We start from the raw sequence: 57,671 nt of genomic DNA, 5'->3' as shown, positions 1-57,671 counted from the left end.
AGTCGGCGACGGGGTGTCGCAGTCGCCTGAGCGTGTTCAACGACGGCATCCGCCACCGGCTGCGGCAGCGTAGAAGCAATCGCCTCTTTGGGCTCCGGTTTGGGTATGGGCTTGGGCGCAGGGGCAGGGGCAGGCACAGGCACTGGCACAGGCTTAGGGGGCACTGGAGGCTTGGGCGCCGGTGCGGGGTCAATCGCTGGTTTGGCTTTGGACAGGCCAAGCAGCAGCCCCGGCAGGTCGATCTTCATCGGCCCACGGAAGTTTTTATCTTTCGAAGAGTAGGTCCAAGCCTCGGAGTGCTGGCCATTCATCTGCATGGCGACAAAGTTCTCGCCGTTCTCACTGCGCTGGAAGGCCAGAATGTCGCCACAGCCGCCCAGTCGATAGGGGCCCCAGACAGACTTGCCGGAGATCACCACCAGCGCAGTTTGCGAATCGCACTGGGCAGTGCGGTAGCTCATGACCACCGCCGTGTCGCCGTCCAGCTCCATCGTGGTTTCGACGGTGCTTTCACGCCAGTCGTCCGGCAGTTGCACCTGCATCTTACGCTCGTGCAGGTTCAAATACGCTCGGCCAGTCGGGGTTTCCATGTGACTGAAAGGCCCGCTCACCGAATTAAAGCGACCGATCTCCTGGTCGGCCTGCGCGGCGAACGCGCTGCACAGCAGCACAAGCAACAGGCTGCGAGTCACCAGCCTGGCCAGCACTTGCAGCACTCTGATGGGTTTCAACGTGCGTCATCCTTAACCGAATTCCTGGGCGAGCCGACAATTCGCTTCGCGCGGGGATGCTAGCACAAAGCCATAACCTCACGATAATGCAGTTTTGGGGCGTCTGCGGCCTCTGTGTCTCAGTAGTCCGCTGTTTTAAAAGCGTTACGCACCCACCTGCGAGATGTTTGGAGAGCCCGGAGCGAGACAGGCGAGCACAAACGATAAAGGTTAATTAATGTCGACATTCAGGCATTTCCACCTTCGCGCACCCGTCTAGTCTCCAACCTCAAAGCGCCCTGGCGTCGATCAACGCAGCAGTTTCCACCATTAGGAATTAAGCATGGGAGTGAAGTAACTCGCCCGTTTCAGTGTGCGAAGGACCCAGATCGAGGGACACCCAGGGTGCTGATGACCCTGTAAGAACAATCGGCATTCATAAAAGTGTCACACGATTGTTGCAAAGTTCTCGGGCCCGATCTCACACGGAATTTCTTTGATGAAAAGCTTAATGAAGTCTGCTGCACTGGCTGTTGCTGTTTCTCTCTGCGCTACGTCGGCGGCGTTTGCTGCTGAGAGCGTACGTCTGACAGGTTCCGGTGCCAGTTTCCCGGCTCCGATTTACCTGACCTGGTTTAAAGATTTCAGCAAGAAAACCCCTGGTGTCACCGTGGACTATCAGTCCAAGGGCAGCGGTGCGGGCGTTCAGGACTTTTTGAACAAGACCGTTGATTTCGCTGCAAGCGACTCGGCAATGAGCAAAGAAGACATCGCTAAAGTGGCTGAAGGCGTGCAATTGCTGCCAATGACCGCCGGTGAAATCGTCTTGGCGTTCAACCTGCCAGGCAACCCGAAAGAGCTGAAATTGCCACGCGATGTTTACTCCAACATCTTCCTGGGCAAGATCACCAAGTGGAACGACCCACTGATCGCTGCCGCCAACCCTGGCCTGAAGCTGCCTGATCTGCCGATCACTGTGGTGGTGCGTGCTGACTCCAGCGGTACCACCGCGGTCTTCACCAAGCACTTGGCTGCCATCAACCCTGAGTTCAAAAAAGACCTGGGTGAAGGCAACACCGTTAACTGGCCTGCCAGCGACAAGTTCATCAAATCGCCTAAAAACGATGGTGTGACTGCCACCGTTCGTCAGACCCCAGGCGCCATCGGTTACATCGAATACGGCTTCGCCAAACTGGCCAAAGTTGACTTCGCTCAACTGCAAAACAAGGCCGGCGAGTATGTTGTGCCTAACGCTGAAAGCGGTGCCGAAGCCTTGGCTGCGGTGAAGATGCCAGAAGACCTGGTGGCCTGGCTGCCAGATCCGGACGGTGCCAAGTCTTACCCGATCACCACGTACACCTGGATGATCTTCCGCAAGCACAACGAAAACCCGGCCAAGGCCAAAGCCATGCGTGAAATGGTTGAGTACGGCCTGACTGAAGGTCAGAAAATCTCTGACTCGATGGGCTACATCCCGCTGCCACCGTCGGTTGTTGATCAAGTTCGCAAAGCGTCTGCCAACATCCAGTAACACGCGTGAGGTCTCTCCCGGCAGGCGCTTGCCATGCCGGGAGAGTGTCCCCCCAGCTCCGGAATTAGCCAATGAATACACCATTTGTCGTACCGGTTAATCCGGATTCTGCTTGCCAACCACCGTCCGCGAAGGACTTTCTGGTTGATCGCACCTTCCGTGCACTCGCTCGTATAGGGGTCGTTTTGATTCTGGCGTTGGTCTTCGCCTTGGTATTCGAGGTAGGACGCAAGGCCCTTCCCGGCATGGAAAAGCACGGTTTCGACGTGATTTTCGGCAGTGTCTGGGACGTTAACCAAGGCAAATACGGCATTCTGCCGGCTATTTGGGGCACGCTTTACAGTGCTTTTATCGCGCTGTTGATCGCAGGTGTATTCGGCGTCAGCATGGCGATTTTCCTGACCCAGGATTTCTTGCCAGCCCGGCTGGCTGCTGTGTTTCGTACCATCGTAGAACTGCTCGCCGCCATCCCGAGTGTGGTGTATGGCCTGTGGGGCATCTACGTGGTGATACCGGCTATTCGCCCGCTGACCGCGTGGCTGAACACTGAGCTGGGCTGGATTCCTTTCTTCGGCACCTCTTTGAGCGGGCCGGGACTTCTCCCCGCGGCACTGGTACTGGCAATCATGATTCTGCCCACCATTGCTGCTGTTTCGCAGGACGCCCTCACCGCCGTCCCGATGAAAACCAAGCAAGCCGCCTACGGCATGGGCACCACCCACTGGGAAGCGATTCTCAAGGTGATGGTGCCATCGGCCGCCACCGGTATTTTCGGCTCCCTGGTACTCGGCCTCGGCCGTGCGCTGGGTGAAACCATGGCCCTGGCGATGCTGGTAGGCAATGCAAACAATATTTCACTGTCTCTGTTTGCGCCGGCCAATACACTGGCCGCCTTGCTGGCACTGAACTTCCCTGAAGCCGGGCCCAACGAGATCGAAGTGCTGATGTACGCAGCCCTGGTGCTGATGTTCATCACGCTGCTGGTTAACGTGTTCGGCTCCATGATCATGCTCTACGCCCAGCGGGGTCATAAGTAATGACAAACCTCACGTCCCCTACCAAGGCGCTGCCAAGCCTGCAACGCCGGCTCGAAGGCCGCTCGCTGCGCAGCCTGATACTGACCACGCTGGTGTGGTTTGGCGCGTTGCTGGCCAGTGTGCCGCTGATTTCCGTGCTTTATATGTTGATCACCCGCGGCGGTGCACGCCTGAGCCTCGAGGTGTTCACCGAGCTGCCACCCACCGGCTTTGAGACCGGCGGCGGTTTCGGTAACGCCTTGGCCGGTACGTTTGTGATGGTCGGTATCGCTGCCGCCATCGCGGTGCCGGTCGGCATCCTGGCTGCCGTGTTCCTCGCAGAGCTGGGCCCGGACAGCAAGCTGGCCAACGCCTCGCGCTTTGCCGCCAAAATGCTCACCGGCCTGCCGTCGATTCTGGCCGGTGTATTTGCCTACGCGCTGGTGGTGATGACCACCGGGACCTACTCGGCGCCTGCCGGTGGCGTGGCCCTGGCGGTGTTGATGCTGCCGATCGTGGTGCTGACGGCTGAAGAGTCGATGAAGATGGTGCCCAAGATCATGAAAGACGCCGCTTACGGCATGGGCTGCACCCGCTCGCAAGTCATCTGGAAAATCGTCTTGCCCACCGGCCTGCCGGCCATTTTGACCGGTGTGATGCTCGCCGTCGCACGCGCCGCCGGTGAAACCGCACCGCTGCTGTTTACCGCACTGTTCAGCAACTACTGGATCTACCACGACGGCAGCCTGGCGGTGATGAATCCAACGGCCTCGCTTGCCGTACTGATTTACAACTTCTCTGGCATGCCCTTCGACAACCAGCTCGAACTTGCCTGGGCAGCTTCGCTGGTGCTGGTGATGATCGTACTGCTCGTGAATATCGTCAGCCGTATTTTCGGCAAGCCAAAGTATTGAGATAGGGAGCACCTGATTTTGAACGTATCAACTGCGCAAATAGCCGCTCCGTTTATCACCCAGGTCCCTGTGGTCATGGACTGCAAGCTGGACAAGATTTTCTACGGCAACTTCCTGGCCGTCCGTGACAGCCATGTGCCGATTGAAAAGAACAAAATTACCGGCTTTATCGGCCCGTCTGGCTGCGGCAAAAGTACTGTGCTGCGTAGCCTCAATCGCATGAACGACCTGGTCAAAGGCTTCCGCTTTGAAGGCCACGTGCACTTCTTGGGGCAGGACGTTTACGGCAAAGGTGTAGACCCGGTTGTGGTACGCCGCTACATCGGCATGGTGTTCCAGCAACCGAACCCGTTCTCGATGAGCATCTTCGACAACGTTGCCTTCGGCCTGCGCCTCAACCGCTACAAGGGCGACATTGGCGACCGCGTCAAACACGCCCTGCAAGGCGCGGCGCTGTGGGATGAAGTCAAAGACAAGCTCAAGGTCAGCGGCCTGTCGCTGTCCGGTGGTCAACAACAGCGCCTGTGCATCGCCCGCGCCATCGCCACCGAGCCAGAAGTGCTGCTGCTGGATGAGCCGTGCTCGGCACTCGACCCGATCGCGACCCGTCGTGTGGAAGAGCTGATGGTCGAGTTGAAAAAGGACTACACCATCGCCCTGGTGACCCACAACATGCAGCAAGCCATTCGTGTGGCGGATACCACGGCGTTTTTCTCGGTGGATATCTCCCAGGGCACCCGTACCGGTTATCTGGTTGAGATGGGTCCTACCACCCAGATCTTCGATAACCCACGCGAACAAATGACCAGTGACTACATCACCGGCAAGTTCAGCTGAGTAACAGGCGCCCGCACGTCAGCGGGCATCGGTTTGTTACAACGTGCTTTTTACTGTTTTCCAGGAATACCAATGCCTGCATCGCGTCGTCTTGATCTGCCAGCCATTGAACACTCACTGCGTGAGGTTCAAAGCGGCTTTGCCGAGCTCAGCCGGCACTTTACCGAGCAGCGCGATCCGCTGACCGACGAAGTGCTGAACAATGTGCTTGAAGGCTATGCGCTGATTGATGACTATGTCGCTCGGGGTGTCGACCTGTTTGACCTTCAGCAACTCAACCTGATGCTGGAGATCAATGCGACCGTGCTGTGTGGCAGCGACCCGCAGCGGCGCCTGGAATACGCTCAGCACCTGTTGGCGACCGAGGAGCACTTCTTCAACAACGTTGAGGGAGGCATAAAGGACTTGTTCAACTGGTACGGCGCGCATCGCAACGAATCCGTGTGGAAGCGTGCGGCCGGGGTCTATGTACGCATCCTCAGCGAGCCGCAATTGTTTATCGAAGGCAATCACCGCAGCGGTTCACTGATCGTCAGCTATTTGCTCATGCGCGAAGGCTTGCCGCCGTTTGTACTGACGCTGGAAAACGCCGAAGGCTACTTCAACCCTTCGTCGGTCATACGCAATTCGGCCAAACATGGCGTCAGAGCGTTGTATGAATTGCCCAAGATCAAGAAGAAGTACGCAGCTTTCCTGGAAGATCAGTCACCGGCTCCCAGAAAGTTTTTTCTTAAAGACAAACCCTTGACCGTCATTCAAGGAAGGCACTGATGAACAAGGAATCAACCCTCGCTAACGGCCCTACGGTGGTCGGTCGATTAAAGCAGGCCGTTCAGGCCAGCCTCCCGACATCGCTGCAAAAACGTCAACGCGTGCGTATTTCGTTTGATATCGATGACACCCTCGCCTGCCAGCTTCACCATTGCGACGTCGAGCAAAGCCGCCTGCCCGATTGCGTCCATCGCTGGTTGGGTGAACCGCTGCGTTTCGGCACCCGCGCCCTCATCCGTGAACTGCGCCGCCAGGGCTGCAGCATTTGGGTCTACACCTCGTCCGGCCGCACCCCGGCCTACATCAAGCGTTGGCTCATGCTGTACGGCATCCGCGTTGACGGCGTGGTCAACAGTGATCGCCACAGCCTTGCGCTGGCAGCTCGCGGGCTGTCAAACGCCCCGTCGAAATTGCCATCGGCCTTCGATATCGACCTGCATGTGGATGACTCCGAAGGCGTGAGGCTTGAAGGTCAAGACCACGGTTTTCGCGTTGTCGTGGTTCACCCTGAAGACGAAAACTGGGCCCAACACGTGCTGGACGCAGTCGCCGTGGTCCAGGCGCAGCTGGACTGGCAACACTCGTTCAAACGCCCAGCCCCGGCAGCACAGACCGCCAGGGCGTTTTCTTCCTGATCCCTGTAGCCCGCCACTCAGGGTCGCTTCGCAACCCATCGCAGCCTCATGCTTCGGCAGCGACTACAGGGTTCATGCAGCTTTTGTAGCCGCTGACGAGGCACGAAGGCTGCGATGCGGGCCGCAGGACCGCCTTTCAAGGTGGCTACGTCCGGCCAACCAGCCGTCGCGGCCACCTCACCATCCCCACCACCAGCGCCAGCAACATCATCCCCAGCGACACCGCTTCGCTCGCCCCCACCCGATGGCCCAGCATCAGCATCGAGCCCACAACCCCGAACACCGGAATCAACAACGACAACGGCGCAACCCTCGACACCGGGTATTCCCTGAGCAATACATTCCAGCCCCAGTAACAAAAATGCGTGGCGACATAGACCTGAAACAACAGCGACAACACGGCCACCCACTCAATGTGCGAAACAACGCTCACAAACGGCGCGCTGCCGTGTGCCAGCCACGTGAGCGCAAGCAACGGCAGCGGCGGGAACAGACTGGCCCAGACCACAAAGGCAAAGATCTCCCGCACCTTCGACTGCTTGATGATGATATTGCCCACGCTCCAGCTAAAGGCGCTGACCACCAGCAATCCATAGCCCACAGTCGTCCCATGGCCAGGGCTGCTGAGGATGATACTGATCAGCCCCAACACCCCGAGCCCTACCCCGAGCTTCTGCCCAACACTCAACCGCTCGCCAAACAGCAACACGCCCCAGCCCAACGTGAAAAACGCACTGAACTGAATCAACAGCGCTGCGGTGCCCGGTGGCACGCCCATTTCAATGCCCAGGTTAATCAGCGCCCACATCGCCACGCCGAAAATCAATCCATACGCCGCCAGCCATTTCAGGGCGATGGGCGGTCGCTTGATAAAAAACACCCACGGTAGCGCCGCCAGCGTAAAACGCAGCGCGGTGAGCAACAGCGGATCAATGGCCGCCAGCCCCAGTTTAGTGATGGGAAAGTTAAGCCCCCACATCGCCGTCACGGCGATGGCCAAGGCCAGGTGTTTGTTTTGCATCGTGATGGCGTCCAGTCGTCAGCGCGGATGCCTGTCTGCATCCGCTGGACGTCACTATGCGCACTCAGCGCCATGGCCCGCTTGCACTCCAAGGTCAACATTCATTAAATTTGGGCCATGCGCGAAATAAACATAGATCCCTACGAAAACACGCCACGCGATGCCGTCGTCACAGCCAACAACTACCCCGACGGGCAGCACTTTGCGCTGCACACCCATCAACGCGGGCAATTTGCCTATGCCGCTTGCGGCGTGATTACAGTGTTCAGCGGCCAGGGCAACTGGGTGGTGCCGCCGCAACGGGCGATCTGGGTGCCGGCGGGCGTGGCCCATGAAATGACCATGGCCGGGCCGGTAACTATGCTCAACACGTACATTGCCAACCCGGCCGCCATGCAACTCGCCCTGCCCGCCCACTGCCAGGTCTTCGGTGTTTCGTCCTTGCTGCGTCAGTTATTGCTGCAAGCCCAGGACATTCCAGCGTTGTACGACGAGACCCAACGGGAGGGCCTGCTGATGCGCTTGTTGCTGCACGAAATCGCCGCCATGCCGCCCTTGTCCCTCAACGCGCCCCTGCCCAACGAACCCCGGCTTGCACGTGCCTGCCGCCACCTGCTGGCGCAGCCGTCATTGAACATCGGGATCGACGACATGACCCGACAAGTGGGCATGAGCCGCCGCACCTTCACCCGACTGTTTCGCCAACAGACCGGCATCAGCTTTGTTGAATGGCGCCAGCAAGCCTGCTTATTGGCCGCAGTGGTGCGCCTGGGCAACGGCGAACCAGTCACACGAGTCGCCACCGACCTGGGCTACAGCAGCCCCAGCGCGTTTACCAGCGTGTTTCGCAAGGTTCTGGGCGAAGTGCCGAGCCGGTATTTTGCGTAATAGCAGCAGAAAAATAATACAAATAATTTTTTGTACAAACCCAATAAATCACCAATAACATAAATTTTTATTTGTATTAAATAGAAGGCTTCATTTTCTATAGCCTACAATACAAACAAATATTTGGCTTAAAGCTCAAAACAGCTATTACACAAAGGATTATTTACCTTATGCGTATTCAGCGCATGTCTGACGAAGCCATTGCCATTCAGTTGGGTAAAGCCATCCGTGAGCGTCGATTGCGCAAAAACACAACCCAGGAGCAACTGGCTGAAGCCATCGGTGTCAGTACGCCGACCCTGCAAAAACTTGAAAAAGGCAAAGGCACCCTTGCCGTCCTGATTGCGGCGTTAAGAGAGCTCAATGCTCTGGAACTGCTTACAGCGCTGACTAGCCCTGCACCAGCCAGCCCTTTGGCAGCTTCTAAAACCCCTTCTTTGCGCCTCAGGGCTAAAGGCCGCCCAAAAAATGCATCAAAGGATGTAAGCCAGAAGTATCCGGGCAGCACTACAGGCAAACTGCTCTTCCCTAAAATAACAACGAGAAAAGACCATGGCGAAAGTCGCTGAGGTATGGATCTGGGACAGGAAAGTAGGCGCCGTTCTCTGGGACGAAACACGTCCGGTTCCCACCGGCACGTTTGAATTTGAGCCAGAGTTTTGCTTGATCGGCCTGCAACTCGCCCCGCTGACGATGCGAGCCGAACCTGAAGTGATCTACGAATTTGCATCGCTTCCAGACAAAGCGTTCAAACGCCTGCCGCCATGCTTGTCTGACTCTTTACCGGACGACTTCGGTAATGCAGTGATCGATAGCTGGCTGGCCACCCAAAACCGGGACCCCAAGACTTTCACTCCGGTCGAGCGATTGCTGTACATAGGTAGCCGCGGCATGGGAGCCCTTGAATACAAGCCTGATGCATTGAAGCCCGTAGACACTATTGAACGCCTGCAGATAGACGCACTGGTCGACCTTGCCGGCAAGATTCTGGCTGACCGCCATGACCAACTCGATGGCCTACGGCTTGCCCCCCAAACAGACCGCGACGATGAGGCGTTGAAAAGTCTGTTTAAAATTGGCTCATCTGCTGGCGGCGCACGGGCCAAGGCCATTATTGCCCTCAATGAAAAAAGCGGTGAGATTTGCTCCGGTCAAATTCAGGCGCCAGAAGGCTACAGCTATTGGTTGCTCAAGTTTGATGTCGACCAAAAAGAGAACGCACTGGGTGACCCGCAAGGGTTCGGTAAAGTCGAGTATGCCTACCATCTGATGGCCAAGGCCGCCGGGATCGAGATGACCGAGTGCAGGTTGTTACAAGAGGGATCGCGGTCTCACTTCATGACCAAGCGCTTCGATCGAATGGAAGACGGCGACAAACTGCACGTGCAAACCCTGTGTGCAATGGATCAGGCGGACTACAACGCCCCTGGTACTTACAGCTATGAATCAGCCCTGATGGTTTGTCGTGATCTGGAACTGAGTCGTCTTGAGCAAATTGAGCTTTACCGGCGCATGGTTTTCAATGTCTTGGCCCGCAACCAGGATGACCATACACGCAACATTGCATTCATGGTCTGGCGCGACGGTATCTGGAAACTGACGCCAGCCTACGACGTCTGCTGGTCCTACAATCCCGCCGGAGACTGGACTGCCAAACACCAAATGACACTCAACGGAAAGCGGGACGACTTTTTGCTCGACGACCTGCTCAGGGTCGCGACTCATATCGCCAACTTCAATCCGCGAACAGTGATCAAAAAGGTCGCTTCAGCTGTCAGTCACTGGAAAACCTTTGCGACCAAGGCGCAGGTTCCTGATGCGCTTATCGACCATATTGCAGCGTCTCACCGGCTCTACTTGGCTAAAGATCTATAACACTGTCCTCTGCAGCACTCTCAATACAAGGGCTGTAAGGCGACGATCTTAACGTCGTTTAACGGCCCTGAAAGCTCCCCCACATCACTGCGCCGTGCTTCCCCCCTCACACCGCCCCAACCCCTGAAAACGCGCTTCAAAATCTTCCGCCAATTGCTCCAGCGTCACACTGCCCAGGCGCTCGATCAGCAGTGCTTGAGCGGCATCGAAAGCATCGGTGAGGGCGGCATTCACGGCTTGTTCAACCAGGCATTCCGGGTGGTCGGTGGATAGGCCGATGGCGAACAGCGAGGCCGAGCCAAGGGCTTCGTGGATGTCCAGCAAGGTCATGTCCGCCAGCGGTTTGGCCAGTGTCCAGCCGCCGCGATGGCCCTTTTCCGAGCGTACATAACCTTGCTCCTTGAGCAGGGCCATGGTGCGCCGAATGACCACGGGGTTAGTGCCCAGCATCTGCGCAAGGGTGTCGGAGGTGGCCGGGTGTTCGTGGCGCGCCATGTGGATCAGGACGTGCAGCATGCGGGACAGGCGGGTGTCGTTTCTCATGGGCGTTCGTTTCAAACGTGAAGGTGCGCCGAGTATCGCTCGCCACACTAAAAGTTACGAGAGTGTTGACACACTTACTTCACGTAACTTACGTTGTATCGAGAAATCTTCGAGGGGTCGAAGAATCAACGAGAGGCGTGATCATGGTTTACGACGTGGTGATTGTGGGTGGGAGCTATGCCGGTCTGTCCGCGGGCTTACAGCTGGCGCGGGGCCGACGCAAGGTACTGGTGATTGATGCAGGGCTTCGGCGCAATCGATTTGCCCAGCACTCCCACGGTTTTCTGGGGCAGGACGGCCGCGCCCCTGGCGAAATCGCCGCTCAGGCGCGGGCGCAATTGCTGGCGTACCCGACGGTTGAGTGGGTCGATCAATCGGCGGTAAAGGCCGGCCAATGTGCTGAAGGGTTTGCCGTGGTGACGGCTGACGAACAACGCTTTGCGGCGCGGCGCTTGATCATCGCCACCGGCATGGTCGATGTCCTGCCAGAAATACCGGGGCTGGCAGAGCGCTGGGGCAAGCATGTATTTCATTGCCCGTATTGCCACGGCTATGAACTGGACGGCGGGCCGATCGGGGTGTTGGCGGCCACGCAAGTGGCGTTGCATCAGGCGCTGATGCTGCCGGATTGGGGCCCGACCACCTTGTTTCTGAATGGTGTGTTCGAGCCCGATGCCGAACAATTGGCCAGCCTGGAAAAACGTGGGGTAACGCTGGAACGCGAGCAGATTGTGTCCATCAGCGGCCACGCGGATGTGACGCTGGCCAGCGGTCGTGTGGTTGAGTTGGCAGGCGTGTTCACCCAGCCGCACATGCACATGGCCAGCCCATTGCCCATGCAACTGGGCTGCGAGTTCGAGGCCGGACCGATGGGGGATTTCATCAAGGTCAACGCCACCCGCGAAACCAGCGTGCCGGGGGTGTTTGCCTGTGGCGATGCGGCTGTGGCCGCTGGCAACGTGGCCATTGCCGTGGGTGATGGCGCGCGAACCGGATCAGCGGCGCATCAATCACTGATGTTCCGCTAACCCCCTGTAGGAACGAGCTTGCCTCGCGATCTTTTAAAGATCAAAAGATCGCGTGGCAAGCTCGCTCCTACAGATTTCTACTTACGAATTCCCCCGCGCCCGTGCGACAAACGCGCGGGTGCGCGGTTCTTTTGGGTGCACCAGCACGTCACTCGGTGTGCCCGCTTCGACGATGACGCCGTGGTCCATAAACGCCACGCGAGTGGCGACTTCCTGGGCAAAGCGCAATTCGTGGGTCACCACGATCATGGTCATGCCTTCTGCCGCCAGATCACGCATGACGGCCAACACCTCCCCCACCAATTCCGGATCGAGCGCGCTGGTGGGTTCGTCAAACAGCATCAGCGAGGGCTTCATGGCCAGCGCACGAGCAATCGCCACGCGCTGCTGTTGCCCGCCGGACAGTTGACGCGGGTAAGCATCAACCTTGGCCGAAAGCCCCACCCGTGCTAACAGCGCGAGCGCCGCCTCGGTGGCCTCTTCGCGACTTTTGCGCTGCACCAGCATCGGCGCCTTGATGATGTTTTCAAGCACGGTCAAGTGACCGAACAGGTTGAAGTTTTGAAACACCATGCCGGTCTTTTCACGCTGCCGGGCAATCGCCCGCGGTGTCAGCCCGAAAAAACGGTTGCCCTTGCGGGTGTAGCCCACCAGTTCGGCATCCACGTAGATAAACCCGCTGTCGGGGGTTTCAAGCTGGTTGATACAACGCAAAAAAGTCGACTTGCCTGACCCCGAAGGGCCAATCAGGCACAACACATCGCCGCGCTGGACGGTCAGGCTAATGCCCTTCAACACCTCGGTCTGGCCGTAGCGTTTATGAATGCGCTGAGCACTCAGCACCGGTACATCACCGGCCTGTTCACGGGAGGTTTTCATCGCACCGCTATCCCTTTACCAAAGCGGCGCTCAACCAGACGCTGCGCGCCAGACAACACCGTCGTTGCCACCAGATACCAAAAGCAGGCGACCAGCAGCAACGGAATGGTCTGGTAATTCCGTGAGTAAATTAACTGCACCGAATACAGCAGATCCGACAGCGCGATCACGCTCACCAGCGAGGTCATTTTGAGCATGCCGATCAGTTGATTACCGATTGGCGGGATGATCGACGGCAACACCTGCGGCAGCACCACGTGCATGAATTTTTGCCAGCCGGTCATGCCAAGGGCGTCCGCCGCATGGCGCTGGCCCTTGTCGAACGACAGCAAACCGCCCCGTACGATCTCAGCCATATACGCCGCTTCGTGTAGGCACAGGCCTAAAATCGCGGCCACATAGGGTGTGATCAGCGTGTTGGTATTGGCGCTCAATAACGTAGGGCCAAATGGAATGCTGATCGACAACGTAGGAAACAGTGAGGCCAGGTTGTAAAGGATGATGAGCTGCACCAGCAGCGGCGTACCCCGAAAAAACCACACATACACACCCGACATGCCCGAAATAAACATATTCGATGACAGCCGCATGATCGCCAGAACAATGCCGATGACCAGCCCCAAAAACGTTGTCACAACCGTCAACCAGCACGTCAGTACCAGCCCGTCCAAAATCGCCGGGTGAAACAGGTAATGACCGACAACATCCCAGGACATTCTCGGATTGGAGACTACCGCCCATCCGACCGTGCCCAACACCACCAGCATAAAAGCGATAAAGGCCCATTGGCCGTACCGCCGGGCCGGCACGTAGATCACGTCGTCCAATGCTGCCTGCGGGCTGAGATTCGCCGCCAACGGGTCGTCCTCCAGCCTGCTTTTTAACTCACCCACACGCATACCTCACTGCTCCTGCAACGCACCGAGGTTGATTCCGGGTGCAGGTAGAGCCATGGTCTCGACGTTCCACCTTTTCAGAATCTGGTCGTAGGTCCCATCGGCCTGGATGGCCTTGAGACCGGCCAAAATGGCCTCACCCAGCTGTGTTCTGTCCTTGAGGTAAGCGATGCCGATCAAGTCCTTGGGGAATACATCGCCCGTCACCACCTGCACCGGACGCGGGGCTTTGGCGCTTACGTCACCGGCAATGGACGTCGCGGCCACAATAAAATCTGCGCGGCCCGAATAGAGCGACAGGTAGACGGCATCGGCCGAGGCAAACTCCAGCTTTTTAGGCACCGGCTTGCCCAGCGCGGTGCAGTACTTGGAGAAATCCTTTTCGATAAAGTCGACGAAGTTGGTACCCGATTGCAGGCCCACGGTTTTGTCGCACAGCGAACTCAGCTCCACGGGCGTGTCTTGGCTATCGACCAACACGAAAGCACCTTGTGTGAGGTAGGCATAGTCGACAAAGCTCAAGGTCTTGCGCCGCTCCGGGGTATCAGAAACGGCCATCATGGCGATGTCATACCGGTTGGCCTGAACCCCGGGGATCATCCCTGAGAACTCAATGGATGTTTGTTTGATGTCCACGCCCAGTTTTGCGCCGATGGCGTTGAGCAGGTCAACCTCAAAGCCTTGGAGTGTTTTGCCGTCTTCGCCGACAAAGGTAAAAGGCGGCCACTTGGCATCGGTAACCACGTTGAGGACGTTAGTGTTTTTGATCTCAGTGGGCAGCAAGTCATGCAGCGACTGCGGGTTGGCCGCCACCCCGAGCGATACCCCCAGTGACGCCACCAGCGCTGACGAAACCGCGAACTTCCTGGCAAACGATGCAACGCGAGACGGACTCATCATGCTCATGGTGTTTTCCTGTGGGCGCAGGCGGGCTGCGCCACGTGTTTAGGGTCGGATGGGAATTACAGCGCGGCGGTTTTGGCGGGGTCGTTGATCACGCCAACATCGTCACCGGCGACAAAAATCGGCGGCAGTTCATCGTTCAGCAGGTAATCGCCAATCACCCGCGCCTTGTACAAATGCGGGTTGTGTGAGGACAGCGCGCGGGCATTGCGCCAGTGCCGGTCCAGGCCACCTTTTACGTCGATGGCCGTTGCGCCCAGGGTGTCGAACAGTTCTGTCGCGGCGGTCAGCACCAGCGGGATCAAGGTCACTTGCGCCGCCGAAATCTCAAGGTCGGCTTTCACGTAAGCCTCATCGGTGGCCGCCGAGTGTTCACCTTCAACGTCCCAGACATGCCAGGCGTCCTGGAGCGCCCGGGCAGCACCGAGCACGATGGAGCGCGCAGAACTGGCCACGGCGCCGATCTTGCCCACTTGCATCTGGATGATCGGATCATGGCGCGGCAGGCCGCCCGGGCCGGTGTAATAGACCCGCTGACGGGCCGCGACTTTTTCAGACACATCGCGCGCAATCGCGCCTGCGACACCGGCGATGGTGGCCAGGTGCACCAACTGGGCAAACCCGCTGCCAGCCCTAAGGGTGGATTTTATGTGCGCCGAGATTTCGTCGGCATACACCACCACGTCTTCGAAAATCGACGAGCCGGTGGCGGTCAGGCGCTGGCCAAAACCATCCCAGTCGTCGAGCAGGGTCACGCCTTTTCTGTCTGCGGGGACGGTGATGATCACGCGGTTGCCGTGCTCATCAACGCCGATCACCGGGATCCATTGCGCGTAGAGGCTTCCGGTGCCGTAGGCTTTTTTGCCATTGAGTCGGAAGTTGCCGTCAGCATGTGGCAGCACCTGAGTACGAATTTCACCAATCGGAGTGCCCGGTGGCTCGGTGGTGGCATTGCCAAACAGCTCTCCGCGCACCACACGGTCAATCCACACTTTTTGCTTGTCGAGCTGATCACCGATCATCAAGCGCTCAACCCGGGAAAAGTGCAGGCGCAGCGCTTGCGGAATATTGGAATCCGCCGCGGCCAGTTCGATCAGCAGATCAAACAACTGCACGATAGAAGCACCGAAACCGCCCTGTTCCACCGGAATCCTGAGCGCGCCAAACCGGGCTTCGCGCAGCCAGCCAACTTGTTCAAACAGCAGCGTACGGCTGCGCTCCCGAGCAGAAGCATCTTGGCGAATGGTGTCGAAAATGGGTTTGAACAACTCGTGCAGTTCAGCCGAACTGTATTCCTTTGGTGTAGCGCTCATACACTTGATCCTTTCAACGTTTCACGTATCAATCGTTGCTTTAATAAAACCGCTTAACACTTAACGCCCGGCGTAGCGAAACTGCCGTCCGTAATGACGCGCTGACAAATGCGGTACATCGGTTCCAAACAACTTCTCGCGCCAGGTGCCTTCGGCATACGCTTCTTTAAAAACGCCACGCTGCTGTAACTCCGGAACAACGAAATCAACAAAGTCTTCGTAACTGTCCGGGGTCACAACGCGCATCAGGTTGAAACCATCAATGTCGGTTTCGCGAGCAAAGTCGGCTAACTGATCGGCCACCTGCGAACCTGAACCCACGATGGGTAACGTGCGGGTGCCCAGCTTCATCTCATCCAGCAAGCGCCGGACGGTCCAGGGTGCGCCGAGGTTGTAACGGGTGATGGAATCGAGGATCGCGCCCATGGCCTGGGTGTTTTGCAGCGTGATCGGTTCATCGAGGCCATAGCGCGAGAGGTCTTCGCCAATCGACGCGCTAAAGTGCGTCAGGCCGCCCGCCGCACTGCCATAGCGTTGGTATTCGCGCAGTTTTTCTTGGGCCAGCGCCTCGGTTTTGTCCGCGACCACCACCACGCCCACAAAAATCTTGATGTCGTCGGCTGCCCGCCCGTTCGCCACCGCCCGCTCACGCAGGTCTTTAACGATGCTTCGGGTGACCTCGACGTTCTGGTTGTGCGAAGACATAAAAATGCATTCAGCGTGACGCGCCGCAAACGCGCGGCCCCGCGAGGACGTCCCGGCCTGAAACAGTACCGGGGTGCGCTGCGGCGACGGCTCGCAGAGGTGAATCGCATCCAGCAGATAAAACGGTCCGTCATGCTTGACCCGATGCACCTTGGCCGGATCGGTGAAGCGCCCGGTCTGGCGGTTACGTTCAACCGCGTCGTCTTCCCAACTGCCTTCCCACAGCTTGTAAACGAGGTCCAGATAGTCGTCGGCCATGTCATAGCGATTGTCATGGCGGATTTGCTCGGTCAGCCCCATCGCCCGCGCGGCGCTGTCCAGGTAACCGGTGACGATATTCCACCCCACCCGGCCATTAGTTAAATGGTCGAGTGTGGAAAAACGCCGGGCCAGCAAGTAAGGCTTTTCATAGGTGACGTTGGCCGTAACATTGAAACTCAAGTGCTGAGTGGCATACGCCATGGCCGACAGTGGAATGAGCGGGTCATTGATCGGGACTTGCACCGCACCGTGCAACGCGGCATCCGGTGAACCACCGTAAACATCGTTAGTGCCAATAACATCGGCCAAAAACAGCCCGTCAAACTTGCCGCGTTCAAGGGTCTTGGCCAACTTCACCCAATAATCCAGGCTTGAATAATCCTGCGAGTTATCACGCGGGTGCGTCCACATCCCATGGGAGATATGACCAACGCTGTTCATATTGAACGCGTTAAGCAGTATTTTTTTATTACATCCCATCACTCACTCCAGCAGTGAGAAGCCATTAACTACCGGCCACTGTCTGTTTTAGATTTAGCGTTAAATGGCGCGCAGCCACCCGCTCTAAACGAACGGGTTTAAAGTCCGTCAGCACCTGTGCGGTATTGATTCAACGGCAGCTAAGTGTTGGTTACCGTCTCGGGCCATCGAAACTGCACCGTGTCATCGCGCGCAATGTCGTGGCCCAAACCGCGCTCCCAGGTGAGGTAATCGCGAAAGATCTGCTCGCGATTGACCTTGGCGCGCATCGTCGAGCCCCAGTCATCATCGAAAGGCGACAACAACTGCTGCGGCTCAAAGGCCATTTCAACTTCCAGGCCCGCAGCGCGCCAGGCCTGGGTCCCGCCATTGAGCGCATAGGCTTCAAGGCCAAGGGTGCGGCTGACGTGCGCAGCGGCATAGGCCGCATTGACGCCATCCGGCGAGGTGAACACCAGCGGGCCAGGCGGTTGCGTTTCCAGCCAGGCGGCCAGCGACGGTCGCAACACAAATTTTGCGCCCGGAAGGTGCCCCTGTTCATAGTCCAGGCTAGGGCCCACATCCAGCACCGGCAAACCGGCGACGAGGTGTTCCTGCACCTGCTGTGGCGCCAGCCAGCGCACAGTGGCCGGCAAAGCGTCGGCGGGCATTTCGGTCACCAAGGTCACACCTGCCTCGTCCAGCGAGAGCACGTAAATGTCGGCGTTATCAAAGTGCGACAGCCAAAACGCTGTCACCGCAGCCCGCTTCAGATGGCCATCGTCCACCAGCACAATCCGCGCATGGCGCACCGGGACGTGCGCGTCATACGTCATCAACAATTGGCCCCCCGGCACAGACACCGCGTGCGCAAGGTGCCCGGCACGGTAGGCTACTTCGGGGCGTACATCGAAGACATACAGCGTTCGCTGATCGCGCTCTGCTTGCAGTTGCAAGCATTGAGCGTGATCAATCACCTTAAGCCCATGACGCTGCACCAGCGTGGCAGTGTGCTGGCGCAACACCTCATCAGCCGCCAGCCGCCCCGGCGACGGTAACTGTGCGTCGCCCGGCCCGGTGGGCAAACCATAAAGGAAGGACGCCATCACACCGTCCTCCAAAAACGCCACGTTCGACACCCCATTAAGCTGGGCCAACGTCGTAGTTGCGACAATGCCCCGCGTGCGGCTGAAGCAACTGATCACATACAAATGATCGGCCTCGTCCGTGCGGTTCAGCTCCTGAAGCGCCAGCTCGACGCCCGGCACATTCACTGCCCGGCCAACGCTGGTTTTTTGGTATTCAACCTCAGGCCGGCAATCAATGACCGTGGTGGGCTGCCCGCGCTCAAAGCGCGCCTCCAGTTGCGCGGGGGTCACGGTCGGCGTTGCATAGTGAGCGTGGGCCAAATCAGCGAATGCCTTGACCAAGGTGTTATAGCCGGTGCCCAGCGAATACCCGCTGGCCTGCCACCCTTTAATGCCGCCCTCAAGCAACCGGACATGGGTAAAAGACAACGCCGCCAGCACTGACATTGCCTGTTCGGCCGCCCCGCCAACAGCGCCGTCATCATCCACTAACACCACACACACTTGCGGGCGCGGAACACTGCGCAACACCTGAAGTTCAAGACTGCTTAATGCACTGTGTGCCGAAAGATTAATGTGACCTTGAGCATAAAACCTGGCTTCACGAACATCGATAACAGCCACTTCTTCACGGCGCATTAACACCGCATAAAGATCACTTGCCGTTATTGAAGGGAATGTTTGAAGCCGTGCCATGCTGTTTTGCCCGAAAGTTGTACTGATCGTTAATCATTTTTATAGGCAATGACCTTCGCGTAGCAACTCGAATAATCTGTTCTCTGGCATCGGAAATTCTGTTGGGCGGTTATTTAACGGCGGCCCGCTGCTTATTCCTTTAAGGAATAGAACTATCGCTCAACAGCCTTTCTCTTAAACAGGCCAACTTCCTATAATCCCCGCCCATTCGTCTTACGGCACTGAGTTCCCCCATGCTGCGCAACCTACCAAGGGCTTTGCCTGGGTCTGCTACACACAGAGGCCGTCATGTCGTTTAAGTATTCGCTTAAACAACTGCGCTACCTCGTCACCACCATTGAATGCGGCAGCATCTCTGAGGCTTCCCGACGTCTTAATATTTCCAACCCGGCCATTTCATCGGCCATCAAAGACCTTGAAAGCCGATTTAATCTGCAAATATTTATTCGCCATAAATCAAACGGATTAATCCTCACACCTGAAGGTTCCAGCTTCTTTGAACGAGCAATAAGTTTGCTTCGCGATGCCCGCGAGTTCGAACAACAGGTCAACGGTGACAGTGAAAAAGTCAGCGGCGAAATAGTCCTCGCCTGTTACGACCCGATTGCGTCCTGCTATTTACCCGAACTCCTGGCTTCATTCAAAGAACGATTTCCCGCAGTCAAGATTTCACTTCACGTGGTTCATCAAAATAAAATAGCCGAAGGTTTAAGGTCTGGTGCCTACGATTTGGCCCTCACTTACTCCGCAGGTTTAAGAGAAACCCACACCTACCTCCCGTTATTGCCCGACCTCTACCCGCGTGCAGTACTGCCAGCGGGCCACAGGCTGGCCTCGTACAACGAAGTGTCGTTATCGATGATCGCCGACGAACCGCTGATCCTGTTAGACATCTGGCCCAGCAACCAATACTTCCTGGGCCAGTTCGAAGACGCGGGCCTGCACCCCAACATCGCCTACAAAGTGCCCTCGATTGAACTGGTCACCGCCTTCGTAGGCCAAGGGCTCGGCGTGTCCATCATGGTGACCTTGCCGGAGCAGATCCAGACCCCCAACGGCAACAAAGTCGTCACCCTGCCCATCAGCGACCCGCTGGTGGCCTCACGCACCGTGGTCGCCTGGAACCGCGACAAAGACCTCACCCGCCTCACCACCGAATTTGTGAACCATTGCAAAAACGAGATCAAACTGCCACGGCATATGCGCCCGCTGTAGTGAAAAACCTGGGCGCGGCGCTCCCCGCTCAAGACCAAAAGCTCACTCACCGTTTTTCGCGAAGGCTACTCAGTTTTTCGAAACACCAGCATCGCGGCAAATACAGCCCCCACGGCAGCGATGCACAGCATCAGCGCCTGATCACTGATGTACGTCGCCACGGCCCCGGTGGCGATGGGGCCCAGTACGCCGCCCAAGGTGTAGAACAGCGCAATCGCGGTCATGGCGGTCGACACTTGATGCTTGGCCACGCGGTCGGCGGCTTCGATCACGGCCACGGTGTTCATGCCGCCAATCGCTCCGCCCCAGATAAACACCACCAGCGCCGCCAGCCACGGCAAAGGCTGGCTGAAGGGGATGGCCAAGGTACCCAGCAAAAGCAGCAGGCCGCAGATCAATTGCGCGGTTTTGTAGGAACTGCGGTCGGCCATCCAGCCGATGGGCAGTTGCAGCAAGGTGCCGCCCAGCCCGAACACGGAGATCAGCAGCGTCGCGGCAGTCAGCGGGTAGCCCGCTGCCAGGCTGTAGGGGGCGAGAAACGACACCGTAGAGGTTTCGGCAAAACCTGCAATCAAGGCGGCGCCCAAGGCAATGGGGATGAGGCCGTAGAATTTGCCATGGGCTTTTTCTTGCGGCGTTTGCGGCTGCGAATCGTGGCTTTTGAGGGTCAGCGCCAGCGCGCCCGATAGCAGCACGATCGCCGCGCAGGCGTAGTACGGCAGCGCGCCGTCAACACCGAACACCACCAGTAGCAACGGGCCAATCGCAATGCCCAGGCCCATCAGGGTTTCATGCACACCAATGGCTCGCCCGCGGCCGTCGCGCGACGATACGGCAACGATCCAGGTATCGCAGGCGATCCAGCGCAAGATCAACCCCACGCCCAGCACAAAGTTCAGGCCGAAGATCTGCAGCAGATCCTCAGTCAAGGTCATGCCCAGCAACGCCAGGCTGGTGAGCAATGCGCTCAGCACATTGGCCTTGACCAGGCCGAGTGAACCCAAAACGCGCGGGACGATTTTGTACAGCAGCAAAATCGCGATCCACGAAGCGCTGACCACCACGCCGATTTTCGCCGCGCTGACGCCTCGCTGCTCCAGTGACATGGACAGCAGCGGCGTGATGGTGCCGATCTGCACAATCTGCGACAGCACCGACAGCGCATTGATCTTGGCCAGCACTAACCAGCGGGGTGGATCGGTGTATTCAGCACTCGGCGATTGCATGCGCACAACCCTTCCCTGGATGACCGCTCGGCGATGGCGGCACGCGCAATCATGCGCTTTTTTCAGCGCCTGGGGCGGCCCCGAAAACACAAAAATCCACTGCGCCGACAAACGTCGAAATGAGCCCGAAAGATCATTGCTACTGCTGTGTTGCTCCAGCAGCAGCCTCGGCGCACACCCTTGCTGCTGTATCAGCAACCATCCCGTAAACATGGCTTAACCCCCCGTAAACACGGGACCAAACGCCATGGCACATGGCTTGCAAAGTTCCCCTCAAACGCTTACAAACCGGGGAATACACTCATGCAGTATCTAAGTGGAATCAAACAAACGGGGCTGGCGATTTCTATATCGGGGACGCTGTTGGTCTCGGGTCATGCCATCGCACAAACCAGTGACTCGGTACTCGACACCGTCGTTGTCCAGGGGCAAAACCAGGCCACCGATACACTGGTCGGCGATGCCAAACAAGAGAAGGCGCCAGAATCCAAAGCCACACTCACCAAGGCCCAACTGCAAAAGTTTGTCGGCCTGGACAGTGCGGTCACCGGAGCGCTGAAGTACCTGCCCGGCGTGCACTCAAGCGGTGGCGACTCCAGCGGCATTACCGAAGGCTCACTGAACATTCGGGGCTTCTCGCAGGACCAACTGGGCTTTACCCGCGACGGCATCCCGCTGAATGATCCACAGTTCCTTACGCCGCATGCCGACTTCATGGGCGACCCGGAAAACTACGAATCGGTCTCGGTGATTTACGGCGGCGCCTCCATTAACGCCCCCACCCTGACGGCCAGCGGTGGCAGCGTCGAGATCAAATCCGTCGCGCCCACTCAAGAAAGCGGCGTGTTGTACAAACAGAGCATCGGCAGCAACAACCTCTATCGTGAGTTCGTGCGGGTCAACACCGGCGAGCATGATGGCCTGTCCGCCTGGTTGTCGGCCTCGCGCACCACCGCCGACTTGTGGGACGACTCGGACGGCGAACTGTCGTCCAACCGCTTCGAAGGCAACGTGCAGTACAAGTGGGGCGACGGCAATCAGATCAACGCGCTGTTTTCCAGTTTCCTGATGCGCACCAACAGCTATCTGTCGCCCACGCTGGCGCAATACCGCGCCAACAAATATGACCACGGCTACCCGACCAAGGCTTACCCCACGGAGGGCGGCATTAACGGCGTGCCCGACATCACCGTACCCGGCCCAAGTGCGCCCAACTCGCGAGCCGACTTTAAAATCCAGACCTATGGCCTGAACGGTGTATTCAACCTGTCGGACGGTGTGCAACTGAAGGTGAACCCGTACTACGTCCGGGTCACGGACGGCACCGCGTCCATCGCCACCGCAGCGGTCAACGAAACCAAGCTGGGCACCGACGTCAATCACGACGGCGATGCGCTGGATCCGGTCGTGCCCGCGTCGTTGCAGTTGTTGCCTACCCAATACCGCATCGGGTCGAGCAACACCCTGGACTTCACCCTGGCCGACAACAACGTGCTGCAACTGGGCCTGTGGACCGACTACACCCACGCCCGCAACCAGTTCATCTTCACGCCGATCAAAGGCAACGGTAAACCGGCCAGCATCGACGGCAGCACGCCGATTCGCGATGGCAACGGAAACATCTACTACAACACCAACCAGGCCAACCAGATCACTACGCAAAAGCTCTGGTTGCAGGACACCTGGAACATTGTCAGCGACCTGACCCTGACCGCAGGCCTCGCCTGGCAGCACACTGAACTCAAGGGCGATGATCTCTTGAAGGGTTACAGCAACACCGAAGACTACAACCGCTTCCTGCCGAGCCTGAGCCTCAGCTACCAGCTTGATAAAGAAAACCAGCTCTACTACAACACCACCTCGAACATGCGCGTACCGGCCATTGCCTCGGTATACGGCAGCGTCAATGGCGTTGAAAAACAGAAACCCGAGCTGACCTGGAACCAGGAAATCGGCTGGCGCTACAGCACTGACAAAACCCTGGTCAGCGCCGCATTGTTCTACGATCAGTTCAAAAATCGTCAGGCGGCTTATCAACAGCTGACCGGCGTGACCTCCTATTTCAACGCGGGCAGCGTCACCACCCAAGGCCTGGAGCTGTCGGTGAATGGCAAACTGCCTGCCAACTTCAACTACTTCAGCTCATTGACCCTGCTCAGCGCCGAGCAAGACTCGGACTACAGCGCGGGCGGCCATAGCGCAGACACCAAGGGCAAACAGCTCTTCGACACCCCGCGCCAGTTGTTCAACGCAGGCATCGGTTATGACAATCAGGCCTTCTACGCCAACTTCCTCGGTCGCTACACCGGTAGCTACTACGGTGATCTGGCCAATAACCAGAAAATCAGCGGCTACACCGTCTTCGACGCGAACTTGGGTTATCGCTTCAAAGACCTGGTCAGTGGGCTCAAGGAAACCACCGTCAGCCTTAACGCCAACAACCTCTTCAATAAGCAATACCTGTCTGGCGTGAAGTCCGGCACCATCGACGCCGACCCAAGCGACGCTAACTTCTTCGGCGCGCCTCAATACTATCGAGGCCAGCCGCGCTCGCTGGTGGCCTCCGTGAGTGTTGGTTTCTAACCGTCCCCAGATGAAAGGGGCGGTTAGCAAACCCGCCGCCCCGAGGAGCCTGCATGAGCACTGAGCATTACGACTACATCATCGTGGGAGGCGGCACCGCGGGCAGCGTGCTGGCCAATCGACTATCGGCGCGTGCAGACAAACGCGTGCTGCTGATCGAAGCGGGCGCCGACACTCCTGACAACAATACCCCGAACGAGATTCTTGACGGCCTGCAACCCTGGCTGCCACGCCAGGCGGGCGATCGCTTTTTCTGGCCGGGTCTGAACGTATTGCGCGCCAGCCAGCACCCGGACATCCCGCGCGACCCGCAGCGTTACGAGCAAGGGCGCATTCTGGGCGGCGGCTCAAGCGTCAACATGATGGTCGCCAACCGCGGCCTGCCCCGCGATTACGACCAATGGGCCGAACAAGGCGCCGAAGGCTGGGACTGGCAAGGCGTACTGCCGTACTTCCGCAAGCTGGAACATGACATCGACTTTGGCCTGAGCGACCCTGAGCAGCACGGTCACAGCGGCCCACTGCCGATAGCCCGAATTGACTCGCGACGCTGGGGCAGTTTCACCCGTGCGTCAGCCAATGCATTGCACAGCCTGGGGCTGGACAATATCGTCGACCAGAACGGACGCTTCGAAGACGGCTATTTTGCGCCCTCCGTCAGCATCGAATACCAACAACGGGTATCCAGCGCACGGGCCTACCTCAACCCCGAGGTGCGCTCACGCAGCAACCTGACGCTGTGGACCTACACTCAAGTCCAGGCACTTCGCCTGAACGGACAGACCGTTACCGGCGTCAACGTGCTACGCAACGGCCAACTGCTGAACGTCAGCGCCAGCGAAGTGATCCTGGCGGCGGGCGCCCTGCAATCCCCAGCGTTGCTGCTAAGGGCCGGCATTGGCCCGGCCGATCAGTTGCGCGACCTGGGCATCGGCGTGATCGCCGACCGTCCGGGCGTGGGCCAGAATTTATGGGACCACAGCTCCATCGGGCTCACCGCGCGCCTGCATGACAACCTCCCGGCGAGCGATGAGCCGGGTTCTGCACACTTGCTGGCGGCGCGGGTCTCGTCCGGGGTCAACCCGGATGTGCCGGGGGATTTGTACCTGGGGATCGCCCGCAACGCGGCATTGGGCACGGCAGGCGCCGTGCTGTGGGTCAACAAACCAGACTCCACCGGGCACCTGCGCCTACACAGCAGCGACCCGACAGATTACCCGCACGTTGAGTTCAACCTGCTCTCTGATCGCCGCGACCTTGAGCGTCTGCGTGAAGGCCTGCGGTTGCTGGCCAAGGTTTTTGCCAGCCCCGAAGTAGCGGCATTCAGCGGCCCGCCACGCTTGAACCGCTTTGCCGAGACAACACTGGAGGGCCCGCTGCTGGCCGACTTGCTGGCCGACGATGACGCCCTTGAACGCTACCTGCGCACCCATGTGGGCGGCGTGTGGCACGCCAGCGGGACATGCCGTATCGGCCGCACCGATGACCCGCTGGCGGTGGTTGACCCTGCCGGGCGCGTATTGGGCGTTCAGGGTTTGCGCGTCGCCGATGCCTCCGTCATCCCGGTGATTCCGACAGCCAACACCAACCTGCCCACGGTGATGATCGCCGAAAAACTCTCCGACCTTATTCTGGCCAACGCCTGAGGATCTCCCCATGACTCACTACGCCTTGTTGATCGATGGACAATTGCACCCCGGCAAGCAGGACGATGAAGTGCTCGACCCGGCCACCGAACAGGTCGTCGGCTACGCCGCACGCGCTAGCCAGGCACAGGTCGATGCCGCCGTGAACGCCGCCCATAACGCCTTTACGGGTTGGGCAGCAAACCCGCAAGCCCGACGCACGGCCTTGGCACTCGCAGCCTCGGTGCTGCGTGAAAACAGCCAGTCGTTGGCCGAGCTGATCAGCCGCGAGCAAGGTCGCCCTCTGCGCTTTACCCTTGGTGAAGTCGCGGGCGCAGCGGCCACGTTCGATTACTACGCCCATTTCGAAGCGCCGGGCGTCGAAATACTGCGCGACGACGAGCAGCGCCGAGCGAGCATTGAGCGCCGCCCGCTGGGTGTGGTCGCGGCAATCACGCCATGGAACGTGCCAATCATTTTACTGGTGCTCAAACTCGCCCCGGCGCTGCACGCGGGCAACACCGTGGTGGCAAAACCATCGGAGCACACCCCGCTGTCGACCCTTTTGCTGGGCCAACTGCTCAAAGACGTGTTCCCGGCGGGCGTACTGAATATCGTCGCCGGTGACGGTGAAGTCGGTGAGCAACTCAGCAGTCACCCTCTGGTTCGCCACATCACCTTCACCGGCAGCGTCGCCACCGGCAAACGTCTGTACGCGGGCGCCGCCAATGACCTCAAGCGCCTGACGCTGGAGTTGGGCGGCAATGATGCCGCGCTGGTGCTCGAAGACGCTGACATACCGGCCATTGCCGAAGCGTTGTTCTGGGGCGCGTTCTGGAACAGCGGCCAGGTGTGCTTCGCGATCAAGCGCTTGTATGTCCACGAAAGCCTGTTCCAGCCCCTGATCGACGCGTTGGTCGCCCGTGCCGAAATAACCCGTCTGGGCCACGGCCTCGACGCGCAAACCGAGCTTGGGCCATTGACCAATCGCCAGCAGTTGGAGCGCGTCAAGGCGCTGGTGGCCGATGCCCGCAAGCACGGTGCAGTGATCCACAGCGGTGGCGAGCAGCCTGAAGGACCGGGCTATTTCTTTGCCCCGACCATCGTCAGCGGGATTGGCGCAGGCGTTGCGCTGGTAGACGAAGAACAGTTCGGGCCAGTGCTGCCGGTGATCCCGTTCAGCGACGTCGAAGACGCCATCCGCCAGGCCAACGCCAGCCCTTACGGCTTGGGCGCCTCGGTGTGGACCCGTGACATCGCGCGCGGCGAGGCCATTGCGCGGCGTCTGGATGCAGGTTTGGCCTGGGTCAACCAGCACCTTGAAGTGCAACCCGGCGCACCGAAAGGCGGCTACAAATGGAGCGGTCTTGGCTACGAAGGCGGGTTGCGCGGCTATGAAGCCTTCAGCGACCTGCAAGTGCTCAACGTCGCTCGCCCCGCGCTTTAAACGCCTCTGTTGGAGCGAGCTTTTGATCCTTTAACAAGCTCGCTCCTACACGGTTTGATTTATTTCTGATGAAGGATTTCTTATGCGCCCCGGTAGCTGGCCCTCGATTATCTTGACCCTTGCCTTCGCCGTGATTATCGCGGCGTGCCACGGTAAAACCATTCTGCTGATCGCCGACATCGCCAAAGCCTATTCGGTCAGCCCTTCTCACGCCAGTTGGGTGGTGTCGGCTGTGGCCATCGTTGCGGCGATCGCTTCGCCGGTCGTCAACTGGGGGGTGGCGCGCGTGGGCGAACGACGCGCCATCATCTTCGGCCTGATCGTCGCAGCCGTGTGCAGTTACCTGGCCAGCCAGACCACTGAGTTTTCGACCTTATTGACCCTGCGTGTTATCGAAGGCGCCGGTTATATCAGCGTCGTGCTGGCCGCGCTGGCGCTGCTGGTGCACACCACCCACGGTAAACGCCGCACCAGCGCCCTGGCATTCTGGTCGGTGGCGTCGCCGCTGGGCGGAGCGATTGCGATTTTTGCCGTGTCACCCTACATCGGCGGCGACAACGGCCAATGGCGCATCGCGTTCAGCGGCCATGCGGTGATTTTGTTGCTGCTGTTACTGGCCACGCCGCTGCTGCCGTCGATCAACCTGGCCAACCGCGCCGAACGCAAACCGCTGTCCCAGGTTTTCAAGATTTACGCCGACCCGTCTGCCCTGCGCCTGGCAGCGGCGGTGGGGGCACCACTGACCGTGGCCCTCGGGTTGATCACCATCACCCCGGACTACTTGATTCACGTGCTGAAAGTCGCGCCCGCGACCATCGGCGTGATCTCGACCGTGGGCATCCTGTCCAGTGTGGTGGCCGGACTGTTCGCCGGTTTTATCCTCAACCTGCGCGTCATCGGGCCCATCAGCGTCGTCGCCGGTGCCTTGATTGGAGTGACGCTTGAGGTGCTGGTGTTTATCCCTGGGGTGAGCGTTGACGTGGCGATTGCCGCCAAGGTGGCGCAAGGCTTTTTCAGCAGTTTCGTGGTGGCCTGGGTGTTCACCAGCATCCCGAAAATGACCCGAAATGGCGACGTCATGGGCGCAGGCGGCATTGCCGAGCAAGCGCTGTACATCTCGATGTTTCTGGGGCCGGTACTGCTCTATCCGCTGTTTGCCTTGCCGACCCGGGTGCCGTTTTTCGTCGCGTTGATTGTCTCCAGCCTGCTGCCGTTGTTCCTCTTGCCGCTGGGTTTTAAACGCAACGAATCCAGCCCGTTGGTGCCGGCGTAGGGTGGCCGGGGTGCTGCTCTTGCAGCACCCTCGCAGCAGGTGCGTTTGCACCAGCAACCCTGCCCTCTTCCCCCGCTTTGGCACTCAATTTTTTTACATTTACTTTCAGTCAGTTACGTTTTTAATCAGCGATTTTCAATCTAGGTACGGTTGCTGCAGTACCCCCTGTTAACGGGCCAAGGTACTGGCCTGAAACTGGCCATTTCGAGCGCGTTTAACGCTTGATCCAACAGTCACAGGGAGCAACATGTTTAGTCGAACCACCTTATCGATGGCTATCGCCTTAAGCCTTAACAGCACCTACCTCATCGCCGACGACAACGTCGACCCGCAGGCTTCTGCCAACCCTTCCGCAACCCTTGAAAAGGTCACGGTCACCGCACAAAAACGCGAAGAAAGCGTGCAGGAAGTGCCGGCCCCCGTCTCGGTGCTCAGCGGCGACAAAATCCGCCAGGCGTCATTGAACTCAGCGAATGAAATCACCCGCTATATTCCCAACGCCTCGGCCGGCACCGTCGACGGGCATGGCCGCCCACGCTGGTGGATCCGCGGTCTGGGCACGGGCGATCAGGGCGCCAACACCGTCAGCCCGGTCGGGATCTACATGGACGATGTGTATATCTCGAACATCAGCGCGACAGGTTTCCCGCTGTTCGATCTGGACCGGGTCGAAGTGTTGCGCGGGCCACAGGGCACGTTGTGGGGCAAGAACACCACAGGCGGCGCGATCAACTTCATCTCAAAAAAACCGTCCTTTAAAGAGGATGGCTACTTTAAGGTCGATGTCGGCAACTACGCCAACCGTGCAGTAGAAGGTGCCTACGGCGATACGCTGATAGAGGACAAACTCGCCGCCAGGGTTTCGATCCGTCATCAAGGCAACGACGGCTACAACGAGAACAAGGCCAAAGACAACGATCAGGGCGCGCTGGAGGATGATGCGATTCGTCTGCAGTTGTTAGCCGTGCTGTCGGATGATCTGGAGGCCAACCTGAACGTCCACAGTCGCCGTTATCACGACACCGGCAGCTCCAGCTCGGTCAACTACGGCATAGGCCCCAACGGCAATAACCAGTTCGGCTATCACGTCGACCCCAAGCAAGGCAGCGTTTACTACAACGCCAAGAACCGCGCGAACATCAAGCAGGACGGTGCCAACCTCAACCTCAACTGGCCAATTGGGCGACCTGCAACTGACCTCGATCAGCGCCATCGAAGCGTTTAACCGCGAGGGCGTCAGCGACAGCGACAACACCCCGCTGGAACTGCAACGCGGCTACGCCTACGTCGACAGTCGTCAGCTGTCACAAGAGTTTCGCCTGACCTCGCCGCGTACTGACCGCTTGAACTGGGTGGCCGGCTTCCATTACTTTCACGAAGACCTGGACGCCAAAACTGCCAGTGCCGCGCTGGATAACACGTACGTGAGCCGCTACTACAACCGTGTCGCCTACGACCAGACCAGCGAGAGCTACGCGTTGTTTGGCAGTCTGACCTACAACTTCACCGAAGCCTTCAGCCTCACCGGCGGCCTGCGCTGGACCCGCGAGCGTAAATCCATCGACCTCAACCGCGTGGCCAACATCGGCCAGGCCGGATTTGGTGGCGGTGACTGGTGGAAACCCGGCAATGTCACCACGCCCTTGGGCGTCACCGCCGTGCAAGATGACAGCAATACCTGGAGTGACTGGACCTACGACGTCACCCCTGAGTACAAGCTTTCTGACCATGCCCGTGTGTACTTGCGTTATTCCAAGGGCTTCCGTTCCGGGGGGTATAACGCTGGCGTCACCACCCAGTCGACCGTGGCCACCGTAGATCCGGAATACCTGACCGCATATGAACTGGGCTTTAAATCCGAATGGTTCGATGGCCGCTTGAATGCCAACGCCAGCGCGTTTTATTACGACTACTCGGACATCCAGTTAAACATCGTGAGCGCGATCAACAACCAGACCGTGTCCCGTCTGGCCAACGGTGCGCAGGGTGAAGTGTATGGCGCCGAATTCGAGCTCGAAGCCATCCCCGTCGAAAACCTGCATGTCAACTTCGGCCTGGGCTTGCTGCACACCGAATTTACCGATTACACCTCAGGCAGCAACGATTACTCGGGCAACAAGTTCGTGCGGGCACCCAATGTGTCGGCGGTGATTGGCGCCGACTACCGAATCGCGCTGAATGCGGGGGGAGCGATCATTCTCGGCACCGACTGGGACACCCGCAGCCGACAGTACTTCTTCACCAACGACCAAAGCCAGGGCATGCGCAGCGGCGGTTACACCCTGGGCAACGCACGGGTCACGTATGAGCTGGCAGGCGCCAAAAGCGAAGTTACCGCTTATGTGCACAACCTGACCGATAAGGAGTATCGCAGCCACACCTTGCCCGGCGGCTACCAGAGTGCCGGGGTGATGTTTGGCGACCCGCGCACCGTGGGTATCTCCGTGACCAGCCGTTTCTGATCAACCCCGGCGACCGGAAAACTTCCGGTCGCCGCTCCACAAGGCAGACCCGTCTTATGAAATTTTCGCGCTTTCTGTTAAGCCCGTTGCTGATGCTGGGACTGTTGGCCAGCTCCGCAAGCTATGCCGCCGAGCCCTTGAAGACCGTGCGCATTGCTACCGTCGCGTACTCCAACGCGGGCAAAATCACGTTCAACGGCCCCACCTATTTGATGGACAAAGACCCGTGGCTCAAAGAGCAACTGGCACAACGCGGGGTCGAACTGCAATGGGTGCCGGCCGCCACCGCCTCGGTGGGCACGTTCGTGAATGAAGAGTTCGCCAACAAACGCATCGACTTTGCGTTCTACGGCGACCTGCCGAGCATCATCCTCAATGCTTCCGGCGTTGCGACCCAACTGATTGCCGCAGGCGGCATCGGCAACAACGTTTACCTGGTAGTGCCGCCCGACTCGACGGCCACCTCGATTGACGACCTGAAAGGCAAACGCGTTGCCCTGCATCGGGGTCGGCCTTGGGAGCTGTCCTTTGCAAAACTGCTGGAGTCGCGCAACTTGGCGTTCGACGATTTCCGCCTGTTCAACCTCAACCCCCAGGCCGGTGGTGCGGCGCTGAGTGCGGGGCGAATCGACGGGTTATTCACCTTGAGTGACGCCTTTTTGCTGGAAGACAAAAAAGTCGGCAAGATCATTTGGTCCAGCAAACAGGCACCTCTGGACTGGAAAATGCGAGCCGAATTGTTTGGCGCCAAAGACTTCATTGCGCAAAACCCCGAGGTCACGCAACTGGTGGTCGATGCTTACCTGAAAGCGCTGAAATGGGCCTCGCAAGACGAGCACAAGGCCGAGTACATCGCCCTGCTCTCGCAATCGGGCCAGCCGCAAAGCGTGCTGCTGCGCGAAGTGCAAGGTGAAGCCTGGAAAGATCACTTCAGCCCGCTGATCAACGCCACCTTGCGCCAGCACTACGCCGACGGCATCGCCTATAGCTTGCAATCCAAGTTGATACGCAAAGACGTCAATGTGGATAACTTGCTCGACGACCGCTTCGTCAAACAAGGCCTGAAGAACCTCAACCTCACCGAGGAGTGGAAGTAATCGACACCCTGCAGGAGCGAGCTTGTCTCGCGATCTTTTGACCGTGTCAAAGATCGAGAGGCAAGCTCGCTCCTGCCGTTTGGCTGGACCTTAAGCCGCGTTTTCCAGCAGCTTTTTACCCTCAGCCCACAGGCCGGTCATGTTCCACTGCTGCTCCAGAACCCCTGGGCCAAACTCTTTGGAACCGCCCAAGCCTTCGGCCAGGCCCTGGAACCAGGCGCCTTCTTCAATCAACAAGATCAACTTGGCCACTTGAATAATCCCCGTGCCCCAGAAGGTCGCGCCTCCGTTGGCTTCCAGAATCGCCGGCAAGTGCGGGTTGGCTTCCAGATTCTGCACGATGAAATCAGCCTCGGGCTGGCGACGGTCAATGTAGATAGGCAACTCGCGGGCCAAGGTCACCCGTTGCGAGGCCGCATAGCGAATCGGCAGCACTTGATGTGCGCTGGCCCAACCGCCCAGCCACGGCGTGTGCACATGGGTCACCACGTTAACTTCCGGGCGCTGGGCAAAGATCGCCGCATAACGCTTGCCATTGCCCCCAGCCTTGCGGCCGCTTAGCGGGCCTTCAACCGATTCGTCCAGATATACCTCGCCGTCGTAGTCAGCGACCACGGCGCGGATTTCTTCGTCATCTGCCCACGGGCCGGGCGCATGCAGGGCAATCACCAAACGGGTTTGCGGCACACGAACGTACGCCTGGAAGGTATTGGTAGCGGTCAGCGTACGGGTGTTTTTCAGCACACGAGTCGCTTTGGCAAAATCGCGTTTGGCTTGCTCAAGGAAGCTCAGTTGTTCAACGGTCAACGAGTGAGTCATGGCGTAGGCTCCAGCTAATCGGTTAGTAATGCCGGGCGAAAATCCGGGCATGTCCGCTACACAGCACTTCCTGTGCCAGCCCCTACACAAAAATTAACGCGTTGTTTTAAAAGACATTTATTAAAGATCAGAGAATTATTCCGCGACCTGCTGCTGATCTTGCTGCGGTGCCAGCATGACGTGCTGATCAGTTGCTGCTGCACCAGCAACCACACCCGGGACCATTGCGCAAAGCCCCGATCCAGAGGGCTCCGGGGCCTTGGCACAGGCGTTGCAATTACCTCGGTAACGCGGCTCTCGAGGTGATGAGCCCGACCACTGTCACTCTGGAGTTATTCATGAGTACCGAGTTCTTCTGGCGCCTGCCTCTGGGCAGTGATGGGCATGATTTGGCAAGTGATAAAAATACCCGTGGCAGTGCGATTTACCGCCCCGGCAATATCGCCCCCGGCCGCTTGCCCAATGGCGAACCTGACGGCTTCACCTATATCGACTACATCGCTCAGGTGGCCAAAGCCGCTGAGCTGGCAGGCTTTGAAGGCGCACTGCTGCCCACCGGCCCTGAGCCATGGATCGCGGCTGCCGCACTGGCCCGCGAAACCCGCCGTATCAAGTTTCTGATCGCCTTCCAGGCCACCTGGACCCTGCCAGCCTATGCCGCGCAGCAAGCGGCGATTCTGCAAAACCTCAGCCACGGGCGCCTGGACTGGAACATCATCACCGGCGGCAACCCGGCGTCACAGCGGGCCAACGGCGACTTCTTGGAACACGACAAACGCTACCAGCGCACCGGCGAGTTCCTCGACATCATCAAGGGTCTGTGGGAGAACGAATCGTTCTCTTATCAGGGCGATATCTACCAGTTGGAAAACGGCTCGCTGCCACGCGGACTGAACAAAGAGCGCAAGCCGGGGGTGTACTTCTCAGGGTTTTCCGACCCGGCACTGGACGTTGCCGCCCGCCATGCAGACGTCTACCTGAACTGGGCCGAGCCGGTGGATAAACTCAAGCCGCACATCGAGCGCGTGCGCGAACTGGCCGACAAACAAGGCCGCGAAGTCCGTTTCGGCATTCGTATCGACTTGTTCGCCCGCGAGACCGAAGAGGCCGCCTGGTCAGACTTGCGCCGCCAATACGAGCGTATCGACGCCAAGACCAGCGACTTCATCAAGAACTTCGCCAGCGGTTCGGACTCCGTGGGTGCAGCACGGCAAACCGCCTACCACCAGAACTCTCAGCGCTTCGAAGACCTGATCATCGGACCCAACCTGTGGGCCGGTTTCGGCAAGGCTAAACCCGGCCCCACCATTGGCCTGGTGGGCAGCCACGAGAACGTCGCCGAGCGGCTGGCCGAGTACCGCGATGCCGGTTTCTCGACCTTTATCCTGGCCGGTAACCCGCACCTGGAAGAAGCCTTGCGCATTGGCCAGGAAGTGCTGCCGCTGGTGCACCAGCGCCCTGTAGCCGAGACCGCGCCGGTCACGGCAGGCCTCAAGGCCGCTGGCTGAAACTCAGCCCTGCGTTTCACCCCCTTCATACCACCCCGCACACACGCCAGTGTCTGCGGGGTTTTGACGATCCGCGTATCGGTCCACAAAGAATGGAACCCATGATCAAGCACTACCCCTTGCTGCGAAGCCTGCTGATCTACCGAGAAATGCCCTGGCGCTTTACCTTGACCGCAGCGCTGTTTGTAGTGGTCAGCGGTGGATTAGCCCTGCAGCAATGGTTAATCGGCAATGCTCTGAATGAGGTCAACAATGGTCACGCCGTGGTCCGCCTCGCCGATGGCAGCCTCGACGCCAGCCGAGCGTGGTTCTGGCTGTGGCTGCTGCTGAGCGTCGCTTTGATACGCGGCATCGCCCAGTACAGCGCTGGCGTCCTGTCATTGATCCTCAGCCAGGCGCTGTTGACCCGATTGCGCGAGCGCATCCTGCAACACGTGCAAAGCCTGCACCTGGGTTATCACTGGCAACACGGCATGGGCGAAATGATCAGCCGCACCACCCGCGATGCCGATAAATTGCGTGACGCCTTGATCAGTTTTTGGCGACAACTGGTGGAAACCCCACTCATCGTGCTGGCCACTGTCGGTCTGTTGATCGGCTATAACCTGTGGCTCGGGCTGGTGCCACTGCTGCTGACAGGTGTGGGGCTGTGGATATTTGTACGCCAGACCGAACGGCTGCTGGTGCTCGACCGCGAAGTGGGGGCTGCCTATGACCGGGTCAATCAAGACCTGAGCGAAGGGATTGGCGGGGTCCGCGTGATCAAGTCATTTGCCCTGGAAGCCGGGCGTATTGAGCGTTTCAACCAACAAGTCGACTTTTTCGCCGAGCAGGCACGCCTGGCCCTGGCCTTTGCCAGTTCACGTATCCCGCTGCCACAGCTGGTGGTCGCGCTGAGCCACGTGTGGATATTTATCTACGGCGCCTGCCTGGTGCGTGACGGCCGGCTGGGGGTGGGCGAATGGGTGACCTCGCTGTTGATTGTCACTACGCTGATTTTTCGTATCGAAGGCATTGGCCGAGTGATGCAGGTATTCGCCGATGCGCGGGCTTCGGCAGAGCGCATCTGGCAATTGCTCGACGCGCCATTGGCCATTCAAAGCGCCAGCGAGCCTCTCTCCAAAGCCCCGCTAGGGTTGTGCCTTGCACAGGTCAGCGTTGAGGCGCCGGGGGGCGGGCAACGCATTCTGCACCAGTGCAGCCTGACCGTGCAGCCCGGCGAAGTCGTTGCCCTGGTGGGCGCCACGGGTGCTGGCAAAAGTGTGTTGGCCAGCCTGCTGCCACGTTTGACCGATGCCGAACAGGGCGCCGTGCTCGTCGGGTCGAGCCGCGATGGCTGGCAAGACGTGCGCACGCTCAAGTTGGATGAACTGCGCCAGCGCGTGCATGTAGTGCCTCAAGAGAGCTTTTTGTTTTCCGATACCCTTGCTGCCAACTTACGCCTTGCCGCCCCCGATGCCAGTGATGAAACCCTGCGCTGGGGGCTGAGCATGGCAGCCGCAGACGATGTGCTCGAACGTTTACCGCAGGGCCTCAATACGGCGCTGGGCGACCGTGGCGTGACCTTGTCTGGCGGCCAGCGCCAGCGCATCAACCTGGCCCGCGCACTGTTGGCGAAACCGGACATTCTGTGCCTGGACGACGCCACCAGCGCGCTGGACTCGGTGACTGAGCGGCGGGTGATCGAGAACATCCGCAGCTTGCTGCAAGACCAAGGGCGCGGCACCACCTTGCTGATCATCTCCAGCAAGCTCTCCACTTTATTGCTGGCCGACCGCGTGCTGCTGCTCGCAGATGGCCACATCGCCGACAGCGGTTCCCATGCCGAACTGGTGCAGCGCAACGCTTTTTATCGTGACCTGCTGGGAGTCGAGCATGGCTAATGCCTTACCTGGAAAAGCCCTCAGCGACATTGAGATTGAAGAGTCGCTGGCCAAAAAAGCCCTGGACCGCAGCATGTTCACTCGGCTATTGCCCTTGCTCGGCCCGGTGCGCGGGCGCATTGGGGCCGTCATTGTGCTGGAACTGCTGCTGGTGTTTACGGTGTTTTTACGGCCCTGGTTCGTGCGCGAACTGCTGGATCGCGGGCTGGTCCATCAGGACAACCAATGGCTGCTCAACACTTCATTAGTCGCCATGCTCGGGGTTGGCCTTTTCATGACCTGGAGCGCACGCTTTGTATTGGCCGGGATCTCGCAATACGTCGCTGGCAGCGCGGCCATCCGCGTTCTTAATGAGCTGCGCATCCGGGTCTTCAGCCACGTTCAGGCCCTGAGCATTGGCTACTTCGACCGGACCAAGGCCGGGCGCATCATTTCGCGCGCCGACCGGGACGTCGACAGCCTCGAATCGCTGTTGATTCAAGGGCCTCCGGAACTGCTGGGCGCACTTCTGCGCTGCGGTGTCGCGTCGGTGATGCTGTGGCTGATTTCGCCGCTGTTTTTCTTCAGTCTGGCGAGCATCGTCCCGCTGTTGTTCTTCGCCACCTGGGGCTTCAAACGCATCTCGCAGCGCACCTGGGCCAAAGTGGCGGAAAACCGCAGCCGCTTTACCGCACACCTGGTCGAAACCGTGGCCGGGGCACGGATGATCCAGCAATGCGTGCAGCAGCAACCCAACCAGCAACGCTATCGGCGCTTGCTCGAAGACTTCAACGATGCACTGATCGGCGGCAACCTGCGCTCGGGCTGGTTTGCCCCGTTCACCGGGCTCCTTGCCGCGCTGGGTATGGCGGTCTTGCTGATGCTTGGCGCCTACGGCCTGGCACAAGGCCAATTGACGGTCGGGCAAGTGGCCGAGAGCTTGTTTTACGTGATGTTGTTCCTGGGGCCGCTGCAAGAACTGTCGGACTTGTTTGAACGTTACGCGACCGGCTCGGCGTCGGCACAGCGGATTTTCCTGCTGCTCGACACCCAACCGGAAATCACCGACAGCCATACGCCGGTGGCCCTTGAAAAAGCCCGAGGTGCAGTGGATTTCGAACGTGTGGGGTTCGCCTATGTACCGGGCTCCCGGCCTGTGATCGATGATTTTGACCTGCATATTCCGGCGGGTGAAGTGCTGGCGATTGTCGGCCCATCAGGGCATGGCAAAAGCACCTTGGTGCAATTGCTCACGCGCTTTTATGACGTGCAGCACGGCACGGTAAAACTCGACGGCATCGACATCCGGCACCTGAGCCAACAGCATCTGCGGCGCAATGTTGGCGTGGTGCTGCAGGACAACGTGCTGTTCAGCGGCAGCGTCCTCGACAACCTGCGCCTGGCAAAGCCCGGAGCCAGCGATGCACAACTGATCGCGGCGGCGCAGGAATTGGGAGCCAGTGAGGTGCTGGAGCGTCTGGCGCATGGGTATCACACCGAAGTGGGGGCGCTGGGAGCACACCTTAGCCACGGGCAACGACAACTCGTCTGCCTGACCCGCGCCTACCTGGCCGACCCGGCAGTGCTGGTGCTCGACGAAGCCACCTCGGCGGTGGATATCCACACCGAACGGCGCATTCAAAAAGCCTTGCGCAAGCTGTGCCAAGGCCGCACCGCGATCATCATTGCCCACCGTCTGGCCACCATTCGCGATGCCGACCGCATTGCCGTAGTCGGCAACGGCAAACTGGTGGAACTGGGCAATCACAGCGCATTGCTGGCCAAGGGCGGTGTGTATGCATCGCTGTACCGCACGTATGCGCACTCGCAGGCACTGCACCCGGCTTGAGAGTGGCCCGCGGCAAAGGTGGCTGCCACTGTTGCTGATCCCCCAGAGCCCTTGCTGATCGATTGCTGCTCCAGCAGCAATCGGCCCTGCGCCGCGCCCCCCAACATCTTGCAAAGCCCCGCAAACCGGCGTCTTCAGCGTTGAACAAAAGCGTGGCATGAGCGTTGCAAACAAGGTTTACCGGCAACCCGTGGGGTTGCTCTTTGACCTGTCGATCCTCGAATTTTTTGGAGAACGTGCAATGTCTCATCCCCTCGAAACACTCTGGTACACCCGTTGCCCTGTGCCCACCGGGCTTGGCATCGCGGTTCAAAAGGGTTGGCTGGAGGAAGTTCTGGAACAACAAGGCACGCGCATCCAGTCACTGCGCGAGTCCAACGAACAAACGGTGCGTGAATCACACTTCGATCACACCCTGCAAAACTCGGTGCGCCACGGCGGTAATATTCCGGCGATCTGGGCCAGGGCCAGTGGCCGTGATACACGCGTTATCGGGCTGTCGTGGGCCGATGAGGTTCAACTGATCTTGACCCTGCCCTCCAGCGGTATCAAAACCGTCAAAGACCTCAAGGGTCGTAAGTTCGGCTTGCCGCACTGGGTCAACGCGCAAATCGACTTCACTCGTGCACAAGCTCTGCGCGGCCTGGAAAACGCCCTCAAGCTCGATGGCCTTGAGGTCAAGGATGTAGAGCTGGTCGACTATGTGCGCGGCGGCACGTTCAGCGATGAAGCCACCCATGTGATCAATGGCATTGCCAACTTCGGCGGCCGCCGTGACGGTGGGCAAAACGCTGAACTGGTGGGCCTGCTGCGCGGCGAAGTCGACGCCATATTCCTCAAGGGCGCACACGCCGTGCAACTGGCTCATCAGTTTGGCCTGCACACGGTGATCGACACTGGCTCTCACCCAGAACCCTTGATTCGCTCCAACAATGGCACGCCGCGCACGTTGAGTGTCGACAGCCATTTGCTGGATAACCACTTCGACACCGCCGTGGCGATTCTGTCTTCGGTGATCCGCGCCGAAGAGTGGGCCTGGACCCACCCGCAAGACACCCGCCGCTTCCTCGCCCACGAAACCAACAGCAGCGAATACTGGGTCACGGCAGCCTATGGCGAAGACGCCCATCAGCGCTTGCGCACCAATCTCGACGAGCGTTCAGTGCATGCCGTTCAGGACTTTACCGACTTCCTGCAGCGCTGGAATTTCATCCCCACCACGTTCTCGGTGAATGACTGGGTCGACAACCGACCACTCGAAGCCTTGCGTACGTCATTGGCCACACGCACGGGTTGATGCGCGGTACCGGGCAGGGACGGATTCCCTGCCCGCTTCACTTTTTAAATGGCCTGGGTAACTGCATGAGCAAAACTCTCGATACGCTTTGGTACACACACAGCCCCGTGCCCACCGGACTTGGCATCGCTGTTGAATCAGGGCGCCTTGCCGAGGCATTTCGCCCTTACGGCACCAATATCCAAGCGCTGCGCGAGTCATCTGACCGGGAAATACGCGAAGCACATTTCGATCATCACCTCGATAATTCAGTCCGCCATGGCGGCAACACCCCCGCGATCTGGGCCAAGGCCAGCGGCAAAAATACCCGTGTGCTGGGGCTGTCCTGGACAGACGAAGTGCAACTGATCCTGACCACCCCGGAGAGCGGGGTTAAAACCATTCGTGATTTACGCGACCGACGCTTTGGCATCCCCAAGTGGGCCAATGTTCAGATCGATTTCGGTCGCGCCCAGGCCCTGCGCGCTTTAGAAAACGCCTTGCAACTCGAAGGGCTGAACATCGGCGATGTAGAACTGGTGGACTATCCCTACGGCGGTAAACACAGCGACGAGCAAATCCGCCATGTGTTCGGCGCACAGATCGCCCTTAAAAGCACTCAGGGCAAACGCCGCAACAATGAGTTGATCGGTTTGCTGCGGGGGGACATTGACGCGATATTCGCCAAGGGCGCGCATGCCGTGCAATTAGCCGACGAGTTCGGTTTGCATGTGGTGATCGACACCGGCTCGCACCCGGACCCCATGGTGCGCAGCAACATCGGTACACCGCGCACGCTGACCGTCGATCAGCACATGCTCGACGAGCATTTCGATGCCGCCGCGCTGATCGTCGAAACCGTGTTGCGTGCCGAGCAGTGGGCCTGGAGCCATGCCGACGAAACCCGACGCTTTCTGGCCCGTAAACTGAACACCAGTGAGTACTTCGTCGCCGCAGCCTACGGTGAAGATGCCCACCGTCGACTGGTGACTCGCCTCGAAGAAAAGTCCTTGCTGGCCCTGCAAGACCTGACGTACTTCTTGCACCGCCATCACTTTATCGAACGGGCTTTTGATGTCCGCGACTGGGTGGATGCGAGACCGCTGGAAGCGGTGCTGGACAAAACCAGGCTGGCCATCTGATGAGCACGCTTATCCGGCGCAACCTGATCCGCCTGACCTGGCTGCTCTCACCTCTGCTGGTGCTGGTGGTGTGGACGCTAGTGGCAGGTTCCGGGCGTTACTCCGAGCAATTGCTGGTGCCACCCTCTGTGGTCTGGGAGGCCTTCAAGGATCTACAGCACAGCGGTGAATTGCTTGAGCACATCCAGTTCAGCCTGAGCCGCCTGGCTATCGGTTTTGCCTTTGGGGCCGGTGCCGGGTTGCTGTTCGGGATTGCCCTGGCGCTGTCAAAAACCGTCGAGCACTACTGCGCACCGCTGTTTCACACGGTGCGGCAGATCCCTTCGATTGCGTTGATTCCGATGTTCATCCTGGCGTTTGGGGTCGAAGAAACCTTCAAGATCATCATCGTCACCAAAGCCGTGTTCTTCCCGGTGGCCTTGGCCACCAGCGAAGGCATCAAGGCCATCCCGCGCAGTTACTTCGAGGTCGCGCGGGTGTACCGCCTGCCATGGCGTGCCCTGGTGCTGGAAGTGATCTTTCCAGCAGCGGCGCCACCGATTCTCACCGGCCTGCGCGTAGCGCTGAGCCGCGCGTGGATGGTGCTGGTGGCTGCGGAACTGCTCGCGGCTGACAGCGGGTTGGGGCAAATGATCGAGATGAGTCGGCAGATGATGCGCATCGATAGTGTGATGGTCGGCGTAGTGGTGATTGGGCTGATCGGCTTTGCTCTCGATTACGGGTTTCGCCTGCTGGAAAAACGTTTGCTGCGCTGGAAAGCCCGTTAGGAGAAGCCCATGAACGTATTGCTTGCCCTGCTGCGCCGTTGCCGTGGCCTGTTGCTGCCGGTGCTGCTGATCGGCCTTTGGGAGTTCTGCTCCCGTCAGGGTGCTGCGCAGGCCTACGCCTTTGTACCGTTGGCGACGATCGGCAAAGGGTTTGTCGATTTGATCGACAGCGGCGCGCTGCTCATCAGCACCCTTGCCAGCCTGCAACGTACTTGCCTTGGTCTGCTGATCGGGGTCACGGCGGGGCTGCTGGTCGGCGCCTCGATGGCGCTGTCACGGGTGGTTGAACGGGCACTAGGGCCGCTGTATCACATCCTGCGCCAAGTGCCGATTCTGGGGTTGATTCCGCTGATTGCCTTGTGGTTCGGCAGCGGTGAAGGGGCAAAAGTGCTGATTGTCAGCCTCGCCGCGTTTTACCCGATGACCCTCAACACGTATGAAGGCTTTAGCCATATCGAGCAGCGCTATCGCGAGGTCGGCAAGATCTTCGCGTTCACCCCGTGGCAGCAACTGACTCAAGTGTTGCTGCCCAGCGCCCTGCCCTCCCTGAGCAATGGCGTGCTGCATGCGCTGGCGTTTGCCTGGGTGAGTTCGGTGGGCGCCGAACTGTTTCTTTCGACGGGTGCCGGGCTGGGCAATCTGATGATGAATGCCGAGGCCGGTTCACGCATGGAAGTCGTGATTATTGGCGTGCTGTGCATTGGTTTGCTCGGCTACGCCATGAACCAATTGTTTTCGCGCCTCAGCCGGCACTTGCTGCGCTGGCGTGATCTTCGTTGAATACGGGATCCCACATGAATGCACCCCTCAAGCAACACTGGCTGGACCCGACCCGGCATCTGCCCGGCGCCCTGGAGATTCGTGGGCTGGGCAAGCAGTACGCCATTGAAGGCAAACCGCTGACGGTGCTGGAAAACATCAATCTGGCGGTCAAGCCGGGCGAGTTCGTGAGCATTGTCGGCGCCAGCGGATGCGGCAAATCGTCTTTGCTGCGACTGATCGTCGGCCTGGAAGCCGAGTACAGCGGCGACATTCTGCTCGACGGTGAACGCATTGTCTCGACTAGCCTGGAGCGCGGCATCGTGTTTCAGGACCACCGCCTGTTCCCGTGGAAAACCGTCGAGCAAAACATCGCGCTCGCGCTGAAAAATCATCGTTTATCCAACGCCGAAAAAGCCAGGTTAGTGGCCGAGCATATTCAACTGGTCAACTTGCAGGGGTTTGAGAAGGCCTACCCGCATCAGTTGTCGGGCGGTATGGCGCAACGCGCTGCCATCGCCCGCGCACTGATCAATAAACCGAAAATCCTCCTGCTCGATGAACCGTTTGGTGCCCTCGATGCACTGACGCGCGTGCACTTGCAACGGGAGTTGCAACGGATCTGGGTACAACAACGCAGCACGATGATCATGGTCACCCACGATGTTGAAGAGGCGCTGTATCTAGGTGACCGGGTGATCGTTATGGACGCTCGTCCAGGGCGAGTCAAACACGAAGTTCACGTCGATTTACCGCACCCGCGTGAACGCCAGTGCGCGCGTTTGCAGGCACTCAAGGACGAATTGTTGACGGAATTGGTCGGCAACGATCGCGAGGCCCCTGCTCACCCATAGACGCCATTTTTACACGCTTTTTCAGCCCGTCATCACGCTGCGACGGGACCCTTTCACAGCCGATTTTTCAGCCGTGCGAGCCCCTGTACCCGGGGGGTTTATACAGATTGAACAGAAAACCTCTTATATGCATTTATTGAATATGCAAATGCTAATTAAGACTTTTTTTATCTATATAAATATCGTGCATGATTCTTCAGCGCTCTTGGTTTCAGGAATATCACCATGTCATTGATCACTCATCCGCATGCTCGCGAACTGACCAAGTCGGTCCGCGCTACCGTATTGGTTTTCAAGGACCCGCGCTCGCTGGAACTGCTCAACCGCATAGAGCGTTTGGCACCCAGCGACGCGAATGCGCTGATCATGGGTGAAACCGGCACCGGCAAGGAGCTGGTCGCCAGACATATCCACAGCCTGAGCTATCGGCGCGATGAACCCTTTGTTGCCGTGAACTGCGGCGCCTTCGCTGAATCGCTGGTGGAGAGCGAACTGTTCGGTCATGAGAAAGGCGCCTTCACCGGCGCCACCACCAGCAAGGCCGGTTGGTTTGAAGCGGCTAAAGGCGGCACGTTGTTTCTCGACGAGATCGGCGACTTGCCATTGAACATGCAGGTCAAGCTGCTGCGCGTGTTACAGGAGCGCGAAGTGGTACGCCTGGGTTCCCGTACGCCAATCCCGATCAATGTGCGGCTGGTGGCGGCAACCAACGTCAACCTGGCCGATGCGGTGGTGGCGGGTAACTTTAGGGAGGATTTGTTCTACCGCTTGCACGTCGCGACGATCCGCTTGCCAGCGCTGCGTGAGCGGCCCGGTGACATTCTGCCGTTGGCAGAGTTTTTTCTCGAAGAACACTGCCAGCGCCTGGGCTACAACCGCGCCACGCTGAGCCCTGAATGCGAGCGCAAGCTGCTGGACCACAGCTGGCCGGGCAACATTCGCGAGCTGGAGAACTCGATTCACCACGCGCTATTGGTGTGCCGTAACCAGCGTGTGCAGCCCGAAGATTTGCACCTGGTCGATATGCGCAGTCACGGGGTGCGCGCCACCAGCCCCCCGGCGTTCACACCGACAAACATGGCCCCGGCAAGCCTTGAAGAAGCCTTGGCCAAATTATTTGAACAGAATTTGCCGAACCTTTACGAGCGCATTGAAGAAACGGTGTTTCGTGAAGCGTACCGGTTTTGCCATGGCAACCAATTGCAAACCGGCCGTGTGCTGGGGATTAGCCGAAACATCGTCCGGGCTCGCCTGGAAAAAATCGGCGAGTTGGCGCAATCACCGCGCAGCGCCAGCCAGGAAGCTCAACGTCAGTCACTGTAGGCGCCAGCTTGCCTCGCGATCTTTTTGAAAGATCAAAAGATCGCGCGACAAGCTCGCTCCTGCAGAGGGTGTAACACGAACATTTTTTAAACGGAGTCAGTCAATGGGTAAAGTCCACACCGCGAGCGCTGTGCCGGACGCGTTATGGCGCCCGGCACCGGTCGGCGACTTGCTCGATCTGAGCCGCGCCTATCGCGAACCGCTGGCGCTGGGGCGGCTGCAAAGTACCCCCAAGCGTATTTTGAGCCGCCCGGAAGCGGTGCTGATCGGCGTGTTGGCGCTGGCGTTGCACGGCGCCGTGATTTATTGGATCAGCCAGAACCCGGCGCCGGTGTTGCCGATCGTGCCGCCGGAAATCCCGCCGATGACGATCGAGTTTTCGCAACCGGCGCCGGTGGTCGAAACACCGCCACCACCGCCTGAGCCGATTGTGCAGCCGGTCGCTGAGCCGCCTCCGCCCGTCGAGGACGAGTTGGCCGTCAAGCCTCCACCGCCGCCCAAGCCCAAGCCAAAACCTGTGGTCAAGCCGGTGCCCAAGCCCGTGCCGAAACCGGTTGAGCAACCCCCCACGCCGCCAGCACCGCCTGTGGCCGCCCCGGCGCCACCGGCACCACCTGCGCCAAAACCGGTGACACCGGCCTCGGCCAACGCCGGTTACTTGCATAACCCGGCGCCGGAATACCCCTCGCTGGCCATGCGCAGAGGTTGGGAAGGCACGGTGTTGCTGCGTGTACACGTGTTGGCCAGCGGCAAACCGGGCGAGATCCAGATACAAAAAAGCAGCGGTCGGACCCAGCTCGATGACGCCGCCCTGGCGGCCGTCAAACGCTGGAGTTTCGTCCCGGCCAAACAGGGCGACGTGGCCCAGGACGGCTGGGTCAGCGTACCCATCGACTTCAAAATCAAGTAACTGAACCTGATTGTTCCAGCGGGCTACCTGACAAAAGGCGCATCGCACTACTGACTTAATGCCTTTGTTGGAGAGCCACACCATGAACCTGATCGCTTCCCCTTTTGAATCCATCGAACACGCGGTCATCTGGCTGCTGATTATTTTCTCGGTCGCCACCTGGGGCCTGTTCTTGCTCAAAGGCGTGCAGTTCGGCCGTCTGAAAAGCCAGGACCGCCGCTTCCTCAAGCAATTCTGGGCCGCCACCAGCCTCGACTCCGCAGCCGAACTGGCCAGCACCGCGCCGGGTGCCGCTGCCCGTGTTGCCCAGGCCGGTTATGCCGCGATCCAGGTGTCTGACACTCAGCAAGCCACTGACCTTGCTCACGCCATCAACCATCAGGACCGCCTCGAGCGCTCACTGCGCCAGCAGATCGTGCGCGAACGCCGCTCACTGGAAACCGGCCTGGCGATCCTCGCCAGTATCGGCAGCACCTCGCCTTTTATCGGCCTGTTCGGCACGGTGTGGGGCATCATGTCGGCCTTGAAAGGCATCAGTGCTGCGGGTTCTGCCAGCCTTGAAACCGTGGCCGGGCCGATTGGTGCGGCACTGGTGGCGACCGGCGTCGGTATCGCGGTCGCGGTGCCTGCGGTGCTGGTGTACAACTACTTTTTGCGTCGCCTGAAACTGACCGCAGCCGACCTCGATGACTTTGCTCATGACTTCTACAGCCTGGCCCAGAAGAGTTCGTTCCGCGTGCATTTGCACCCGGTGCTGAACACCGCAGCCGGTGCAAGTAAAGTGAAGGAGGCGTCTTAAGATGGCTTTTTCAACCCAAGACAACGATGAAGTGCTGAGTGAAATCAACGTCACGCCGCTGGTCGACGTGATGCTGGTGCTGCTGGTGGTGTTTATCGTCACCGCACCGCTGCTGACCAACGCGATCCCGATCAACCTGCCGAAAACCGAGGCCGTGGCCCCGATCGAGCAAAAGGATCCGGTGGTAGTGAGCATCGATGACAAGGGCAAGGTGTACATCAACAAGGACGAGATTCAACCGGACCTGCTGGAGGTCAGCCTGCAAGATGCCAAAGCGAAAAACCCGGATGTGCGCGTGCAGTTGCAGGCCGACAACGGGGTGAGCTACGGCGAAGTGGCCAAGCTCATGGCCTCGATTGAAAAGGCCGGCATTACCAAGCTGGCGGTGATCACGGCCAAATAAACAGGGGTTGCCTCGCGATCTTTCAGGGACCCAAAGATCGCGGGCACGCTCGCTCCTGCCAATGGGCTTGATCTTAAATGACCCGCCGGGGCTCAACGTTTAATCCTCCTCTGCTTTAAAGCACGAAAAAGCCGGTGAAAACCGAGCTGAATCGACCCCCGACCGTCATCCCGATGTCACGCAGCTTTGTTTCCTTGGGCGCATTTCGCCACTCAAGGAGGCTCCATGATTCGCCCAACGCTGCTCGCCCTCGCGCTGTTTTCTGTGATCAACAGTGCAGCGGCCACCCCCGCGTCCCCCCTGCCCCATTCACCCGGTACACCCTACGCCGCCAGCGGTCTGGCGGATCGGATTGTGCTGACGCCGGGGGCCAATCCCGCGCGGGAAATGGCCGTGACCTTTCGCACCGACACTCACCAGCAAGCCAGCCAATTGCAACTGGCGGTCGCCCTCGACGGCCCGCAACTGGCCAAGGCTGCTCATACGCTGGAAGGGACTCAACTGAGCCTGGACACTGAAAACGGCCCGGCGCTTTACCACCAGGTGCGCCTGCACGATTTACAGCCAGACACCGCCTACGTGTACCGGGTCAAAGGTGCTGAAGGCTGGAGCGAATGGTTGCAGTTCCGTACTGCCGCCGAGACGTTCAAGCCATTCAGTTTTATCTACATGGGCGATGTGCAAAACGACATTCTGTCACTGGCCTCGCGCAGCATTCGGCAGGCCCTGAGAAGTGTGGCCAACCCTGCGCTGATCGTGCATGCCGGGGATCTGGTGTCGCAACGCGATGACCTGGTGCATGACGATCAATGGGGCGAGTGGAACCAGGCCGGTGGCTATAACTACGGGATGATCCCGCAGGTGGTGGCCATCGGAAACCACGAATACCTGGACGGGACGAACCCTGATGACAGTGAAAGCCGTACCCTGAGCCCGCACTGGAATCGTCAGTTCGCGCTGCCGGACAACGGCGTGCCGGGCCTGAAGAACACCACGTATGTGATGGATTACCAGGGCGTGCGTTTTATCGTGCTGGATGGCACGGCGGCCCTCGACATGGGCACCTTGGCCGAGCAAACCAAATGGCTTGAGAACAGCCTGAAAAACAGCCCGGCGCGCTGGAATATTGTGGTCAACCACCAACCCGTTTTCACCTGCGCCCGCCCCGAAGACACCGAGCCGTTGAAGGCCGCCTGGAAACCGCTGTTTGAGCGCTACAAGGTGGATCTGGTGCTGCAAGGCCATGACCATTGCTACAGCCGCGTGACCAGCGAAGCCGGGCGTGCGGCCTCCCGTGCAGACCGTGCCAGCGGCAAGGTGCAGGGCCCGGTGTACATGGTCTCGGTGGCGGGGTCGAAGATGTACGGGCTCAATGACCGGGCGCACCTGCAACCGGACCGCAGCGCTGAAGAAACCCAGTTGTATCAGACCATCGACGTGCAAGACTCACGTCTTGAAGTGCGCAGCTACACCGCCGCGGGCAAGCTGTATGACGCGTTTGACCTGAAGCGTGATGCGCAAAACCGCAATCACCTGAGCGAGCCGATGAAGTCCCTGCCTGCTGAACGGGCCTGCACCGGCACGGCGGGCCCGGATGGTTACCCGTGCAGTTCGCGGGGTAAGTAAAACCCGTCTCTTGTCTCGCGATCTTTTGATTGTTTAAAAGATCGCGAGGCAAGCTCGCTCCTTCAGTTGAGGTCAGGTAATGGGCGCCGGGTTGAACAGGGTGAGGTCGTTGTGCAGTTTGTGCTGTTCGGCCCAAGTGTGTTTTTTGCCGCTGGCCACGTCCAGGTAATAGTGGAACAACTCCCAACCCAGCTCTTCGATGCTCGCCCGCCCGGTGGCGATGCGCCCGGCGTCGATGTCGATCAGGTCCGGCCAGCGCTGCGCCAGCTCGGTGCGGGTCGAGACTTTCACCACTGGCGCCATGGCCAGACCATACGGAGTGCCACGCCCTGTGGTGAACACATGCAAGTTCATTCCGGCCGCCAGTTGCAAGGTGCCACAAACAAAGTCACTGGCCGGGGTGGCACAAAAAATCAGCCCTTTGTGGGTAAAGCGTTCGCCAGGGCCGAGCACGCCGTTGATGGCGCTGCTGCCGGACTTGACGATAGAACCCAGCGACTTTTCGACAATATTCGACAACCCGCCTTTTTTGTTGCCCGGCGTGGTGTTGGCGCTGCGGTCAGCCTCGCCTTTGGCCAGGTAACGGTCGTACCAGTCCATTTCACGCACCAATTCCTGGGCAACCGTCTGGCTTTGCGCCCGCGAGGTCAGCAGGTAAATCGCATCGCGCACTTCGGTGACTTCAGAAAACATCACCGTCGCCCCGGCCCGCAACAGCAGGTCCGAGGCGTAGCCCAATGCCGGGTTGGCAGTGATCCCGGAGAACGCGTCGCTGCCGCCGCATTGCATGCCGAGGATCAGTTCGCTGGCCGGCACTGTTTCGCGGCGACGCTGATCGAGCTTCTGCAAGCGGGTTTCGGCCAACGCCATGATCTGTTCAATCATTTCGGTAAAGCCGTGGCTCGCCTCCTGCAAGCGGTATAACCACGGTTCGCTGAGGTCCACCGAAGGGTCGTTGTCGTGCATCACCTGCCCGGCCTGAAGCTTTTCGCAGCCCAGGCTGATGACCAGCGCTTCGCCGCCCAGGTTGGGGTTGCGCGCCAGATTGCGCACGGTACGAATCGGGATATAAGCGTCGGTGGCACTGATCGCCACACCGCAACCGTAGCTGTGGGTTAGCGCCACCACGTCATCGACATTCGGGTAATGCGGCAGCAGTTCGTCACGGATGCGCTTGACCGCATGGTTCAACACCCCGGTCACGCACTGCACGGTGGTGGTGATGCCCAAAATATTGCGCGTGCCCACGGTGCCGTCGGCGTTGCGATAACCCTCGAACGTAAACCCTTCGAGGGGCGCCTGTGCGGCCGGCACGTCGGTGGCCAGCGGCAAGCTGTCCAGCGGTGGCGCGGTGGGCATGCGCAGTTGGTCTTCATTGACCCAACACCCCCGCGCAATCGGCTGCAAGGCATAGCCAATGGTTTGCCCGTAGCGAATCACTTCGCCGCCCTGGGGTATATCGACCAGCGTGACCTTATGGCTTTGCGGCACAAAGTCCAGAGTCACCAACCCATCCGCCAGCTCGGTTCCGGCGGGCACGCCCTGGTCATTCACCACCACGGCTACGTTATCCCGCGCGTGCAGGCGGATGGTGCGCGGCGAGTCGGCATGTTCAATCAACGTCATAAGCCCGCTCCTTGGTTTTACGCAAAAGGCCGCTGATTGCTCAGCGGCCTTGGGCATTGTTTATTGCGGGCCTTGCTTGTCGATCAAGGCGGCCAGTGCTTCGTATTCTTCTGGTAACAAATCGGTCAGTGGCGTACGCACCGGGCCAGCACAGTGGCCAGAGATGGTCGCCCCGGCCTTGACGATGCTCACGGCGTAGCCCGCTTTGCGGTTGCGGATGTCCAGGTACGGCAGGAAGAAGTCGTCGATGAGCTTGCCCACGGTGGCGTGATCTTCGCGGGCAATGGCGTGGTAGAACTCCATCGCGGTTTTCGGGATGAAGTTGAACACCGCCGAGGAATACACCGGCACGCCCAGCGCTCTGTAAGCCGCGGCGTAGACTTCGGCCGTCGGCAAACCACCGAGGTAGCTGAAGCGGTCACCGAGACGGCGGCGGATCGAGACCATCAGCTCGATGTCGCCCAAGCCGTCCTTGTAGCCGATCAGATTCGGGCAACGTTCTGCCAGGCGCTCCAGCAGCGGCGCGGTCAAACGGCAGACGTTGCGGTTGTAAACCACCACACCGATGTTCACCGACTTGCACACCGCCTCAACGTGAGCAGCCACGCCGTCCTGGCTAGCTTCGGTCAGGTAGTGCGGCAACAACAGCAACCCTTTGGCGCCCAGGCGCTCGGCTTCTTGCGCGTATTCGATGGCTTGACGGGTAGAGCCGCCGACACCGGCCAGAATCGGCACGCTGGTGGCGCAGGTATCCACCGCGGTTTTGATCACTTGCGAGTATTCGCTGGCCGCCAGGGAGAAAAACTCACCGGTGCCGCCTGCTGCGAACAAGGCCGACGCGCCATACGGGGCCAGCCATTCCAGACGCTTGATGTAGCCCTCACGGTGAAAATCACCCTGAGCATTGAAATCGGTGAGCGGAAAAGACAGCAGGCCAGACGAGAGGATGGACTTCAGTTCTTGTGGATTCATTATTCGAACACCCTGGGTGATTGAGATGACGGCAGCAAGTTTTGTCGTACGTCATCGTACAACTAATAATATTATCGTCAATCCCTGTTCTTAAAATCACCCGCACAGGGGCGCCCTAACTGCTCAATAACGGCAAGCCAAGGGCCGTGTTAGAGCGGTCAAACGCTGGATGAAATAAATACCATAAAGGCTAAGGCGGCGTATTTAAATGCGCACAGCGATGAGAGCGCTTTGCGGTCCCGCGCTGGATCGTGTCTTGTGCGTGCCTAGAGGGCATGCCGTTATACAGGCCAACAGGTTGTACGATCACAACACCTCACCCCTTGGGGCCTTTGACCGGATACTCCATAAACGGCTTGATTTCCTTGAGTACAAACATGCTCTGCATCTCTTTGATCCCGGTCAGGCGCCGGATCACCGACATGGCAAAGTCGGCAAAGGTGTCCAGGTCCCGCGAGACCACTTGCAGCAGAAAATCCGCATCGCCGCCAATGCTGTAGCAGGCCACCACGTCTTCAAGGGCCATGACTTCCTGCTCAAACTTGCGTGCTTCGACTTCGCTGTGGCGGTCAATGGTGACCCGTACGAACACCAGCACCCCGAGGCCGATCTTGCGTCTGTCCAGCACCGCGCGATAGCCCTGGATGACCTTGTGCTCTTCCAGTTGCCGTACCCGCCGCCAGCAAGGCGAGGCCGACATGCCGATGCCATCGGCCAGGGTCTGATTGGTGGTGCGCCCGTCCTGCTGCAAGGCGGCAAGAATTTTGGCGTCAATGGCGCTTAGGCTCTGCTCGGTCATAAATACCTCGTTGATAATTTTTAAAGGTAAATCTGACCCTTATTCAGTCAATCGACAATCAAAAAAGACCAATTTATCCACCGCCTGCGGGATATGCTTATTGACACACACCCTCAGCCAAGGATGAATCCGGATCATGCTCGAACTCTCTCAAGCACTGACATACACCGCCGCACTGGGCGTCGCTGCGGCCATCCCGGGCCCCGGCATGGCCGCTCTGGTTGCACGCAGCGTGGGTGGTGGCGCCCTGCCCGGCTTCAGTTTGTTGTCTGGATTGATCCTGGGCGACCTGGTGTATTTGTCCTTCGCAGTGTTTGGCCTGAGCTTGATCGCCCACTACTTCGATGCGTTGTTTGTCTTGGTGCGAGTGTGTGCGGCAGTTTACCTGAGCTATCTGGCCTGGCAGTTCTGGTGGGCGAAGCCGCAGCCAGTAGTGCTCGGTCGGCCAATCAACAAGCGGGAGCTGTTCAGCGCCTGGCTGTCCGGCCTGACCATTACGTTGGGCAATCCGAAAACCATCGCGTTCTATCTCGCGTTGTTACCGCTGGTCATCAATCTGGAGTCGGTGTCGCTGCACACATGGGGCGTCGTGCTGGTGCCGTTGACCATTGCGGTGCTGTTTATCGTCGGCGGCCTGTTTGTGCTGGGCGCGGTGCGTATCCGCCACTTGCTCGCCAGCCCGCGCGCTCAACACTACCTGTTTAGAGGCGCGGCGTTGATGATGCTGGGGGCCGCGCTGGCCATGCTGGCGCAAAATCTGTAAGAAGCGCCCTGAATAATCGTTTTGCCCTACGACACTCCCGGACCGCTCTCCCGGGCAACCCCGCCGCGTCCGATACGCATCCTGTTGCAAATTGCCCACGCTATGCAGCGTCAGCAATCACGCAAAGGATCCCCATGTCGAACGTACCGCAATCTCGGCGGCGAGCACTGCCGAGCGCCTGCTCATTGCCCACGAATACCCTCACCCTGGGCCTGTTGGCGGGTTTATGGACGCTGCCAGCACACGGTCTTGCCTATCACGAACAAGGCCGCCTGCACGACGCAGCCAGTTGGCACAGCCAGGAATTCACCCGGGACTGGGGCCTGCAAGCCATCGGTGCAGACGCCGCTTATGCGCGCGGGCTAAGCGGTCGAGGGGTGAATCTGGGTATTTTCGACTCCGGTGTCGACCTTCGCCATAGTGAGTTCGCGGGCAAAGACCATCGTGCTACCCGTTTGGCAGACCCTGGTTGCACCCGTGAGAAGCTGCCCACCGAGCTAGATGATGGCTGCTTTTTCAGCAACGGGGATCGTGCCCAGGTCGTTTATAACGACCTGCCGCCAGAGGTATTGGAGGCGCTGCACTACCTGGTTTCCATTGGCGATCTTTCAAGCGATGACTTGAACGATTACCTCGACATGGCCGGCATCGAATATGAAGCGCACGGCACCCATGTGGCGGGCACAATGCTGGCTAATCGCGATGGTGCGGGCACACACGGCGTGGCCTATGGCGCCGCGCTGAACACGGTACGGATTTTCAGCAACACCTATAACTTTCTTCCACCCGTGTACAAAAAAACCCAGAGCATTGAACCGGGCCATTTCGACACATCCACGCCCACCTACAAGCAGATGCACGCGCACAACGTACGCGCGATCAACCATAGCTGGAACCTCTCTGACCGGTTCGCCAACCTTGATCAACTGACGGCAGCACTGGCAAAACACCGTGAGGGCGTCGGCCGCTCTGTCGCTCAAGGCTCGCTGGATTTCGGCCTGCTTCAGGTCTGGGCGGCCGGTAATACAATCACGCCGAACCTCTCACCTGAACAAGCCCCCATGGCGGGTGTTATCGCGATGCTACCGCTGGCCATTACGGGCCTGGAGCCGTACTGGCTGAGCGTGGTCAATGTGGACCAAAACCTGACCCTTTCACCCGGCTCATTTCGCTGTGGCTACAGCATGGACTGGTGCGTGGCGGCTCCGGGGGCCGCTATCACCTCGTCGGTGGTCGGCGGTGACATTGACGTTAACAAGTGGTACGACGAAGACGGCGAGGTCAATGGCTTTGAAGTGACAGGCGATCGGCCGGTCTTTGCTTATGAAACCTGGTCAGGCACCTCCATGGCCGCCCCGCATGTAACGGGCGCGCTGGGGTTGTTGATGGAGCGCTTCCCGTACTTGGACAACCCGCAAATCCGTGATGTGTTGCTGACCACCGCTCAAGACCTTGGCGCGCCCGGTGTCGATGACGTGTATGGCTGGGGGCTGATCGACCTCAAAAAAGCCATTGATGGGCCGGGGCAACTGCGGGTCGATACCCGCGTGCAGATGGACCGTCGCGCAGGCGGCGCCGTGGTCTGGCAGGGTGGCGCCTGGGACGATTGGCGCAATGATATCGACGGTCCGGGGCGGCTGAACAAAGACGGGGCCGGCTGGCTGCGCCTGAGCGGCAATAACCGTTTTGCCGGTGCGACCCTCAACCAGGGCATTCTGGAGTTCGACGGCACCAACCACCTCACCCGCGACATCACGGTTGAAGGCGGATTGCTGCGGCTCAATGGCGCCTTGCATGGTTCTGCGCTCAACGTTAACGGCGGCATCGCCCAGATCAACGGCCGGGTGACCGACGCCACGACCTGGGTCGGTGCGGCCGGTTTGCTCAGTGGTGACGGCGAACTGTCACACACCCACGTGCAGGGCACACTGATGCCGGGCAGCGAATACCGGGCCTTGACGGTAAACGGCGATTACCAGCAACAGGCCGGCTCAACCCTGATCGCCCGCCCTGGCCCAAACCCTGGCCTGCCTGCGCTACAGGTCACGGGCGCGGCCCATTTGCAGGGCGGTACATTGCGTTTGGCGCCTGCGCCGAATGTGTTCGCCCTGGGTCAGCGCTACCGTGTGTTGCAGGCTGATGCAGGGATTAATGGCCGATTCGACGCGCTGGATCATCAGGCGTTTTCGCCGTTTCTAGGGTTCACTCAACGTCAGGAGGCCGATCAGTTATCGGTTGACGTCAGCCGTGGCCTGCCGTTGGTGTCGGCGGCCAGCAGCGCCAACCAGCGCGCAACGGCCGAAGCTGCCGATGCGCTGCCCATGTCTGCGTCTTTGGCGCAGCGCCTGACCTCATTGTTCCCGGAACCGGCACAGCAGGCGCTGGATCAGCTCAGCGGCGAACTGTATGCCAGCACTCAGTCGGTGCTGCTGGAAAACAGCCACGTTATACGGGATGCCGCCCTGACCCGCGCATCGGGCCTGTCGCCTTCTGGCCTGTGGGTGCAGGCGTTAAATCAAAACGGCCGACTCGACGGAGATGGCAACGCTGCGAAGGTCAGTCACAGCAACACCGGGGTCATGATCGGTGCCGACCATGAGTTTGACCAAGGCACCCGCGCGGGGTTGCTGTTCGCCAACAGCCAAGGCCGTGTCAACACCGGGAACACGGGCAAAGCCTCGCTCGACACTGTCCAGTTCGGCCTGCATGCGGGTCACAGCTGGAACGCGTTCGGGCTTTACGGCGGCCTGGCCTATGCGCGCAACACGATACAGAGCAAGCGCCGGGTCAGTTTTGCCGACATCGATGAAGGCCTCTCGGCCAATTACCTCAGCCACACCCGACAGCTTTTTATCGAAGGTAATTACCGTTTGAACTACGACGCCTGGGCGCTGCAACCCTATGTGCAACTGGCCCATGTGCGGGTGCGCAATGACGGGTTCAGCGAGCGTGGCGGCCAGAGCGCCTTGCAGGGCAGTAAAACCAGCAGCGCGGTCAATTTAAGCACCGCGGGCGTGCGTTTCAACCTTGACCTGAGCCAGCGACAGATCGGCCCATCGTGGTTGAGCTTCAACGCAGGCCTGGCCTACACCCACGCCAGCGGTGACCTGCAACCCACCACCCAGGTTGCCTGGCAGGGCGCCAGCAGCCAACGCATTGCCGGCGCCCCACTCAGCAGCACCGTGCAACTGGACCTCGGTGCGGTAGCACGCCTCTCGCGCGGCAGCACGTTAAGCCTGAACCTGAATGATCAACGCAGTAAACGCTCACGTGAACAAGGCGTCACGGCGCAGTACCAGTACACGTTTTAAGGCCTGTTCACCTCGGCGAAAATCTCCGTGATCGCTCGCCGGGGTGAGCGTTTGACCAGCGCCTTGACCTTGGCGCTCAAACGTAGCAACTCGGCGCTGGGCTTGGCCCATTGCTCGGGCGGCAACGGCTCGGACCATTCACGCATCGCCTCGGGCAGCGCTTTGCGGCCGACCTTGGCGATGCGTTTTATCTCCCATTCCACTAAGTGGTTGGGCAGGGTCCATAACGTCATGACGTGGTAGACGTACCAAAAAAAGCCGTAGACCCACCCCACTTCTTTCTCCCGGATACGCCGGTGCAAACTGGCGCGGGCATTGCGAAACGTGTGCAGCCCTTCGTGGGAAGGGTCGCCGGGAGCCTGAAGTTCCAGCGGGTCCTGGATGGCTTGCAGATCGTTAAGTTCGTACTCCATATAACCGCGCACGGCCTCCCAATTGGCAATCGCCAGTTGCAGGGCGCCGCACTGGAATTCGACGCTGACCAACTCGCCTTCATGCATAAAGCCCATGCCCATCCCGTAGTGCCGGGTGATGCCGTATTGAGTCGCGCTTTGGCCTTGAACCACCCAGGCAGACAAGGATTCCCAAGGGACGAACAAGGGTTCTGTGGCGCCATCGGGCATAAAACAGACTTCACGGCGTTGACGGTTGAAGCGGGTGGGGATGACTTTGGTGAAGAGTTTGTGGTGGTGGAGCCAGATGCAAAAAAACATGCCTAAAACAAACAAGTTCCCCCATAGCGCAAATTTCCAGGCAACCAGAAAGATCCCAGAGATAGCATCCAGAATATCTTCACTACCGAACCCTAAAACCCAACCCAAGAAACCGCCCAAGAGAGGGAACCCAAAAGCGATTAAACAAGCAGCACTGAATGGAAGACCAAGGTTGACCTGATAGGAGAATACATTCGGTTCTCCCCCTCCAAAGTCCAAGTAAATATCGTTGTAATCACTGATATACGGACAGCAAGGTTCTGCCGCTGCGGGCAGCGGCAAAGGGGCCAAATAGGTTTGTCGTCCTGCAAGACAAAACTCTATGTCACCCGCTTTTTTAGAAGAGCCTTCTAATGATTGTTGAATTGATATGGAAGGGCTCATTGCAAAGCCTCCATTGCCATGACATCAACCCCTAACAAAGGCATTTCTACGTTCGAATCGAAATGCTGTTTCGCCGAGAGAAAGCGTCCACCTTCAAGAGGATTGAAACGAATACGGTAATTACGCCGAACCAATTGCCCCTCGTCATCTAACGACTGGAGCTCAAGCTCAATCAATAACTCCTCGGAAATAGTGCCGATAGTGCGTTCAGGATTGCGTGGATATGTCAGCTTGATCATCAAGGGGGCTGGCCCGCTCTGTTCTTTTTCGGGCTTGCTCACCATTCGATACAACCCTGCCTGCACCTGCTCCACGGAAAAAGCTTGCCGCCCCCCCTCGAAGAAACATTTGATTTCACCTGCTCCAATGGGGCTGTCTACCTGGACATCGCTAAAGTCATTAACGTGTCGCCTGTGGCCTATGTAGGTGAAGTAATTCCGGCAAAAATGACTTATGAAGACTATCAAGGGTGGGAGCGGGCTTGCTCGCGATGCTCTCAAGAGCGCCTCATTTACTCGGCAAATACGCATCACCGTTAACGACCATCGCGAGCAAGCCCGCTCCCACAGAGGCAGAAATTGCATAAGTGAACAGCATTGCCGCATGCCGGGAGCTCTGTTTGAACAGATTGCAGTCCAGTGATTTGAGTCGTCATAGCCGCTTAACCACGCTGCCTCGAGGTGGGCTCGCTGCGATACACCTCAGCAAACACCTCAGTGATTGACTTGCGTGGTGAGCGTTTGATCAACGCTTTGACCTTGGCGCTCAAACGAAGCAACTCGGCGCTGGGCATGGCCCATTGCTCGGGCGGCAACGGCTCGGACCACTCAAGCATCGCCTCGGGCAGGGCTTTGCGGCCGACCTTGGCGATGCGTTTTATCTCCCACTCAACCAAATGGTTGGGCAAGGTCCATAACGTCATGACGTGGTAGACGTACCAAAAAAAACCGTAGACCCACCCCACTTCTTTCTCACGAATACGCCGGTGCAAACTGGCGCGGGCATTACGAAACGTGTGCAGGCCTTCATGGGAAGGGTCGCCGGGAGCCTGAAGCTCAAGCGGGTCCTGGATGGCGTGCAGATCGTTGAGTTCGTACTCCATATAACCGCGCACAGCCTCCCAATTGGCAATCGCCAGTTGCAGAGCGCCGCACTGGAATTCGACGCTGACCAACTCGCCTTCATGCATAAAGCCCATACCCATCCCGTAGTGGCGGGTCACGCCGTATTGGGTCGCGCTTTGGCCTTGAACCACCCAGGCAGACAGGGATTCCCAGGGGACGAACAGCGGTTGTGTGGCGCCGTCTGG

At 59.1% G+C, this 57,671-nt stretch carries 51 protein-coding genes (1 of these 51 running past the window's edge); 34 read left to right on the top strand and 17 right to left on the bottom strand.

Going from position 1 to position 57,671, the window contains the following annotated elements; translation table 11 throughout:
- Positions 1 to 731 carry the 5' portion of a hypothetical protein gene (locus GHO32_RS26445; protein WP_178113858.1) on the bottom strand. The gene continues 40 nt to the left of window position 1, outside the view, so 731 of the gene's 771 nt are visible here — the first part of the coding sequence; the start codon lies at positions 729 to 731; the stop codon falls past the left edge of the window.
- 478 nt (positions 732 to 1,209) lie between these two features.
- On the opposite strand from GHO32_RS26445, the gene pstS reads away from it, so the two are divergent.
- The 6 genes from pstS to GHO32_RS08000 all read left to right on the top strand — a co-directional run bounded on the left by pstS (position 1,210) and on the right by GHO32_RS08000 (position 6,414).
- Positions 1,210 to 2,241 (top strand): phosphate ABC transporter substrate-binding protein PstS, encoded by a 1,032-nt coding sequence (gene pstS / locus GHO32_RS08025; RefSeq protein WP_048372862.1) that lies wholly within the window; start codon positions 1,210 to 1,212, stop codon positions 2,239 to 2,241.
- Positions 2,242 to 2,312: 71 nt separating this feature from the next.
- A complete protein-coding gene (pstC, locus tag GHO32_RS08020; RefSeq protein WP_153334052.1) occupies positions 2,313 to 3,278 on the top strand; it encodes a phosphate ABC transporter permease subunit PstC in 966 nt (321 codons plus the stop codon).
- Positions 3,278 to 4,171 carry a phosphate ABC transporter permease PstA gene (gene pstA, locus GHO32_RS08015; RefSeq protein WP_048372866.1) on the top strand — a complete coding sequence of 298 codons (894 nt, stop codon included), beginning with the start codon at positions 3,278 to 3,280 and terminating at the stop codon, positions 4,169 to 4,171. Before pstC ends, pstA begins: the two co-directional genes overlap by 1 nt.
- A gap of 75 nt (positions 4,172 to 4,246) precedes the next feature.
- Positions 4,247 to 5,008, top strand: coding sequence for a phosphate ABC transporter ATP-binding protein PstB (gene pstB, locus GHO32_RS08010; protein ID WP_019410462.1), 762 nt, complete (start codon positions 4,247 to 4,249; stop codon positions 5,006 to 5,008).
- A 72-nt stretch (positions 5,009 to 5,080) separates the two neighbouring features.
- Positions 5,081 to 5,779 (top strand): hypothetical protein, encoded by a 699-nt coding sequence (locus tag GHO32_RS08005; RefSeq protein ID WP_048372868.1) that lies wholly within the window; start codon positions 5,081 to 5,083, stop codon positions 5,777 to 5,779.
- Positions 5,779 to 6,414 (top strand): hypothetical protein, encoded by a 636-nt coding sequence (locus tag GHO32_RS08000; protein WP_256665507.1) that lies wholly within the window; start codon positions 5,779 to 5,781, stop codon positions 6,412 to 6,414. The genes GHO32_RS08005 and GHO32_RS08000 overlap by 1 nt, the downstream gene beginning before the upstream one ends.
- A 145-nt stretch (positions 6,415 to 6,559) precedes the next feature.
- Here GHO32_RS08000 and GHO32_RS07995 read toward each other — a convergent pair whose 3' ends face one another.
- Positions 6,560 to 7,435: an EamA family transporter gene (locus GHO32_RS07995; protein ID WP_153334054.1), complete on the bottom strand. Its 876-nt coding sequence runs from the start codon at positions 7,433 to 7,435 to the stop codon at positions 6,560 to 6,562.
- A gap of 117 nt (positions 7,436 to 7,552) precedes the next feature.
- Here GHO32_RS07995 and GHO32_RS07990 point away from each other — a divergent pair, with 117 nt between their 5' ends.
- The 3 genes from GHO32_RS07990 to GHO32_RS07980 all read left to right on the top strand — a co-directional run bounded on the left by GHO32_RS07990 (position 7,553) and on the right by GHO32_RS07980 (position 10,198).
- Positions 7,553 to 8,323: a helix-turn-helix domain-containing protein gene (locus GHO32_RS07990; RefSeq protein ID WP_153334056.1), complete on the top strand. Its 771-nt coding sequence runs from the start codon at positions 7,553 to 7,555 to the stop codon at positions 8,321 to 8,323.
- Positions 8,324 to 8,508: 185 nt separating this feature from the next.
- Complete coding sequence (locus GHO32_RS07985; RefSeq protein ID WP_178110030.1) at positions 8,509 to 8,892, top strand: helix-turn-helix domain-containing protein; 384 nt, start codon at positions 8,509 to 8,511, stop codon at positions 8,890 to 8,892.
- The gene (locus GHO32_RS07980) at positions 8,876 to 10,198 is read left to right on the top strand and encodes a type II toxin-antitoxin system HipA family toxin (RefSeq protein WP_153334058.1); all 1,323 of its coding nucleotides are present in this window, start codon (positions 8,876 to 8,878) and stop codon (positions 10,196 to 10,198) included. Before GHO32_RS07985 ends, GHO32_RS07980 begins: the two co-directional genes overlap by 17 nt.
- A gap of 84 nt (positions 10,199 to 10,282) precedes the next feature.
- On the opposite strand, the gene GHO32_RS07975 is transcribed toward GHO32_RS07980, so the two are convergent.
- Entirely contained in the window at positions 10,283 to 10,741 is a 459-nt protein-coding gene (locus tag GHO32_RS07975; RefSeq protein ID WP_153334061.1) for an Rrf2 family transcriptional regulator, read from the bottom strand.
- A gap of 143 nt (positions 10,742 to 10,884) precedes the next feature.
- On the opposite strand from GHO32_RS07975, the gene GHO32_RS07970 reads away from it, so the two are divergent.
- Positions 10,885 to 11,769: an NAD(P)/FAD-dependent oxidoreductase gene (locus GHO32_RS07970; RefSeq protein ID WP_153334063.1), complete on the top strand. Its 885-nt coding sequence runs from the start codon at positions 10,885 to 10,887 to the stop codon at positions 11,767 to 11,769.
- 81 nt (positions 11,770 to 11,850) lie between these two features.
- Here GHO32_RS07970 and GHO32_RS07965 read toward each other — a convergent pair whose 3' ends face one another.
- The 6 genes from GHO32_RS07965 to GHO32_RS07940 form a co-directional block, all read right to left on the bottom strand.
- Positions 11,851 to 12,648, bottom strand: a complete 798-nt coding sequence (locus GHO32_RS07965) for an amino acid ABC transporter ATP-binding protein (protein ID WP_153334065.1) — start codon at positions 12,646 to 12,648, stop codon at positions 11,851 to 11,853.
- The gene (locus GHO32_RS07960; RefSeq protein ID WP_218576896.1) at positions 12,645 to 13,547 is read right to left on the bottom strand and encodes an amino acid ABC transporter permease; all 903 of its coding nucleotides are present in this window, start codon (positions 13,545 to 13,547) and stop codon (positions 12,645 to 12,647) included. Before GHO32_RS07960 ends, GHO32_RS07965 begins: the two co-directional genes overlap by 4 nt.
- Before the next feature lie 3 nt (positions 13,548 to 13,550).
- A complete protein-coding gene (locus tag GHO32_RS07955; protein WP_153334067.1) occupies positions 13,551 to 14,450 on the bottom strand; it encodes an ABC transporter substrate-binding protein in 900 nt (299 codons plus the stop codon).
- A gap of 56 nt (positions 14,451 to 14,506) precedes the next feature.
- Positions 14,507 to 15,760 carry an acyl-CoA dehydrogenase family protein gene (locus tag GHO32_RS07950; RefSeq protein ID WP_153334069.1) on the bottom strand — a complete coding sequence of 418 codons (1,254 nt, stop codon included), beginning with the start codon at positions 15,758 to 15,760 and terminating at the stop codon, positions 14,507 to 14,509.
- A 60-nt stretch (positions 15,761 to 15,820) separates the two neighbouring features.
- A complete protein-coding gene (locus tag GHO32_RS07945; RefSeq protein WP_153334071.1) occupies positions 15,821 to 17,206 on the bottom strand; it encodes an LLM class flavin-dependent oxidoreductase in 1,386 nt (461 codons plus the stop codon).
- Positions 17,207 to 17,346: 140 nt separating this feature from the next.
- Positions 17,347 to 18,912 (bottom strand): rhodanese-like domain-containing protein, encoded by a 1,566-nt coding sequence (locus GHO32_RS07940; RefSeq protein ID WP_178113857.1) that lies wholly within the window; start codon positions 18,910 to 18,912, stop codon positions 17,347 to 17,349.
- Between the two features lie 345 nt (positions 18,913 to 19,257).
- On the opposite strand from GHO32_RS07940, the gene GHO32_RS07935 reads away from it, so the two are divergent.
- Positions 19,258 to 20,184, top strand: coding sequence for a LysR family transcriptional regulator (locus GHO32_RS07935; protein ID WP_153336284.1), 927 nt, complete (start codon positions 19,258 to 19,260; stop codon positions 20,182 to 20,184).
- A gap of 65 nt (positions 20,185 to 20,249) precedes the next feature.
- Here GHO32_RS07935 and GHO32_RS07930 read toward each other — a convergent pair whose 3' ends face one another.
- Positions 20,250 to 21,410, bottom strand: a complete 1,161-nt coding sequence (locus tag GHO32_RS07930) for an MFS transporter (protein WP_153336285.1) — start codon at positions 21,408 to 21,410, stop codon at positions 20,250 to 20,252.
- A gap of 303 nt (positions 21,411 to 21,713) precedes the next feature.
- Here GHO32_RS07930 and GHO32_RS07925 point away from each other — a divergent pair, with 303 nt between their 5' ends.
- The 7 genes from GHO32_RS07925 to GHO32_RS07900 all read left to right on the top strand — a co-directional run bounded on the left by GHO32_RS07925 (position 21,714) and on the right by GHO32_RS07900 (position 31,897).
- A complete protein-coding gene (locus GHO32_RS07925; protein ID WP_048372897.1) occupies positions 21,714 to 23,993 on the top strand; it encodes a TonB-dependent receptor in 2,280 nt (759 codons plus the stop codon).
- A gap of 53 nt (positions 23,994 to 24,046) precedes the next feature.
- Positions 24,047 to 25,639: a GMC family oxidoreductase gene (locus GHO32_RS07920; RefSeq protein ID WP_153336286.1), complete on the top strand. Its 1,593-nt coding sequence runs from the start codon at positions 24,047 to 24,049 to the stop codon at positions 25,637 to 25,639.
- A gap of 10 nt (positions 25,640 to 25,649) precedes the next feature.
- Positions 25,650 to 27,065, top strand: a complete 1,416-nt coding sequence (locus GHO32_RS07915) for an aldehyde dehydrogenase family protein (protein WP_153336287.1) — start codon at positions 25,650 to 25,652, stop codon at positions 27,063 to 27,065.
- 82 nt (positions 27,066 to 27,147) lie between these two features.
- On the top strand, positions 27,148 to 28,338 hold the full coding sequence (locus tag GHO32_RS07910; protein WP_153336288.1) for an MFS transporter: 1,191 nt from the start codon (positions 27,148 to 27,150) through the stop codon (positions 28,336 to 28,338).
- Positions 28,339 to 28,585: 247 nt separating this feature from the next.
- Complete coding sequence (locus GHO32_RS26795) at positions 28,586 to 29,563, top strand: TonB-dependent receptor (RefSeq protein WP_256665506.1); 978 nt, start codon at positions 28,586 to 28,588, stop codon at positions 29,561 to 29,563.
- On the top strand, positions 29,490 to 30,800 hold the full coding sequence (locus GHO32_RS26790) for a TonB-dependent receptor (RefSeq protein WP_368668412.1): 1,311 nt from the start codon (positions 29,490 to 29,492) through the stop codon (positions 30,798 to 30,800). Before GHO32_RS26795 ends, GHO32_RS26790 begins: the two co-directional genes overlap by 74 nt.
- 56 nt (positions 30,801 to 30,856) lie before the next feature.
- Positions 30,857 to 31,897, top strand: a complete 1,041-nt coding sequence (locus tag GHO32_RS07900) for an ABC transporter substrate-binding protein (protein WP_153331725.1) — start codon at positions 30,857 to 30,859, stop codon at positions 31,895 to 31,897.
- Between the two features lie 90 nt (positions 31,898 to 31,987).
- Here the strand turns inward: GHO32_RS07900 and GHO32_RS07895 are convergent, their stop codons facing one another.
- The gene (locus tag GHO32_RS07895; RefSeq protein WP_153331726.1) at positions 31,988 to 32,716 is read right to left on the bottom strand and encodes a class II aldolase/adducin family protein; all 729 of its coding nucleotides are present in this window, start codon (positions 32,714 to 32,716) and stop codon (positions 31,988 to 31,990) included.
- A gap of 338 nt (positions 32,717 to 33,054) precedes the next feature.
- Between GHO32_RS07895 and GHO32_RS07890 the strand changes: the two genes are divergently transcribed.
- From GHO32_RS07890 to GHO32_RS07830, 13 genes are all read left to right on the top strand, one after another.
- On the top strand, positions 33,055 to 34,224 hold the full coding sequence (locus GHO32_RS07890; protein WP_153336289.1) for an LLM class flavin-dependent oxidoreductase: 1,170 nt from the start codon (positions 33,055 to 33,057) through the stop codon (positions 34,222 to 34,224).
- 101 nt (positions 34,225 to 34,325) lie between these two features.
- Positions 34,326 to 36,107: an ABC transporter ATP-binding protein gene (locus GHO32_RS07885; protein ID WP_153336290.1), complete on the top strand. Its 1,782-nt coding sequence runs from the start codon at positions 34,326 to 34,328 to the stop codon at positions 36,105 to 36,107.
- On the top strand, positions 36,100 to 37,935 hold the full coding sequence (locus GHO32_RS07880; protein WP_153336291.1) for an ABC transporter ATP-binding protein: 1,836 nt from the start codon (positions 36,100 to 36,102) through the stop codon (positions 37,933 to 37,935). Before GHO32_RS07885 ends, GHO32_RS07880 begins: the two co-directional genes overlap by 8 nt.
- 241 nt (positions 37,936 to 38,176) lie before the next feature.
- Positions 38,177 to 39,232 carry an ABC transporter substrate-binding protein gene (locus tag GHO32_RS07875; protein WP_048373022.1) on the top strand — a complete coding sequence of 352 codons (1,056 nt, stop codon included), beginning with the start codon at positions 38,177 to 38,179 and terminating at the stop codon, positions 39,230 to 39,232.
- 65 nt (positions 39,233 to 39,297) lie between these two features.
- On the top strand, positions 39,298 to 40,353 hold the full coding sequence (locus tag GHO32_RS07870; protein WP_153442810.1) for an ABC transporter substrate-binding protein: 1,056 nt from the start codon (positions 39,298 to 39,300) through the stop codon (positions 40,351 to 40,353).
- Positions 40,353 to 41,120 carry an ABC transporter permease gene (locus GHO32_RS07865; protein WP_153336292.1) on the top strand — a complete coding sequence of 256 codons (768 nt, stop codon included), beginning with the start codon at positions 40,353 to 40,355 and terminating at the stop codon, positions 41,118 to 41,120. The genes GHO32_RS07870 and GHO32_RS07865 overlap by 1 nt, the downstream gene beginning before the upstream one ends.
- A 9-nt stretch (positions 41,121 to 41,129) precedes the next feature.
- Positions 41,130 to 41,900, top strand: a complete 771-nt coding sequence (locus GHO32_RS07860) for an ABC transporter permease (protein WP_178113856.1) — start codon at positions 41,130 to 41,132, stop codon at positions 41,898 to 41,900.
- A 14-nt stretch (positions 41,901 to 41,914) separates the two neighbouring features.
- Entirely contained in the window at positions 41,915 to 42,733 is an 819-nt protein-coding gene (locus GHO32_RS07855; RefSeq protein WP_153336293.1) for an ABC transporter ATP-binding protein, read from the top strand.
- Between the two features lie 225 nt (positions 42,734 to 42,958).
- Positions 42,959 to 44,056 (top strand): sigma-54-dependent Fis family transcriptional regulator, encoded by a 1,098-nt coding sequence (locus GHO32_RS07850; protein ID WP_153336294.1) that lies wholly within the window; start codon positions 42,959 to 42,961, stop codon positions 44,054 to 44,056.
- 103 nt (positions 44,057 to 44,159) lie between these two features.
- Positions 44,160 to 44,966, top strand: a complete 807-nt coding sequence (locus GHO32_RS07845) for an energy transducer TonB (protein WP_153338178.1) — start codon at positions 44,160 to 44,162, stop codon at positions 44,964 to 44,966.
- A gap of 82 nt (positions 44,967 to 45,048) precedes the next feature.
- Positions 45,049 to 45,765 (top strand): MotA/TolQ/ExbB proton channel family protein, encoded by a 717-nt coding sequence (locus GHO32_RS07840; RefSeq protein WP_153335550.1) that lies wholly within the window; start codon positions 45,049 to 45,051, stop codon positions 45,763 to 45,765.
- Between the two features lies 1 nt (position 45,766).
- Positions 45,767 to 46,168, top strand: coding sequence for a biopolymer transporter ExbD (locus GHO32_RS07835; RefSeq protein WP_048372930.1), 402 nt, complete (start codon positions 45,767 to 45,769; stop codon positions 46,166 to 46,168).
- Between the two features lie 225 nt (positions 46,169 to 46,393).
- Positions 46,394 to 47,794, top strand: coding sequence for a metallophosphoesterase family protein (locus GHO32_RS07830; protein WP_153335549.1), 1,401 nt, complete (start codon positions 46,394 to 46,396; stop codon positions 47,792 to 47,794).
- A 72-nt stretch (positions 47,795 to 47,866) separates the two neighbouring features.
- Here GHO32_RS07830 and garD read toward each other — a convergent pair whose 3' ends face one another.
- From garD to GHO32_RS07815, 3 genes are all read right to left on the bottom strand, one after another.
- Entirely contained in the window at positions 47,867 to 49,420 is a 1,554-nt protein-coding gene (garD, locus tag GHO32_RS07825; protein WP_153335548.1) for a galactarate dehydratase, read from the bottom strand.
- 60 nt (positions 49,421 to 49,480) lie between these two features.
- The gene (kdgD, locus tag GHO32_RS07820; protein ID WP_153335547.1) at positions 49,481 to 50,392 is read right to left on the bottom strand and encodes a 5-dehydro-4-deoxyglucarate dehydratase; all 912 of its coding nucleotides are present in this window, start codon (positions 50,390 to 50,392) and stop codon (positions 49,481 to 49,483) included.
- 316 nt (positions 50,393 to 50,708) lie between these two features.
- Positions 50,709 to 51,191: an Lrp/AsnC family transcriptional regulator gene (locus GHO32_RS07815; protein WP_123751798.1), complete on the bottom strand. Its 483-nt coding sequence runs from the start codon at positions 51,189 to 51,191 to the stop codon at positions 50,709 to 50,711.
- A gap of 136 nt (positions 51,192 to 51,327) precedes the next feature.
- On the opposite strand from GHO32_RS07815, the gene GHO32_RS07810 reads away from it, so the two are divergent.
- A complete protein-coding gene (locus tag GHO32_RS07810) occupies positions 51,328 to 51,954 on the top strand; it encodes a LysE family translocator (RefSeq protein ID WP_153335546.1) in 627 nt (208 codons plus the stop codon).
- Between the two features lie 134 nt (positions 51,955 to 52,088).
- Positions 52,089 to 55,265: an autotransporter domain-containing protein gene (locus tag GHO32_RS07805; protein ID WP_153335545.1), complete on the top strand. Its 3,177-nt coding sequence runs from the start codon at positions 52,089 to 52,091 to the stop codon at positions 55,263 to 55,265.
- On the opposite strand, the gene GHO32_RS07800 is transcribed toward GHO32_RS07805, so the two are convergent.
- On the bottom strand, positions 55,262 to 55,978 hold the full coding sequence (locus tag GHO32_RS07800; RefSeq protein WP_256665505.1) for a hypothetical protein: 717 nt from the start codon (positions 55,976 to 55,978) through the stop codon (positions 55,262 to 55,264). The two genes, GHO32_RS07805 and GHO32_RS07800, sit on opposite strands and share 4 nt — an antisense overlap.
- A gap of 380 nt (positions 55,979 to 56,358) precedes the next feature.
- Entirely contained in the window at positions 56,359 to 56,676 is a 318-nt protein-coding gene (locus tag GHO32_RS07795; protein WP_153335544.1) for a hypothetical protein, read from the bottom strand.
- Positions 56,677 to 56,685: 9 nt separating this feature from the next.
- On the opposite strand from GHO32_RS07795, the gene GHO32_RS07790 reads away from it, so the two are divergent.
- Complete coding sequence (locus GHO32_RS07790; protein WP_256665503.1) at positions 56,686 to 56,901, top strand: DUF2790 domain-containing protein; 216 nt, start codon at positions 56,686 to 56,688, stop codon at positions 56,899 to 56,901.
- A gap of 122 nt (positions 56,902 to 57,023) precedes the next feature.
- Here GHO32_RS07790 and GHO32_RS26440 read toward each other — a convergent pair.
- Positions 57,024 to 57,671: hypothetical protein (locus GHO32_RS26440; RefSeq protein ID WP_256678610.1), on the bottom strand; the 648-nt coding region annotated here is incomplete at its 5' end.

This window comes from Pseudomonas sp. FSL R10-2189 (assembly GCF_009600325.1).
GTDB lineage: Bacteria > Pseudomonadota > Gammaproteobacteria > Pseudomonadales > Pseudomonadaceae > Aquipseudomonas > Aquipseudomonas helleri.
Note: the sequence above shows the minus strand (reverse complement) of the source record. Positions and strands in the feature narration are given on the sequence as shown.

Coding starts and splice junctions, on each gene's coding strand:
- pstS (WP_048372862.1), top strand. CDS start 1,210: ATGAAAAGCTTAATGAAGTCTGCTGCACTGGCTGTTGCTGTTTCTCTC.
- pstC (WP_153334052.1), top strand. CDS start 2,313: ATGAATACACCATTTGTCGTACCGGTTAATCCGGATTCTGCTTGCCAA.
- pstA (WP_048372866.1), top strand. CDS start 3,278: ATGACAAACCTCACGTCCCCTACCAAGGCGCTGCCAAGCCTGCAACGC.
- pstB (WP_019410462.1), top strand. CDS start 4,247: ATGGACTGCAAGCTGGACAAGATTTTCTACGGCAACTTCCTGGCCGTC.
- GHO32_RS08005 (WP_048372868.1), top strand. CDS start 5,081: ATGCCTGCATCGCGTCGTCTTGATCTGCCAGCCATTGAACACTCACTG.
- GHO32_RS08000 (WP_256665507.1), top strand. CDS start 5,779: ATGAACAAGGAATCAACCCTCGCTAACGGCCCTACGGTGGTCGGTCGA.
- GHO32_RS07995 (WP_153334054.1), bottom strand. CDS start 7,435: ATGCAAAACAAACACCTGGCCTTGGCCATCGCCGTGACGGCGATGTGG.
- GHO32_RS07990 (WP_153334056.1), top strand. CDS start 7,553: ATGCGCGAAATAAACATAGATCCCTACGAAAACACGCCACGCGATGCC.
- GHO32_RS07985 (WP_178110030.1), top strand. CDS start 8,509: ATGTCTGACGAAGCCATTGCCATTCAGTTGGGTAAAGCCATCCGTGAG.
- GHO32_RS07980 (WP_153334058.1), top strand. CDS start 8,876: ATGGCGAAAGTCGCTGAGGTATGGATCTGGGACAGGAAAGTAGGCGCC.
- GHO32_RS07975 (WP_153334061.1), bottom strand. CDS start 10,741: ATGAGAAACGACACCCGCCTGTCCCGCATGCTGCACGTCCTGATCCAC.
- GHO32_RS07970 (WP_153334063.1), top strand. CDS start 10,885: ATGGTTTACGACGTGGTGATTGTGGGTGGGAGCTATGCCGGTCTGTCC.
- GHO32_RS07965 (WP_153334065.1), bottom strand. CDS start 12,648: ATGAAAACCTCCCGTGAACAGGCCGGTGATGTACCGGTGCTGAGTGCT.
- GHO32_RS07960 (WP_218576896.1), bottom strand. CDS start 13,547: ATGCGTGTGGGTGAGTTAAAAAGCAGGCTGGAGGACGACCCGTTGGCG.
- GHO32_RS07955 (WP_153334067.1), bottom strand. CDS start 14,450: ATGAGCATGATGAGTCCGTCTCGCGTTGCATCGTTTGCCAGGAAGTTC.
- GHO32_RS07950 (WP_153334069.1), bottom strand. CDS start 15,760: ATGAGCGCTACACCAAAGGAATACAGTTCGGCTGAACTGCACGAGTTG.
- GHO32_RS07945 (WP_153334071.1), bottom strand. CDS start 17,206: ATGGGATGTAATAAAAAAATACTGCTTAACGCGTTCAATATGAACAGC.
- GHO32_RS07940 (WP_178113857.1), bottom strand. CDS start 18,912: ATGCGCCGTGAAGAAGTGGCTGTTATCGATGTTCGTGAAGCCAGGTTT.
- GHO32_RS07935 (WP_153336284.1), top strand. CDS start 19,258: ATGTCGTTTAAGTATTCGCTTAAACAACTGCGCTACCTCGTCACCACC.
- GHO32_RS07930 (WP_153336285.1), bottom strand. CDS start 21,410: ATGCAATCGCCGAGTGCTGAATACACCGATCCACCCCGCTGGTTAGTG.
- GHO32_RS07925 (WP_048372897.1), top strand. CDS start 21,714: ATGCAGTATCTAAGTGGAATCAAACAAACGGGGCTGGCGATTTCTATA.
- GHO32_RS07920 (WP_153336286.1), top strand. CDS start 24,047: ATGAGCACTGAGCATTACGACTACATCATCGTGGGAGGCGGCACCGCG.
- GHO32_RS07915 (WP_153336287.1), top strand. CDS start 25,650: ATGACTCACTACGCCTTGTTGATCGATGGACAATTGCACCCCGGCAAG.
- GHO32_RS07910 (WP_153336288.1), top strand. CDS start 27,148: ATGCGCCCCGGTAGCTGGCCCTCGATTATCTTGACCCTTGCCTTCGCC.
- GHO32_RS26795 (WP_256665506.1), top strand. CDS start 28,586: ATGTTTAGTCGAACCACCTTATCGATGGCTATCGCCTTAAGCCTTAAC.
- GHO32_RS07900 (WP_153331725.1), top strand. CDS start 30,857: ATGAAATTTTCGCGCTTTCTGTTAAGCCCGTTGCTGATGCTGGGACTG.
- GHO32_RS07895 (WP_153331726.1), bottom strand. CDS start 32,716: ATGACTCACTCGTTGACCGTTGAACAACTGAGCTTCCTTGAGCAAGCC.
- GHO32_RS07890 (WP_153336289.1), top strand. CDS start 33,055: ATGAGTACCGAGTTCTTCTGGCGCCTGCCTCTGGGCAGTGATGGGCAT.
- GHO32_RS07885 (WP_153336290.1), top strand. CDS start 34,326: ATGATCAAGCACTACCCCTTGCTGCGAAGCCTGCTGATCTACCGAGAA.
- GHO32_RS07880 (WP_153336291.1), top strand. CDS start 36,100: ATGGCTAATGCCTTACCTGGAAAAGCCCTCAGCGACATTGAGATTGAA.
- GHO32_RS07875 (WP_048373022.1), top strand. CDS start 38,177: ATGTCTCATCCCCTCGAAACACTCTGGTACACCCGTTGCCCTGTGCCC.
- GHO32_RS07870 (WP_153442810.1), top strand. CDS start 39,298: ATGAGCAAAACTCTCGATACGCTTTGGTACACACACAGCCCCGTGCCC.
- GHO32_RS07865 (WP_153336292.1), top strand. CDS start 40,353: ATGAGCACGCTTATCCGGCGCAACCTGATCCGCCTGACCTGGCTGCTC.
- GHO32_RS07860 (WP_178113856.1), top strand. CDS start 41,130: ATGAACGTATTGCTTGCCCTGCTGCGCCGTTGCCGTGGCCTGTTGCTG.
- GHO32_RS07855 (WP_153336293.1), top strand. CDS start 41,915: ATGAATGCACCCCTCAAGCAACACTGGCTGGACCCGACCCGGCATCTG.
- GHO32_RS07850 (WP_153336294.1), top strand. CDS start 42,959: ATGTCATTGATCACTCATCCGCATGCTCGCGAACTGACCAAGTCGGTC.
- GHO32_RS07845 (WP_153338178.1), top strand. CDS start 44,160: ATGGGTAAAGTCCACACCGCGAGCGCTGTGCCGGACGCGTTATGGCGC.
- GHO32_RS07840 (WP_153335550.1), top strand. CDS start 45,049: ATGAACCTGATCGCTTCCCCTTTTGAATCCATCGAACACGCGGTCATC.
- GHO32_RS07835 (WP_048372930.1), top strand. CDS start 45,767: ATGGCTTTTTCAACCCAAGACAACGATGAAGTGCTGAGTGAAATCAAC.
- GHO32_RS07830 (WP_153335549.1), top strand. CDS start 46,394: ATGATTCGCCCAACGCTGCTCGCCCTCGCGCTGTTTTCTGTGATCAAC.
- garD (WP_153335548.1), bottom strand. CDS start 49,420: ATGACGTTGATTGAACATGCCGACTCGCCGCGCACCATCCGCCTGCAC.
- kdgD (WP_153335547.1), bottom strand. CDS start 50,392: ATGAATCCACAAGAACTGAAGTCCATCCTCTCGTCTGGCCTGCTGTCT.
- GHO32_RS07815 (WP_123751798.1), bottom strand. CDS start 51,191: ATGACCGAGCAGAGCCTAAGCGCCATTGACGCCAAAATTCTTGCCGCC.
- GHO32_RS07810 (WP_153335546.1), top strand. CDS start 51,328: ATGCTCGAACTCTCTCAAGCACTGACATACACCGCCGCACTGGGCGTC.
- GHO32_RS07805 (WP_153335545.1), top strand. CDS start 52,089: ATGTCGAACGTACCGCAATCTCGGCGGCGAGCACTGCCGAGCGCCTGC.
- GHO32_RS07800 (WP_256665505.1), bottom strand. CDS start 55,978: ATGTTTTTTTGCATCTGGCTCCACCACCACAAACTCTTCACCAAAGTC.